59 protein-coding genes, 1 tRNA gene and 1 other RNA gene (1 of these 61 only partly in view) are annotated in these 55,722 nt (G+C 59.1%); 36 read left to right on the forward strand and 25 right to left on the reverse strand.

Annotated elements, in window-relative coordinates; translation table 11 throughout:
• Positions 1-94: 30S ribosomal protein S21 (rpsU, locus tag ABJH13_RS05345; protein WP_348322485.1), on the reverse strand; the 94-nt coding region annotated here is incomplete at its 3' end.
• Positions 95-207: 113 nt separating this feature from the next.
• On the opposite strand from rpsU, the gene ABJH13_RS05350 reads away from it, so the two are divergent.
• Positions 208-906: a COQ9 family protein gene (locus tag ABJH13_RS05350; RefSeq protein ID WP_348405188.1), complete on the forward strand. Its 699-nt coding sequence runs from the start codon at positions 208-210 to the stop codon at positions 904-906.
• A gap of 76 nt (positions 907-982) precedes the next feature.
• The gene (locus ABJH13_RS05355; protein WP_348405189.1) at positions 983-1,972 is read left to right on the forward strand and encodes an NAD(P)H-quinone oxidoreductase; all 990 of its coding nucleotides are present in this window, start codon (positions 983-985) and stop codon (positions 1,970-1,972) included.
• A 280-nt stretch (positions 1,973-2,252) separates the two neighbouring features.
• Here ABJH13_RS05355 and ABJH13_RS05360 read toward each other — a convergent pair whose 3' ends face one another.
• Positions 2,253-2,882 (reverse strand): ribonuclease T2, encoded by a 630-nt coding sequence (locus ABJH13_RS05360; RefSeq protein WP_348405190.1) that lies wholly within the window; start codon positions 2,880-2,882, stop codon positions 2,253-2,255.
• Between the two features lie 138 nt (positions 2,883-3,020).
• Between ABJH13_RS05360 and ABJH13_RS05365 the strand changes: the two genes are divergently transcribed.
• Together ABJH13_RS05365 and ABJH13_RS05370 are read left to right on the forward strand one after the other, a co-directional pair.
• Positions 3,021-3,791, forward strand: coding sequence for a DUF1013 domain-containing protein (locus ABJH13_RS05365; RefSeq protein ID WP_348405191.1), 771 nt, complete (start codon positions 3,021-3,023; stop codon positions 3,789-3,791).
• 339 nt (positions 3,792-4,130) lie between these two features.
• A complete protein-coding gene (locus ABJH13_RS05370) occupies positions 4,131-4,712 on the forward strand; it encodes a uracil-DNA glycosylase family protein (protein WP_348405192.1) in 582 nt (193 codons plus the stop codon).
• 3 nt (positions 4,713-4,715) lie between these two features.
• Here ABJH13_RS05370 and recR read toward each other — a convergent pair whose 3' ends face one another.
• From recR to ABJH13_RS05395, 5 genes are all read right to left on the reverse strand, one after another.
• Positions 4,716-5,309 (reverse strand): recombination mediator RecR, encoded by a 594-nt coding sequence (gene recR / locus ABJH13_RS05375; protein WP_348405193.1) that lies wholly within the window; start codon positions 5,307-5,309, stop codon positions 4,716-4,718.
• Between the two features lie 150 nt (positions 5,310-5,459).
• Positions 5,460-5,804 carry a YbaB/EbfC family nucleoid-associated protein gene (locus ABJH13_RS05380; RefSeq protein ID WP_348405194.1) on the reverse strand — a complete coding sequence of 115 codons (345 nt, stop codon included), beginning with the start codon at positions 5,802-5,804 and terminating at the stop codon, positions 5,460-5,462.
• A gap of 122 nt (positions 5,805-5,926) precedes the next feature.
• A complete protein-coding gene (locus ABJH13_RS05385) occupies positions 5,927-7,690 on the reverse strand; it encodes a DNA polymerase III subunit gamma/tau (RefSeq protein WP_348405195.1) in 1,764 nt (587 codons plus the stop codon).
• A gap of 169 nt (positions 7,691-7,859) precedes the next feature.
• An RNA gene (gene ffs / locus ABJH13_RS05390) (signal recognition particle sRNA small type) lies at positions 7,860-7,958 on the reverse strand.
• Positions 7,959-8,002: 44 nt separating this feature from the next.
• Complete coding sequence (locus tag ABJH13_RS05395; protein WP_348405196.1) at positions 8,003-9,904, reverse strand: 5'-nucleotidase C-terminal domain-containing protein; 1,902 nt, start codon at positions 9,902-9,904, stop codon at positions 8,003-8,005.
• A 118-nt stretch (positions 9,905-10,022) separates the two neighbouring features.
• Between ABJH13_RS05395 and nudC the strand changes: the two genes are divergently transcribed.
• Complete coding sequence (gene nudC / locus ABJH13_RS05400; RefSeq protein ID WP_348405197.1) at positions 10,023-10,991, forward strand: NAD(+) diphosphatase; 969 nt, start codon at positions 10,023-10,025, stop codon at positions 10,989-10,991.
• A 33-nt stretch (positions 10,992-11,024) separates the two neighbouring features.
• Positions 11,025-11,492, forward strand: coding sequence for an SRPBCC family protein (locus tag ABJH13_RS05405; protein ID WP_348405198.1), 468 nt, complete (start codon positions 11,025-11,027; stop codon positions 11,490-11,492).
• A gap of 7 nt (positions 11,493-11,499) precedes the next feature.
• Here ABJH13_RS05405 and ABJH13_RS05410 read toward each other — a convergent pair whose 3' ends face one another.
• Positions 11,500-12,342, reverse strand: a complete 843-nt coding sequence (locus ABJH13_RS05410) for a prephenate dehydratase (RefSeq protein WP_348405199.1) — start codon at positions 12,340-12,342, stop codon at positions 11,500-11,502.
• Between the two features lie 119 nt (positions 12,343-12,461).
• On the opposite strand from ABJH13_RS05410, the gene ABJH13_RS05415 reads away from it, so the two are divergent.
• From ABJH13_RS05415 to ABJH13_RS05435, 5 genes are all read left to right on the forward strand, one after another.
• Positions 12,462-12,965: a cytochrome c family protein gene (locus ABJH13_RS05415; protein WP_348405200.1), complete on the forward strand. Its 504-nt coding sequence runs from the start codon at positions 12,462-12,464 to the stop codon at positions 12,963-12,965.
• A gap of 260 nt (positions 12,966-13,225) precedes the next feature.
• Positions 13,226-15,079 (forward strand): extracellular solute-binding protein, encoded by a 1,854-nt coding sequence (locus ABJH13_RS05420; protein ID WP_348405329.1) that lies wholly within the window; start codon positions 13,226-13,228, stop codon positions 15,077-15,079.
• Positions 15,080-15,086: 7 nt separating this feature from the next.
• Complete coding sequence (locus ABJH13_RS05425; RefSeq protein WP_348405201.1) at positions 15,087-16,178, forward strand: microcin C ABC transporter permease YejB; 1,092 nt, start codon at positions 15,087-15,089, stop codon at positions 16,176-16,178.
• A complete protein-coding gene (locus ABJH13_RS05430) occupies positions 16,178-17,284 on the forward strand; it encodes an ABC transporter permease (RefSeq protein WP_348405202.1) in 1,107 nt (368 codons plus the stop codon). The genes ABJH13_RS05425 and ABJH13_RS05430 overlap by 1 nt, the downstream gene beginning before the upstream one ends.
• Positions 17,281-18,864, forward strand: a complete 1,584-nt coding sequence (locus ABJH13_RS05435) for an ABC transporter ATP-binding protein (protein WP_348405203.1) — start codon at positions 17,281-17,283, stop codon at positions 18,862-18,864. Before ABJH13_RS05430 ends, ABJH13_RS05435 begins: the two co-directional genes overlap by 4 nt.
• A 1-nt stretch (position 18,865) precedes the next feature.
• On the opposite strand, the gene hemN is transcribed toward ABJH13_RS05435, so the two are convergent.
• On the reverse strand, positions 18,866-20,221 hold the full coding sequence (hemN, locus tag ABJH13_RS05440) for an oxygen-independent coproporphyrinogen III oxidase (protein ID WP_348405204.1): 1,356 nt from the start codon (positions 20,219-20,221) through the stop codon (positions 18,866-18,868).
• A gap of 63 nt (positions 20,222-20,284) precedes the next feature.
• Here hemN and ABJH13_RS05445 point away from each other — a divergent pair, with 63 nt between their 5' ends.
• Positions 20,285-21,028, forward strand: coding sequence for a Crp/Fnr family transcriptional regulator (locus tag ABJH13_RS05445; protein WP_348405205.1), 744 nt, complete (start codon positions 20,285-20,287; stop codon positions 21,026-21,028).
• Positions 21,029-21,032: 4 nt separating this feature from the next.
• Here ABJH13_RS05445 and ABJH13_RS05450 read toward each other — a convergent pair whose 3' ends face one another.
• Entirely contained in the window at positions 21,033-21,869 is an 837-nt protein-coding gene (locus ABJH13_RS05450) for a universal stress protein (RefSeq protein WP_348405206.1), read from the reverse strand.
• Positions 21,870-22,063: 194 nt separating this feature from the next.
• On the opposite strand from ABJH13_RS05450, the gene ccoN reads away from it, so the two are divergent.
• Genes ccoN through ccoS form a run of 8 tightly spaced genes read left to right on the forward strand, consistent with a single transcriptional unit; the run spans position 22,064 to position 29,771 of the window.
• Positions 22,064-23,677 (forward strand): cytochrome-c oxidase, cbb3-type subunit I, encoded by a 1,614-nt coding sequence (gene ccoN, locus ABJH13_RS05455; RefSeq protein ID WP_348405207.1) that lies wholly within the window; start codon positions 22,064-22,066, stop codon positions 23,675-23,677.
• A 12-nt stretch (positions 23,678-23,689) separates the two neighbouring features.
• On the forward strand, positions 23,690-24,415 hold the full coding sequence (ccoO, locus tag ABJH13_RS05460; RefSeq protein ID WP_348405208.1) for a cytochrome-c oxidase, cbb3-type subunit II: 726 nt from the start codon (positions 23,690-23,692) through the stop codon (positions 24,413-24,415).
• Between the two features lie 11 nt (positions 24,416-24,426).
• Complete coding sequence (locus ABJH13_RS05465; RefSeq protein ID WP_348405209.1) at positions 24,427-24,612, forward strand: cbb3-type cytochrome c oxidase subunit 3; 186 nt, start codon at positions 24,427-24,429, stop codon at positions 24,610-24,612.
• Positions 24,609-25,472, forward strand: coding sequence for a cytochrome-c oxidase, cbb3-type subunit III (ccoP, locus tag ABJH13_RS05470; RefSeq protein ID WP_348405210.1), 864 nt, complete (start codon positions 24,609-24,611; stop codon positions 25,470-25,472). Before ABJH13_RS05465 ends, ccoP begins: the two co-directional genes overlap by 4 nt.
• Before the next feature lie 54 nt (positions 25,473-25,526).
• Entirely contained in the window at positions 25,527-26,960 is a 1,434-nt protein-coding gene (gene ccoG / locus ABJH13_RS05475; protein ID WP_348405211.1) for a cytochrome c oxidase accessory protein CcoG, read from the forward strand.
• On the forward strand, positions 26,957-27,430 hold the full coding sequence (locus tag ABJH13_RS05480) for a FixH family protein (RefSeq protein ID WP_348405212.1): 474 nt from the start codon (positions 26,957-26,959) through the stop codon (positions 27,428-27,430). The genes ccoG and ABJH13_RS05480 overlap by 4 nt, the downstream gene beginning before the upstream one ends.
• The gene (locus ABJH13_RS05485) at positions 27,427-29,616 is read left to right on the forward strand and encodes a heavy metal translocating P-type ATPase (protein WP_348405213.1); all 2,190 of its coding nucleotides are present in this window, start codon (positions 27,427-27,429) and stop codon (positions 29,614-29,616) included. The genes ABJH13_RS05480 and ABJH13_RS05485 overlap by 4 nt, the downstream gene beginning before the upstream one ends.
• Positions 29,613-29,771, forward strand: coding sequence for a cbb3-type cytochrome oxidase assembly protein CcoS (ccoS, locus tag ABJH13_RS05490; protein ID WP_348405214.1), 159 nt, complete (start codon positions 29,613-29,615; stop codon positions 29,769-29,771). The genes ABJH13_RS05485 and ccoS overlap by 4 nt, the downstream gene beginning before the upstream one ends.
• A 14-nt stretch (positions 29,772-29,785) precedes the next feature.
• Here ccoS and ABJH13_RS05495 read toward each other — a convergent pair whose 3' ends face one another.
• Entirely contained in the window at positions 29,786-31,243 is a 1,458-nt protein-coding gene (locus ABJH13_RS05495) for a D-alanyl-D-alanine carboxypeptidase family protein (RefSeq protein WP_348405330.1), read from the reverse strand.
• Positions 31,244-31,567: 324 nt separating this feature from the next.
• Here ABJH13_RS05495 and clpS point away from each other — a divergent pair, with 324 nt between their 5' ends.
• The 4 genes from clpS (at position 31,568) to hemF (ending at position 34,711) form a co-directional block, all read left to right on the forward strand.
• Entirely contained in the window at positions 31,568-31,912 is a 345-nt protein-coding gene (clpS, locus tag ABJH13_RS05500) for an ATP-dependent Clp protease adapter ClpS (protein ID WP_348405215.1), read from the forward strand.
• A gap of 4 nt (positions 31,913-31,916) precedes the next feature.
• A complete protein-coding gene (locus tag ABJH13_RS05505; RefSeq protein ID WP_348405216.1) occupies positions 31,917-32,906 on the forward strand; it encodes a class I SAM-dependent methyltransferase in 990 nt (329 codons plus the stop codon).
• A gap of 36 nt (positions 32,907-32,942) precedes the next feature.
• A complete protein-coding gene (locus ABJH13_RS05510) occupies positions 32,943-33,743 on the forward strand; it encodes an SDR family oxidoreductase (protein WP_348405217.1) in 801 nt (266 codons plus the stop codon).
• A gap of 74 nt (positions 33,744-33,817) precedes the next feature.
• Positions 33,818-34,711, forward strand: coding sequence for an oxygen-dependent coproporphyrinogen oxidase (gene hemF, locus ABJH13_RS05515; RefSeq protein WP_348405218.1), 894 nt, complete (start codon positions 33,818-33,820; stop codon positions 34,709-34,711).
• A 25-nt stretch (positions 34,712-34,736) separates the two neighbouring features.
• Here hemF and hemC read toward each other — a convergent pair whose 3' ends face one another.
• Complete coding sequence (gene hemC, locus ABJH13_RS05520; RefSeq protein WP_348405219.1) at positions 34,737-35,684, reverse strand: hydroxymethylbilane synthase; 948 nt, start codon at positions 35,682-35,684, stop codon at positions 34,737-34,739.
• 102 nt (positions 35,685-35,786) lie between these two features.
• Between hemC and hemE the strand changes: the two genes are divergently transcribed.
• The 7 genes from hemE to ABJH13_RS05555 all read left to right on the forward strand — a co-directional run bounded on the left by hemE (position 35,787) and on the right by ABJH13_RS05555 (position 41,929).
• Entirely contained in the window at positions 35,787-36,821 is a 1,035-nt protein-coding gene (hemE, locus tag ABJH13_RS05525) for a uroporphyrinogen decarboxylase (protein WP_348405220.1), read from the forward strand.
• A gap of 54 nt (positions 36,822-36,875) precedes the next feature.
• Positions 36,876-36,952 (forward strand) — tRNA-Met (locus ABJH13_RS05530).
• A gap of 183 nt (positions 36,953-37,135) precedes the next feature.
• Entirely contained in the window at positions 37,136-38,173 is a 1,038-nt protein-coding gene (locus ABJH13_RS05535) for a TRAP transporter substrate-binding protein (RefSeq protein ID WP_348405221.1), read from the forward strand.
• A gap of 67 nt (positions 38,174-38,240) precedes the next feature.
• Positions 38,241-38,741, forward strand: coding sequence for a TRAP transporter small permease (locus ABJH13_RS05540; RefSeq protein ID WP_348405222.1), 501 nt, complete (start codon positions 38,241-38,243; stop codon positions 38,739-38,741).
• A 10-nt stretch (positions 38,742-38,751) separates the two neighbouring features.
• Complete coding sequence (locus ABJH13_RS05545) at positions 38,752-40,071, forward strand: TRAP transporter large permease (protein ID WP_348405223.1); 1,320 nt, start codon at positions 38,752-38,754, stop codon at positions 40,069-40,071.
• A 71-nt stretch (positions 40,072-40,142) separates the two neighbouring features.
• Positions 40,143-41,684 (forward strand): benzoate-CoA ligase family protein, encoded by a 1,542-nt coding sequence (locus tag ABJH13_RS05550; RefSeq protein WP_348405224.1) that lies wholly within the window; start codon positions 40,143-40,145, stop codon positions 41,682-41,684.
• 110 nt (positions 41,685-41,794) lie between these two features.
• Entirely contained in the window at positions 41,795-41,929 is a 135-nt protein-coding gene (locus ABJH13_RS05555) for a hypothetical protein (RefSeq protein ID WP_348405225.1), read from the forward strand.
• A 34-nt stretch (positions 41,930-41,963) separates the two neighbouring features.
• Here ABJH13_RS05555 and ABJH13_RS05560 read toward each other — a convergent pair whose 3' ends face one another.
• Positions 41,964-43,628 (reverse strand): ABC transporter substrate-binding protein, encoded by a 1,665-nt coding sequence (locus ABJH13_RS05560; RefSeq protein ID WP_348405226.1) that lies wholly within the window; start codon positions 43,626-43,628, stop codon positions 41,964-41,966.
• A gap of 236 nt (positions 43,629-43,864) precedes the next feature.
• Here ABJH13_RS05560 and ABJH13_RS05565 point away from each other — a divergent pair, with 236 nt between their 5' ends.
• Positions 43,865-44,260, forward strand: coding sequence for a RidA family protein (locus ABJH13_RS05565; protein WP_348405227.1), 396 nt, complete (start codon positions 43,865-43,867; stop codon positions 44,258-44,260).
• Between the two features lie 8 nt (positions 44,261-44,268).
• Here ABJH13_RS05565 and ABJH13_RS05570 read toward each other — a convergent pair whose 3' ends face one another.
• From ABJH13_RS05570 to rplS, 4 genes are all read right to left on the reverse strand, one after another.
• Complete coding sequence (locus tag ABJH13_RS05570) at positions 44,269-44,784, reverse strand: DinB family protein (RefSeq protein ID WP_348405228.1); 516 nt, start codon at positions 44,782-44,784, stop codon at positions 44,269-44,271.
• A gap of 188 nt (positions 44,785-44,972) precedes the next feature.
• A complete protein-coding gene (locus tag ABJH13_RS05575; protein WP_348405229.1) occupies positions 44,973-45,782 on the reverse strand; it encodes a division plane positioning ATPase MipZ in 810 nt (269 codons plus the stop codon).
• Between the two features lie 196 nt (positions 45,783-45,978).
• Positions 45,979-46,200, reverse strand: a complete 222-nt coding sequence (gene rpmE / locus ABJH13_RS05580) for a 50S ribosomal protein L31 (RefSeq protein ID WP_348405230.1) — start codon at positions 46,198-46,200, stop codon at positions 45,979-45,981.
• An 11-nt stretch (positions 46,201-46,211) separates the two neighbouring features.
• Positions 46,212-46,595, reverse strand: coding sequence for a 50S ribosomal protein L19 (gene rplS, locus ABJH13_RS05585; RefSeq protein ID WP_348405231.1), 384 nt, complete (start codon positions 46,593-46,595; stop codon positions 46,212-46,214).
• A gap of 340 nt (positions 46,596-46,935) precedes the next feature.
• Here rplS and ABJH13_RS05590 point away from each other — a divergent pair, with 340 nt between their 5' ends.
• Complete coding sequence (locus ABJH13_RS05590) at positions 46,936-47,487, forward strand: hypothetical protein (RefSeq protein WP_348405232.1); 552 nt, start codon at positions 46,936-46,938, stop codon at positions 47,485-47,487.
• 22 nt (positions 47,488-47,509) lie between these two features.
• Here the strand turns inward: ABJH13_RS05590 and trmD are convergent, their stop codons facing one another.
• The 8 genes from trmD to ffh form a co-directional block, all read right to left on the reverse strand.
• Entirely contained in the window at positions 47,510-48,301 is a 792-nt protein-coding gene (trmD, locus tag ABJH13_RS05595; protein ID WP_348405233.1) for a tRNA (guanosine(37)-N1)-methyltransferase TrmD, read from the reverse strand.
• Between the two features lies 1 nt (position 48,302).
• Entirely contained in the window at positions 48,303-48,809 is a 507-nt protein-coding gene (gene rimM / locus ABJH13_RS05600; protein WP_348405234.1) for a ribosome maturation factor RimM, read from the reverse strand.
• A 248-nt stretch (positions 48,810-49,057) separates the two neighbouring features.
• On the reverse strand, positions 49,058-49,420 hold the full coding sequence (gene rpsP, locus ABJH13_RS05605) for a 30S ribosomal protein S16 (RefSeq protein ID WP_348405235.1): 363 nt from the start codon (positions 49,418-49,420) through the stop codon (positions 49,058-49,060).
• A gap of 49 nt (positions 49,421-49,469) precedes the next feature.
• Positions 49,470-49,766: a chorismate mutase gene (locus ABJH13_RS05610; RefSeq protein WP_348405236.1), complete on the reverse strand. Its 297-nt coding sequence runs from the start codon at positions 49,764-49,766 to the stop codon at positions 49,470-49,472.
• 93 nt (positions 49,767-49,859) lie between these two features.
• Entirely contained in the window at positions 49,860-50,462 is a 603-nt protein-coding gene (locus ABJH13_RS05615) for a GNAT family N-acetyltransferase (RefSeq protein ID WP_348405237.1), read from the reverse strand.
• On the reverse strand, positions 50,459-50,983 hold the full coding sequence (locus ABJH13_RS05620; RefSeq protein WP_348405238.1) for a GNAT family N-acetyltransferase: 525 nt from the start codon (positions 50,981-50,983) through the stop codon (positions 50,459-50,461). Before ABJH13_RS05620 ends, ABJH13_RS05615 begins: the two co-directional genes overlap by 4 nt.
• Positions 50,980-51,321 carry an NIPSNAP family protein gene (locus ABJH13_RS05625; protein ID WP_348405239.1) on the reverse strand — a complete coding sequence of 114 codons (342 nt, stop codon included), beginning with the start codon at positions 51,319-51,321 and terminating at the stop codon, positions 50,980-50,982. The genes ABJH13_RS05620 and ABJH13_RS05625 overlap by 4 nt, the downstream gene beginning before the upstream one ends.
• On the reverse strand, positions 51,318-52,823 hold the full coding sequence (gene ffh, locus ABJH13_RS05630) for a signal recognition particle protein (RefSeq protein WP_348405240.1): 1,506 nt from the start codon (positions 52,821-52,823) through the stop codon (positions 51,318-51,320). The genes ABJH13_RS05625 and ffh overlap by 4 nt, the downstream gene beginning before the upstream one ends.
• A 443-nt stretch (positions 52,824-53,266) precedes the next feature.
• On the opposite strand from ffh, the gene ABJH13_RS05635 reads away from it, so the two are divergent.
• The 3 genes from ABJH13_RS05635 to ABJH13_RS05645 all read left to right on the forward strand — a co-directional run.
• Positions 53,267-54,577: an FAD-binding oxidoreductase gene (locus ABJH13_RS05635; protein ID WP_348405241.1), complete on the forward strand. Its 1,311-nt coding sequence runs from the start codon at positions 53,267-53,269 to the stop codon at positions 54,575-54,577.
• A 73-nt stretch (positions 54,578-54,650) separates the two neighbouring features.
• Positions 54,651-55,574, forward strand: coding sequence for an aminotransferase class IV (locus tag ABJH13_RS05640; RefSeq protein ID WP_348405242.1), 924 nt, complete (start codon positions 54,651-54,653; stop codon positions 55,572-55,574).
• A gap of 138 nt (positions 55,575-55,712) precedes the next feature.
• Positions 55,713-55,722 carry the 5' end (the start) of a LysR family transcriptional regulator gene (locus ABJH13_RS05645; protein WP_348405243.1) on the forward strand. It continues 869 nt past the right edge of the window, so the window shows 10 of its 879 coding nt (coding positions 1-10); its start codon is at positions 55,713-55,715; its stop codon lies off the right edge, out of view.

Below are 55,722 nucleotides of genomic sequence, written 5' to 3' on the forward strand. Positions count from 1 at the left end.
GCTTCATTTCACGGAAGACACCTTCACGCTGTAGCTTTTTCTTCAGGGCACGAAGCGCCTGATCGACGTTATTGTCGCGAACACTAACCTGCATGTGGTTTTCACCACCTTTCTAAGTTGAGTTGCAAGGATTTGCAGGAAGTGGGCATATAGCAAGAGTGTGCTATCTTGTCTAGTGCAACGCCCCTTTCGCCAAGGAGAACTTCTATGCCCACATCCTATGATCTTGCAAAGACACAGCTTTTGGATGCAGCGCTTTCGCACGTCCCGTTTGATGGTTGGTCCGAGGCCACGTTTCAGGCCGCGATTCGCGACGCGGATGTCGATGCCACCGTGGCCCGTGCCATGTGCCCGCGCGGGGCGGTTGATCTGGCCATTGCGTTCCACAAGCAAGGGGATGCCGCGATGGAGGCCCGGTTGAAGGCCGAAGACATGTCCATGATGAAATTCCGCGAAAAAGTCGCGGCGGCGGTGTGTTTTCGGATCGAAGCGGTGACCGACAAAGAGGCGGTGCGCCGGGGCAGCACGCTTTTTGCGTTGCCCATGTACGCCGCTGATGGCGCCAAGTTGATTTGGGGCACATCTGATGCGATCTGGAACGCGTTGGGCGACACATCGGATGACGTGAATTGGTACACGAAACGCGCCACCCTAAGCGGGGTGTATTCGTCGACGGTGTTGTATTGGTTGGGCGATGACAGCCCCGACACTGCGGCGACATGGGCGTTTTTGGACCGGCGGATCGAAGACGTCATGCGGATTGAGAAACTCAAGGCCCGTGTGCGTGAGACGCCTGCGCTGAACCGGCTGATGGCAGGGCCAAACTGGCTCATGCGGCAGATCAAAGCCCCCACGCGCATGCCCAAAATGGAATTCCCCGGCAGTTGGACCGCGCCGCGCGATTGATCGGGCAGATGTGGCCGCGTGGCTTTGCCATTTGGGCTGGTGCTGTTAGGCATGCGGCAACAAAAAGGATGATCCCATGTCAGACATGATGCGCGCCGTCGAAATCACAAAACCTGGCGGGCCGGAGGTGTTGCAGCTAACGCATCGGCCCATGCCCAAACCCGCGCAGGGGCAGGTCGTGATCAAGGTCGCTTGGGCCGGTGTGAACCGCCCCGATGCGTTGCAACGGGCGGGTTTATATGCGCCACCCGCGACGGCCAGTGATTTGCCGGGCCTTGAGGCGTCAGGGCATATCGTAGCGGTTGGGCAGGGTGTGTCGGGTTTTGCGGTGGGGAATCAGGTCTGCGCATTGTTGCCTGGTGGCGGTTATGCAGATTACGTCGCGACGCCTGCGGCCCATTGTCTGCCCGTACCGGATGGGATGGGCCTAAAAGAAGCGGCCTGCCTCCCCGAGACCTTTTTCACGGTGTGGTCCAATGTGTTCACCCGCGGTGGGCTACAGGCGGGCGCGCGATTTTTGGTGCATGGCGGGTCGTCGGGCATCGGCACGACGGCCATTCAGCTGGCGCATGCATTTGGCGCGCGTGTTTTTGCAACCGCTGGGTCAGATGAAAAATGCGCCGCGTGCGCGCGGTTGGGCGCCGAGGTCGCGATCAACTACCGCGATCAGGATTTCGTTGAGGTGATGCGTGACCATGGCGGCGCGGATGTGATTTTGGATATGGTCGGTGGGGATTACATCCCGCGCAACCTCAAGGCCTTGGCCGATGACGGATGCCTTGTACAGATCGCGTTTTTGAACGGCCCGAAGGTTGACATCAACCTTGCGCCCTTGATGATGCGGCGCCTGACGATAACCGGCAGCACACTGCGCCCGCAAAGTGATCTGGCCAAAGCCCGTATCGCGCAGGAGTTGCGTCAACAGGTGTGGCCGCTGTTGGCTGCCGGGCGCGTCGCCCCGGTGATGGATCAGAGCTTTGCGTTAGAAGACGCCGCCGTGGCGCACGCCCGGATGGAAAGCTCTGCGCATATCGGCAAGATCGCCTTGCAGGTTGCGGGGGGCTAGCCCGCCAAGAGTGATTTGAGCAATGCCTGCAAAACCGGTATCGCGCGAAAGATGGTCAGCGTTCCGAAGAGGAGCGCTGATATCAGGTTGAATGCCTGAAGGGGCCATAGCCATTTTCGCGTAAGACCGGTGTGTTCATTGAGCGTGAAAATCACGATAACGCATAAGAGAAAAACGAGAGGTCTGGCTTGGTGAAAGGGCAGCGAATCCAAGGCTAAACCTATCGCCGCCGGTAGCGCGATGTTGATCACGGCAACCCATATAATGAGACGAAGCGTCCTCACCGGATCGGCGTGAACAGTGCTTTTGGCGCGGTGCAGTCGCGGATCACATCGGCCCCGCAGGTGCGTGGCTGTAGGTCCCGCGTCAGGCACACGCGGGCCTCTTGGATATGGCCGCTTTTGCAGGTGATCGTGATGCGTCGCGGGGTCAGCTGGGGGTTGGCCTCCAAAAACGCCTCTTCGACCACAGAGGGCGGCAGGCGCACAGATTTGTCGAGGCGCCGGAAAACGGGCGGGCGGGTCACGCTGGCGTAGGCCTCGCGGGACAGGGCGTAATAATCGGCCGCCGTCAGGCCGCTGCACACGCCGTGTTTCTTCCACTGGTGCCACGCCAGCCCCGACGTGCCCATGATATCGGCCATCCCGGCTGTCATGGCGCGGGAAGGCGCGCGCGCGTTGGTCCGGCAGTATTCGGGGTAGCCGGTTTCATATTGTGGCCAGAGCCCGTGCAAGATCCAGCCGTGGTCATGGCGTGGCGCGCATTGGTCTGACCCACGCGCGTCGCCAACCAGTGTGCACCACGTGGGCGACCAGCTGAGGCTGAGGACAAAATAGTCAAACACCCCCGCGCGGTGATCTTGGGCGGTGGCGGGCAGGGCCATCAAAAGCCACAATAGGGCTGCGCGCATTGGGTCTTTCCTTATTCAACTTACGCGCCTATATACAACACAAGTTCCCCCACAATGGAAACCGTTCCGACCCTCGGGACAGCCCTTTCAGGCGACGGGAGAATTGTGGGCTCACGCAGGTAGACAGGAGTGAAGACAATGGCAAAACCGATCATGGCCAAGGCCACCGCCGTCTGGCTGGTGGACAACACGACCATCAGTTTCAAGCAAATCGCCGATTTCGTCGGCATGCACGAACTGGAAGTGCAAGGCATCGCAGATGGCGATGTGGCGCAGGGGGTCAAAGGGTTTGACCCGGTGACCAACAACCAGCTGACCCAAGACCAAATCGATGCGGCCCAACGCAGCCCGCTGCACAAGCTGCAACTGAAATACAACGCGGCAGCACAGGGCGAAGAAAAACGCCGTGGTCCGCGGTATACACCGCTAAGCAAGCGCCAAGACCGTCCTGCGTCTATTTTGTGGTTGGTGAAATTCCACCCCGAATTGAGCGATGGGCAGGTGAGCAAACTTGTCGGCACCACCAAGCCGACCATTCAGGCCATCCGCGAGCGGACCCATTGGAACATTGCCAACATCCAGCCGATCGATCCGGTCGCATTGGGGCTGTGCAAACAGTCCGAACTGGATGGCGCGGTACAGAAAGCAGCGGCCAAGAAAGCCGCAGATGGCCCCGTCATGAGCGACGACGAGCGCCGCAAGTTGGTCAGCACCGAGCAGAGCCTCGGGATGGACACTGAACCCAAGGTGCCTACCGCGATCGAGGGGCTCGAGACGTTCACGTTGTCGGATGATACAGATGACGAAGATGACAAAGAAACATTCGCAGATGCGGACAGCTTCTTTAACCTTCCCGGCGGGGATGTGGACGACGAAGATGATGACGCCAGCAACCGGTCTGGGGCCTAATTCACGCTATGACGGGTGGGCCCCTTGGGCCCGCCTGATCCGGACGTTGACGGCGCCTAGGGCCGGTACGTTTGGGGATACTCGCGCAAGGGTTGTGCGTTGCGTACTATGGATTGTTTTTCGCACAATCGTGGCGTATAGGACGTGTGTATCGTGCAATTGACCAACACGGTTTCCGCCGCTTGATGCGGTCCTCTGCCAAGGACTGCGTCGCGTAGGGAAAGAGCCGTCCGCCGGGGAGGGGTGGGCGGCTCACACATCCTCAACATCGCTATGGGTGGGCGCGGATATGGGACCGATGCACGTATTCTCAGTCACGAACAACCGCCGGGCCCCCGCATGACGGACTGGCCGACCCTGACGCGGGCGATGCACGCCTGCACCCTGTGTCAGGATCTACCGTTGGGGCCCAAACCGGTGTTCCAACTGACTGACACGGTTCAGATCCTCATCGCAGGTCAGGCCCCCGGACGGATTGCGCACATCAAGGGGCGGCCGTTTGATGACCCATCTGGGGATAGGCTGCGCGGGTGGCTGGGTGTCGGCAGGCACCAGTTCTACCAAGACCCCAGGGTCGGTATTTTCCCGATGGGCCTGTGTTTTCCGGGGAGCGCCAAAAGCGGCGACGCCCCGCCCCGCAAGATATGTGCAACCACATGGCGCCGGCCGGTTCTGGACAGATTGGGCGACGTGCAGCTGACCTTGATCTTGGGCGCATATGCCATCGCTTGGCACGTGCCATCTCTGCGGGGCGCAACGGTGACCGATGCGGTGCGACACAGCGCGGATGGCCGTGATGGCACCTTTATCTTGCCGCATCCCAGTCCGCGCAACAATCGGTGGTTCAAGAGAAATCCATGGTTTGAGGCAACCGTTGTGCCGCGTCTCCAAGACCGCGTGCGGGCCATTCTGCAGCCCTAGCCGCTACAACGCCTTGCGGGCGCGCATCGCGGCGGTGATGGTGCCATCATCCAGGTAGTCCAGTTCGCCGCCGATAGGCACGCCCTGCGCCAGCGAGGTCAGCGTGACCTGCCCCTCGAGCTGATCCGCGATATAATGCGCGGTGGTCTGACCGTCGATTGTGGCATTCAGCGCGAGAATAACCTCTGTGATGCCTTCGCTGGGGATGCGGTCTAGCAGCCGGGGGATGCGCAATTCGTTGGGCCCGATGGCATCCAGTGCCGACAGCGTCCCGCCCAGCACGTGATACCGGCCCTTGAACACGCCCGACCGTTCCATCGCCCACAGGTCTGCGACGTCCTCGACCACACATAATTCGCCATTCGCGCGTTTCTCTGAGGTGCAGATATCGCAGACATCCAACGTGCCCACGTTCCCACAGTTCAGACATTCGCGCGCGGTCGCCGCAACGACCTGCATGACATCGGCCAGCGGCGTCAGCAGCAGGCTGCGTTTGCGGATCAGGTGCAGCACCGCCCGCCGGGCCGACCGTGGCCCAAGGCCCGGCAGTTTGGCCATCAGCTCAATCAGCGCATCAATGTCTTTGGTACTGCTCACGGGGGGGAGGCCTTGTTCTGGCGCGGGTTTTTATGCGGATGCCTCGGGGGCGCATGTTCGTGGCTGCCGGTGTGGGCAAAAGGCCCGCAAAGGGAGGTACAAGAGACACGGGGCCCGCCCAAACGGGTCGGGGGCCCCGGTATGATGCGTTCAGAACGGCAGTTTCATATCGGCGGGCAGGCCAAGGCCTTCGGTTAGCTTCGCCATTTCTTCCTGAGCCCGGTCGGTCGCTTTGCCCTGTGCGTCTTTGATCGCAGCAAGGATCAGATCTTCGACCACCTCTTTGTCGTCACCGTTGAAAATCGACGGGTCGATATCCAGCGTTTTCAATTCACCCTTGGCGCTACAGGTGGCCTTGACCAGCCCCGCACCCGACGACCCCTCGACCATAATGCCGTGCATGTCATCTTGCAGTTGGGCCATTTTGCCCTGCATTTCCTGGGCCTTTTTCATCATCCCAGCCATATCGCCAAGCCCACCAAGTCCTTTAAACATGTCGTGATCCTTCTTGTCGCTGTGTGTGTGTCATCGTTGCGGTGACACTACTGTGTTTTGCTTTGGGCGACCACCGCGCACGCAACGGGCGATGGATCAGCCTGTTTGAGCCGCCCCGTGGGTCAGTCGTCCTCAAAGGGGTCCCACTCGTCTTCCACCTCAGGCAGGGCCTCTTGAACAGCCGCCGCTGCGATCTGATCGGCCGTGCGAATATCCGTGATCCGAGCCTTGGGGAATTGCGTCAAAACGGCCTGCATCATCGGATGGGCTTTGGCCTCTTCTTCTAACGCATATTTTTTGGCGTTGCGTACCTCGTCAATCGTCTTGTTGCCGCCTTCGCTGACCAACGTGACCGCCCACCGGTTGCCTGTCCACAGTTGCAACCGCTGGCCAAGGCGCTGGGCCAGATCTCGCGGCGCGCGCGGGGTGGGTTCAAATTCGATGCGTCCGGGTTGGTAAGATACCAACCGAACGTCCGTCTCTACATCCGCCAATAGTTTACCATCACGATTGGCCCGAATCAGCTCCACCACATGGTCAAACGTCGGGTACCGGGCCAGTGCCGCGTCCACCTCCAACGCCTGCGCTGTTGCAGGGCCCGCACCCGCCCCATTTGACATGCGGGCCGAGGCGACAGCCGAGGCCCCCCCGCCCGCGGCACGCGCACCTGTGCTGTGCACAGGCTGCCCTCCGGGGCCACCAGGCGCCGGCGTTGAGGGGCGCGGTGTATCTTGCAGCTTGCGCACCAATTCTTCGGGGCTCGGTAAGTCCGCGACATGCGTCAGTCGAATAATCGCCATTTCGGTGGCCATCATCGCATTGGGTGCGCTCGCGACCTCATCCAAAGCCTTCAGCAGCATTTGCCACAGCCGGGTCAGCACGCGCATTGGCAAGGCGTCCGCCATGGTCAGGCCGCGGCTGCGTTCTTCTGGTGACACCGTGGGGTCTTCGGCGGCCTCGGGTGTGATCTTCACAACCGAAACCCAGTGGGTGATTTCGGCCAAATCCCGCAGTACCGCCATCGGGTCTGCCCCATCCGCATACTGCCCCGACAGTTCGGTCAATGCAGCCGCCGCGTCGCCCCGCAAAATCATATCAAAGAGATCCAGCACCCGCCCACGGTCGGCCAACCCCAACATGGCGCGCACCTGCAACGCGGTGGTTTCGCCCGCGCCATGGCTGATCGCTTGGTCCAGCAATGATGTCGCATCGCGGGCCGACCCTTCAGCCGCACGGGTGATCAACGCCAAGGCATCATCCGCAATACCGGCACCTTCGGCGGCGGCAATCTTGCGCATCAATGCGATCATTACCTCGGGTTCAATGCGCCGCAGGTCAAACCGCTGGCAGCGCGACAAAACCGTTACCGGCACCTTGCGGATCTCGGTCGTCGCGAAAATGAATTTCACATGCGCGGGGGGTTCTTCTAGCGTTTTAAGAAGCGCGTTGAACGCGCCCGTCGACAACATGTGCACTTCGTCGATGATATAGACTTTGTACCGGGCCGAAGCCGCGCGGTAATGTACCGAATCAATGATTTCACGGATATTGGCGACGCCGGTGTTGGATGCGGCGTCCATCTCGATAACATCCACATGGCGGCCTTCCATGATCGACGTGCAGTGTTCGCACACGCCGCAGGGTTCGGTGGTGGGGCCGCGTGTGCCATCTGGACCGATGCAATTCATGCCTTTGGCGATGATCCGCGCGGTGGTGGTTTTACCGGTGCCGCGGATGCCCGTCATAATGAAGGCCTGCGCTATTCGGTCTGCGTCAAAGGCGTTTTTCAACGTGCGCACCATCGCATCCTGCCCCACCAGATCGGCAAAGGTTTCAGGGCGATATTTGCGGGCCAGAACCTGATACGCGGATGTGCCGTCTTGCATGCTGTGCTCTCTTTGCCGGGGCTAAGATCAAACTAGAGCGTCCGCCAAGGGACGTCCAGCAACCAAGCGGCAGTTCGCGGTATTCCGGTCGCCAAAAACGGCGCACGTGCGATTATGTCTGGGGAACGCGCGGCGCTATCTGCAATCCGCCGCGCCCACAAAGGGCGCAAGGTGAGAGGCTGGACAACGACCCAAGCGGGGCTCGTTACGGCTGCTGCCTTCCGGCTCTGACCGGGTTGGCGAGGCGCTCGCCCGCGCCAACCTCTCGGCGGGTCATATAGTCAAGCGGCCCGCAAGGTGCAAGGGCGATGGCTAAAGATGTAGCCGCAGCCTTGCAAACCCGTCTTGGGTAAAGCCGCAAGGTTCTGGGGACATCAGCGCCAGATCTTCAAGGTGGTTCAGGGCGTCTGGTGCGGTGTTCAAAATGGCGCTGACACCCGGACAGGGCACAAACCGCCACGGCGCGGGGTGTTGTTTGAGCACGGCATTGGGGTCGGACAGATATTCCATCAAGGCCTGATCAAGGGGCGCCTCATTGCGTACCATAATGTCGTCGTCCTCAAAGGGTCGAAACGTCCCGCCCCCTCCGGCACGGTGATCTGTCAGGGCCACCAGAAATTCCTGTTCGGGGTCCAAGGGCCGCCCGTTCCACATGATCTGCGACACCCGCCCGGCGCGCCCTTTGACGGTCCGGCCAGCGCCGTCAAACCGGGACGGTTTGGTCAGGTCAATGTCATAGGTCAGCCCGTAAATCGCATCATACCGAAAGCCGGGCACCTGGGGGTCGACCAACAATTGGTCGGGCGTATCAGCGTGCAGCACGTTGAAAATCAGCGCGGACCGTTCCAGCCAATCTGCAATGCGCGCGCCGGTCGCTGTTACGGCCCAGACCTGATTGGCATATGGGATCAGCCCCGCCACATGCCGCCGTTGCAGTTGCCCCGCAGGCAACGAGATAAAGTTCCCGGGCCCGTCAAAACCACCGGTTGCGGGTGTGGCCGTCGCTGCCAGCAGTGGTAGCTTGGCCAGATTGCTGCCCGCCACGGCGGTCGCAATCGCGTGCTTTTTTGCCGCAGCCATGAGGGCAGGGACCAGGCTGGGGCAGGCCAATGCAAAGTAGCTATGCATCGGTTCTGGTAGATGGGCAACAGGGCATGCAAGATCGGTGCGGGTGGCAAAATGCGCGTCGTTGGCCAATGTCGCAATGGTCGGATCTTCGCGGATGTCGTCGGTCAATTTGTGCAGCACCACGTGCTGCTTGGTGGTGCGCCAAGGGTCTTCGCGCACGCCGCGTTCCAGGTTCAAATCCACCACACCCAGATCTGACCCGCCACAGCCCGGCATCACCACCGGAGTTTGTGCGATCAGACCCGTGATGCAATCAACGCCCTGCGCACCTTGGTGGTCGGGGCCGGGGAATCGCAGATGGGTGTGCCCGGCGATGACGGTATCGATTTCGGGCAGGGCCGAAACATCTGCCGCCTGATTTTGCGCCTCATCGCCTTCGTCGAACTGCGCGATGCCCATATGTGCGAGGGCGATGATGATATCGGCCCCGTCTGCTTTGGCGCGCCGTGCGGCGTTTTGCAGGGCGGGCAGGGGCGGCGTAACCTGTGCTGAGGCGTCCAGATGCTGTCTGTTCCACGTGGCAGTTTGTTCCGGCAGCGCCGACACGATACCGATTCGCAATTGCACGGACCCGCCAGAGGTCAATCGTGCAGTGCGTTGCAGCACAGCGTAGGGTTTGAGGTCGGGCAGACGATCAGATGTCATGTTGGAACACACAACAGGGGCTTCAAATTCGGTGATGCAGCGGGCCAGATGGTCTATGCCATGATCAAAGTCGTGATTGCCCAACCCCACGGCATCGTAGCCCAACATATTCATGGCTGCGATCATCGGATGCGGCGAGACGGATTTTTGCGCCAAAAATGCGCCCAACGGGCTGCCTTGCAGGGTGTCTCCATTGTCGAGCAGCACACATAATTCGCCTGCATCTTCGGCTTCGGCGCGCGCGCTGCGAATGAGGGTGGCCAGACGCGCCAGGCTGTCACCGTCTGTTTGGCGGTCTTTGACGTAGTCGTAGGCGATGAGCTGCATATGTAGGTCGCTGGTCGCCAATAACCGCAGGCACAGCCGATCTGTCATCGCCTCTGATGCACCCCCCACGGAGGAATTGCAGGTACCTGCTCTGCGTTCATTCAACTTTTGCACGAGTTTATTTCCATCAGATCGCGCGGGGGTTGGCAAGCCTTTGCGACACCACGCCGCGCTTAGTTCTTGAAACAGCGGCGTCTGCGTGCCAGTCCTGCATCAGTTAATGAGGAAATACATGAAACACGCAGAAACGGTGACTTTTGGCGGATCTGCGCTGGACCGCGCGGGCGAGATCAGATCAGACGCCGCGGCCGTCGCCGCAGCCTACAGTGCCCCGCAGACCCGCGCGGTTCTGTTTTGGCGTGGTAAACCGTTGGTCAGTACAGGCGACCACGCACAGTTGATCCGCCTGCCGATGGATCATCCGGTGCTGGCAACTGCCGCGCTTGATCCCATAATGTTGGGCCGCGAAGAGGGCACATACCTGTTTGCGTTTGATCTGTCGGCGTGGACCCCAGAGGGTCTGGACGAGACACAATTGGGCGGCTTTCAGGACCCCAGCGAACAGCGCCACCCCGATTTGCCAGACACCTGTGCGTTTCTTGAACTGCGGCGCGTTATGACGTGGCTTAGCCCGCGCGACGCAGAACTGGCCGCCACGGGCAAGGCCGTCATCGCATGGCACGACAGCCATGGGTTTTGTTCAAAATGCGGCGGCAAATCTGAACCCACACAGGCCGGGTGGCAACGCAAATGCCCGATCTGTGGCACCGCGCATTTCCCGCGGACGGATCCGGTTGTGATTATGCTGATCACCCATGGCAACAGCGTTTTGATGGGGCGCTCGCCTGCGTGGCCCGAGGGCATGTATTCGCTGTTGGCCGGTTTCGTTGAGCCGGGTGAGACGCTCGAGGCGGCGGTGCGCCGCGAGGTCTTTGAAGAAGCGGGCGTGCGTGTTGGTGCGGTGCGCTATCTGGCCAGCCAACCCTGGCCGTTTCCTGCGTCTTTGATGTTTGGCTATGCGGGCGAGGCCCTGAGCAAAGAGATCACCATCGACCCCGTAGAGATCGAAGATGCCATGTGGGTCAGCCGCGAAGACATGATGACGATCTTTGCCGGTGATCACCCCCGTATTTCGCCTGCGCGCAAAGGGGCTATTGCGCATTTCCTGTTGGAAAACTGGCTGTCGGATCGGTTGGACTGACCGGGTGGGCGGAACGATGGGGGCGCTGGTGTCATGAAACTCTCGACGCAAGAGATCATCAAACTACCGATCGCGGTGGCCTTTGACGCCTTGTCCGATTTCACACAGCTGGAACGCGCGGCCCGGCGTCGCGATGCCGTTGTGCGCCGGGTCGGTGATGTCCGGACACCGGGTGTGGGGATGGCGTGGAAGGCGACATTTGAGGTGGGCGGCCGGCGCAGAGATGTTGAACTGGTCGTGGTTGAATACACCCCCGGCGAGCGTCTGGTGGTGGATTTCGTGTCGCAGGGGCTTTATGGCACCACGCGCATGGATCTGGTGGCCCTATCGCGGGACCGCACGCGCGTGATTGTGGGGCTTGAGATGCGCGCATCCACGCTGGTGGCGCGGTTGTTGTTGCAATCGCTAAAGCTGGCCAAACCGCGGATAAATAGCACCTACAAAGATCGCATCGCCCAGCATCTGCGCATCGCTCAACGTCAATATCGAAACCTGCGGTAAAGCGGCGTTAGTCGCGTCCGGGGTCGGCGGGGTAAACGCCAAGGATCTGGATCATGTTGGTGAAATAATCCAGCTCTTCTAGGGCGCGTTTGACGGCGGGGTCATCGGGGTGGCCTTCGATGTCGGCATAAAACTGCGTCGCCGTGAATGAACCGCCCACCATATAGCTTTCCAGCTTGGTCATGTTGACGCCATTGGTCGCAAACCCGCCCATAGCCTTATAAAGCGCGGCGGGGATGTTGCGCACCTCAAAGACAAAGCTGGTGATCATTTTGTCGGACCGACGGGTGAGGTCGGGCGCATGTGCCATCACCAAAAACCGGGTCGTGTTGTGTTGCATGTCTTCGATGTCGCGGGCCAGAATATCTAACCCATGCAGGTCTGCTGCCACAGCACTGGCCAGCGCCCCCACGCCGGGTTCGCGCGTTTGGGCCAATTCGGCGGCCGCGCCCGCACTGTCGGCGGCGGCCTCGCTGGTGATGCCGTGTTGGTCCAGAAAACTGCGCGCTTGCGGTAGTAACACCAGATGCGCGCGCACATGTTTGATGGCCTCCAATGGGGTGCCTTTGGGCGCCATCAGATGGATTCGCACGCGCACAAAGGCCTCGTCGATGATGTGCAGCCCGGACCGTGGCAGCAGCGAATGGATATCGGCCACCCGCCCATATGTGGAATTTTCCACCGGCAGCATGGCAAGGTCGGCGGCACCGTCGTGCATCGCCCGGACGACGTCTTCGAAGGTATCGCATGGCACCGGCACGGCATTGGGGCGCGCATTCAGGCAGGCTTCGTGGCTGTAGGCCCCTAATGCGCCCTGAAACGCGATCCGAACGGAGGAAACGGTGCTCATTAAGTGATCCTTGGCTTTTTTGGACTATGCGGGGTCGATTGGTCGCGGTATCTACACCTTGCCACCGGTAAGGTGAAGCAATAGATACCCGTCAAACCCATAGGAACGGATCACTGAGTATGCTTGACACAATGACCTTCACCAAAGCAGCTGGCGGCGTTTGTGGCGCCCTGTTGGTGTTTCTACTAGGTAAATGGGCCGCCGAAGAGCTGTACCATATGGACAGCCACGGTGAGGCCTCTTACGTCATCGAAGTAGAAGGCGGCGACGATGTCGCAGAAGTCGAAGAGGTCGATTTCGCAACCATCCTCGCCTCTGCCGACCCCGAATCTGGTGCGAAGGTCTTTCGCAAGTGTTCCGCATGCCACAAACTGGTAGAAGGCGAGAACGCTGTAGGCCCGTATTTGTATGGTGTCGTCGGGCGCGATAAGGGATCTGTCGACGGGTTTAGCTATTCCGAGGCAATCGCATCCATGGAAGGCGACTGGACCCCAGAGAACCTGAACGGGTTCCTGGAAAAGCCATCGTCCTACGCGCCGGGCACCTCCATGAGCTTTGCGGGCCTTAAAAAAGTCGAAGACCGCGCCGATCTGATCGCGTATCTGGACAGCCTCGACAACTGATCTTAACGACAAATTAACCAAAAAGCCGCTTGTTAAGAAACAGGCGGCTTTTTTGTTGTGTTCGGATGGCACTGACCCACCGATCACATTTTCGCAACTTGTAACTTGGCGTGATGTCTCGTTAGCTTACATGGTTAACGACGCAGACGCCGATTGAGACGGCGCTAGACCAGAGGATATGCCAAATGACACACCCCCCGGCCCGATCTCTTAGACCAACAGCCGTATGGCACCGCGCGCGCCGCGGTTTTGGGGCGTTGATGTTTGTGGCCACCGGCATCGCGGCGGGGCCACTGCACGCGCAAGATGAAACCATCGTCAGCCACGGCTACTCGTTCTACGGAGATCTGTCGTATCCTGCGGATTACCCCCATTTTAACTACGTGAACCCTGATGCGCCAAAGGGCGGCGAGCTGGCCATTTCTTTTGTGGGCGCGCTTGATTCGATGAACCCCTACGCGCGCCAAGGGCGGGCGCATGCGTTTTCAGTCTTTATGTACGAAAGCCTGTTGGGTGAGGGGGGCGCTGGCACCGCAGCGCCCGCGGATGTTTATGGGGAATACTATGGGCTTTTGGCCGAAAGCGTCGAATACCCGCCCTCAAAGGATTGGGTGATTTTCCACATGCGCCCCGAGGCCCAGTTCTCTGACGGCACGCCGGTGACTGCCCATGATATCGAATTTAGCCATAACTTGCTTTTGGATCAGGGGTTTAAATCCTACGCAGACAGTGTGCGCCGGTCCATCCCCAAGGTTGAGGTGTTGGATGACCACACGATCAAATTCTACTTTGCAGACGGTATTTCGCGCCGCAGCTTGATCGAACAAGTTGGAACGGTGCCTGCGTGGTCGAAAAAATGGTACGATGAAACCGGGGCGCGTCTGGACGAAAGCCGCCTTGAAACGCCTCCGGGGTCGGGGCCATATGTGGTCGATTCCGTGGATATCTCGCGGCGTATCGTGTTGAAACGTAACCCCGATTACTGGGGTAAGGATCTGCCGTTCAACCAAGGGCGGCACAATTTTGACAGCCTGCGGTTGGAGATCTTCGGCGACGATACGGCCGCGTTTGAAGCGTTCAAAGCCGGCGAATATACATTCCGTTCCGAAGGAGATTCCAAGCGGTGGGCCTCGGGGTATGACTTCCCCAAGGTGCGCGCGGGGCAAGTGGTTCAAAAAGAACTGCCCAATGGCAATCCGCCGACACCCACAGGCATCGTGTTCAACCTTGCCAGCCCGATCCTGAAAGACCAACGTGTGCGCGAGGCCGTCGCACTGGCCTATAATTTCGAATGGACCAACGAGAGCCTGCAATACGGGCTTTATAATCAACGCACGTCATTCACCGAAGGCACGCCCTTGATGGCCGAAAGCACCCCCACGGGTGATGAATTGGCGCTGCTGACGTCGCTTGGTGATCTGGTGCCTTCTGTGATGTTGACAGAGGCCGCGCGCATTCCGCATGTCTCTAACCCCGATCGGTTGTTTGACCGACGTCAGGCACGCATCGCCATGCGATTGTTGGACGAAGCGGGCTGGACAGTCGGGGATGACGGGGTGCGCCGCAACGCCGATGGCACCACGCTGACGTTGAACTACTTGTTTAATTCGGCCGCGGGGGCCACGATCACGGCTGTCATGGAAAATTTCGTGTCGAATGCCCAAAAACTGGGTATCGCCGTGAGGTTTGAAAAGGTGGATCCGTCGCAATACACTGCCCGCAAACGTGACCGCGACTATGATCTGGTGCATGGCAGCTATTCCAGTTTCTTGGCGGCGGGCACCGGGTTGAGCCAACGGTTTGGGTCAGAAGATGCCGCGTTTTCGCTGTTTAACCCGGCTGGGTTGGCCAGCCCGTTGGTGGATAAGTTGATTGATGTGGCCCTCAATGCGGACACGCGCGAAGAAGAAACCGCAGCCCTGATGGCATTGGACCGCACGTTGCGGCACGAATTTATCATGATCCCGTTGTGGTTTAACCCGTCTCACTGGGTCGCGTACTACGATCAATACGCGCACCCCGAAATCCCGCCCTATAGCCTCGGGTACCTCGATTTTTGGTGGTATGATCAGGACAAGGCAGACGCCCTGCGCGCCGCCGGAGCATTGAGGTAACCGCTTTATGGGCGCTTATATCGTTCGACGATTATTGCTGATCATTCCCACGCTGCTGGGGATCATGCTGATCAATTTTGCGCTTGTGCAATTCGTGCCGGGCGGCCCTGTAGAGCAGGCGATTGCCCGCGCGCAGGGGGGCGGGGACGTGTTTGGCGGCTTTGCGGGCAATAACAATGACGCGGGCGCGGACGAGCTAAACACCGCGTCCGACAGCCAATATATCGGCGCGCGCGGGCTGCCGCCCGAGTTCATTGCAGAGCTAGAGCGGGAATTCGGCTTTGATAAACCCCCGGTTGAGCGGTTTTTCAACATGCTTTGGAACTACATGCGCTTTGATTTCGGAGAGAGCTATTTCAGGTCGATTTCGGTCATTGATCTGATCAAGGAAAAGCTGCCCGTGTCGATTACCTTGGGGCTTTGGTCGACCCTCATTGCCTATCTGGTGTCGATCCCCTTGGGCATTCGCAAGGCGGTTAAAGACGGCAGCCGATTTGACACCTGGACGTCCGCGGCGATCATCGCGGCCTACGCGATCCCTGGGTTTTTGTTCGCTATTTTGCTGCTGGTGCTGTTTGCGGGGGGGTCCTATTGGCAAATCTTCCCACTGCGAGGACTGACATCTGACAATTTCGACCAGCTCAGCCCACTGGGTAAGGTCGCGGACTATTTCTGGCACATCACATTGCCGGTGCTGGCCTCGACCATTTCGGCCTTTGCCACGCTGACGTTACTGACAAAAAACAGCTTTCTGGATGAGATCAAAAAACAATACGTCATCACGGCGCGGGCCAAGGGCTTGTCAGAACGGGCGGTGCTTTATGGCCATGTGTTCCGCAACGCGATGCTGATCGTGATTGCCGGGTTTCCGGCGGTATTTATCGGCGTGTTTTTCGGTGGATCGCTGATTATCGAAACGATCTTTAGCCTCGATGGGCTGGGCCGGTTGGGGTTCGAGGCGGCCGTCGCGCGTGACTATCCTATCGTGTTCGGGACGCTGTTTATCTTTGGGCTAATTGGCCTGCTGGTGGGGATCTTGTCTGATTTGATGTATGTGCTGGTTGACCCGCGCATCGATTTTGAGCGGAGAGAAGGCTGATGGCGATGTCCCCTCTCAACCAACGACGGTGGCGCAACTTCAAACGCAACCGGCGTGCGTTTTGGTCCCTATGGATCTTTGCGGTGCTGTTCACCGTGTCGCTGATGGCGGAATTTGTCGCCTACGACAAACCGATCTTGGTGCAGTATCGCGGTGAATATTACACGCCGATCTGGAATTTTTACCCCGAAACAGCCTTTGGTGGGGATTTCCAAACCGAAGCCGTCTACCGCGACCCAGAGGTGCAATGTCTGATCGAAACTGGCGGGATCGACCTATGTTTTGACGACCCCGAAGGGTATATCGAAGACGCCCAAGACGGGGTGATCGATGGCGCGCAGATCCAACAGGGTTGGACTATCTGGCCGCTGATCCCCTATTCGTTTAACACCGCCGTAGACCGCCCCGGCGCGGCACCACTGCCGCCCAACGGTGAAAACCTGTTGGGCACCGATGGCACAAAACGCGACGTGCTGGCGCGCGTTATCCATGGGTTCCGCCTGTCGATTGTGTTTACGTTGATCGTCACGGGCGCGGCCAGTCTGATCGGGATCATCGCAGGCGCTGTGCAGGGGTTCTTTGGCGGCAAAACGGATCTGATTTTTCAACGGGTCATCGAGATCTGGTCCTCTACCCCGTCGCTTTACGTGATCATCATCATGTTCGCGATTTTGGGGCGCAGTTTCTGGTTGCTGGTGATTTTGCTGGTGCTGTTCAGTTGGACATCGCTGGTGGGTGTGGTGCGCGCCGAATTTTTACGCGCGCGCAATCTGGAATATGTGCGCGCGGCGCGGGCGTTGGGGGTGAGCAACGTGACGATCATGTTCCGCCACATGCTGCCCAACGCGATGGTGGCGATGCTGACGATGTTGCCGTTTATCATTACAGGCACGATCTCGACCTTGGCGATCCTTGATTTTCTGGGGTTTGGCTTGCCGTCTTCGGCGCCGTCACTCGGAGAGCTGACGTTGCAGGCAAAACAAAACCTGCAGGCTCCTTGGCTGGCCTTCACGGCGTTCTTTACCTTTGCGATCATGTTGTCGTTGCTGGTGTTTATTTTCGAGGGCATCCGTGATGCCTTTGACCCAAGAAAGACCTTTTCATGAGCGCATTGTTAGAGGTCAAAGACCTGAGGGTTGGGTTCCGGCAAGACGGACGTGTCACCGAGGCCGTCAAGGGCGTGAGCTTTGCGGTCGAACGTGGTGAAACCGTGGCCTTGGTGGGGGAATCGGGGTCAGGTAAATCTGTGTCGGCTCTATCCACTGTGTCGCTGTTGGGCGAAAGTGCGCAGGTTTCTGGGTCCGTCACCTATGATGGGCAGCAGATGATTGGCGCAGACGAGACCGCCCTACGCCGGGTGCGTGGCAATGACATTAGCTTCATTTTCCAAGAGCCGATGACGTCTTTGAACCCTTTGCACACCATCGAAAAACAGCTTGGTGAAAGCCTTGCTCTGCATCAGGGGCTGGCCGGGGCGGCGGCGCGCGCCCGTATTTTGGAACTGCTGGATCAGGTGGGCATCCAAGACGCCGAGAGCCGGATTGGTAGCTATCCGCATCAGCTATCTGGCGGGCAACGGCAACGGGTGATGATCGCCATGGCCCTTGCCAATGAACCCGACGTTCTGATCGCGGATGAACCGACGACAGCCTTGGATGTAACCATTCAGGCGCAGATCCTTGACCTGCTGAAAGAACTCAAAGACCGGTTGGGCATGGGGTTGTTGTTCATCACCCATGATCTGGGCATCGTGCGGCGCATCGCAGATCGCGTTTGTGTGATGCAACACGGTGAAATTGTGGAAACCGGCGCCACCGCCGATATTTTCGACGCGCCCAAACACCCCTATACCGTCAAATTGCTGAGTGCGGAGCCATCGGGTGCGCCGGAACCCGTGCCCGAAAACGCCGAGGTTATCGCACAGACTGAAAAGATGAAGATCTGGTTTCCTATTCAGGCGGGTCTCCTGCGCAAAACGGTGGGCCATGTCAAAGCTGTCAATGAGGCCAGCTTTAGCGTCAGGGCCGGGGAAACCATTGGGATCGTTGGTGAAAGCGGATCTGGAAAGACCACGCTTGCGTTGGCGATCATGCGGCTTATAGCGTCGGAAGGGCAGATTGTCTTTATGGGGCAGGACGTGCGGCAATGGTCCACGCGGCAGTTGCGCACCCTGCGGAAAGACATGCAGATCGTGTTTCAAGATCCGTTTGGGTCGCTGTCGCCACGTATGACCTGCGCCCAGATTATCTCTGAGGGGCTGGGTATTCATAAGGTCGACGCAGATCGTGATCCGCGTGATTTGGTGCGCGAGGTGATGGAAGAAGTTGGGCTCGACCCGGCCACGATGGACCGGTACCCCCACGAATTTTCGGGCGGCCAACGGCAGCGGATCGCGATTGCGCGGGCCATGGTGTTGCGCCCGCGTTTACTGGTTTTGGATGAGCCGACGTCTGCCTTGGATATGACGGTTCAGGTGCAGATCGTTGATTTGCTGCGCGATCTGCAATCCAAATACGGGCTGGCGTATATCTTTATCAGTCATGACCTCAAGGTTGTGCGCGCGATGTCGCATCAGGTCATGGTGATGCGGCGTGGTGATGTGGTCGAGACGGGCGATGTTGATGCGATCTTCGACAACCCGCAGCAAGACTATACCCGCACCCTTTTGCAAGCAGCGGCTGTATAGGCTAGATCGCCGAGGCGTGGCACGTGTTTGACATATCATAGGCGTCAAAGAACCGGGCGATGATCCGCGTCAAGGGGCGCCATTTGGGGCGGATGCGCAGCCCGTCTTGTGTCAGGTGCACGGCATCGCCAAATTTGCGCGCGGCGGACTGCAACAGGGGGGTCAGCTGTGGCCCCACATCTGGAAAGTGCGTGCAGATATCATCGGTGCTGATTTCAAAGTTGCACATCAACGCCTCGATCATATGAGCCCGCAGGTGGTCTTCGCCCGCGAAAACATGGCCGCGCGTGGTCGCAAACTGGCCTGACTGCACGGTTTTTGCGTACGCGGACGTGGCAGGCGCGTTTTGCGCATAGCCCTGCGGGAACCGGGAAATCGCAGAGGCACCCAGCCCAATCAGCACATGCGCCGGGTCGTCAGTGTACCCTTGGAAATTTCGGCGCAAACCGCCATTGCGCGCGGCAATGGCCAGACTGTCGTCTGGTTTGGCGAAATGATCGATGCCGATTTGGTCGTATCCGTCCCATGCAAACAGCCGCGCGGCGGTTTCAAACAACCCAAACCGTTGTTCGGGGGCGGGCAACGCGTCACTTGGGATCATCGATTGTCTGCGGGCCATCCAAGGCACATGCGCGTAGCCGTATAGGGCCACCCTGTCAGGGTTGAGCGTCAGCAATTTCTGCACCGATGACGCCATGCGCGTTTCGTCCTGATGCGGTAACCCAAACAAAATATCGGCGTTTAGCGATGTTATCTGGGCGGCGCGCAGCATGTCGGTGGCGTCGCGCGTGATCTCGAAGCTTTGAAGGCGGCCGATGGTGGTTTGCACTTGGGGGTCAAAATCTTGCACGCCAATCGACGCACGTGTCATGCCTGCGGCGGCTAAGGCGTCAACCCGCGCCACGTCTATCTCGTTTGGGTCGACCTCAACGGAAAATTCAGCGCCCGGCGCAAGGGGTGCAATATCGGCCACGGCGCCTGCCAAGTCGCACATCATGGCGGGCGACAGCAGGGTGGGCGTGCCGCCGCCCCAATGCAGCCTGCTTAATGTGACGCCCTCGGGCAGGAGATCCCCCAACATGCGTATCTCGCGGATCAGGGTTTCTAGGTACCCATGCACTGGCGACAGTGTTTGTGTGCCTTGGGTGCGACAGGCGCAAAACCAACATAACCTACGGCAAAACGGGACATGCAGATACAGCGACACGGTGCTGCCGGGCGCGATTGCAGTGATCCAGTCGGTCATTTGGGCGGGGCCCACCTGCGCAGAAAACTGCGGCGCGGTCGGATAGCTGGTGTATCGCGGCACCCTCGCGTCAAAAAGCCCCAGTTTTGCGAATTGTGATGTCTTGTGCATAGTATTCCCTTAATCAAGGATCTGTTAAGTGTCCTTGACACAGATCAATGACGGAGGTGTGTCGTGCATCAGGTTGAGACCCCTAAATTCAAGACCTGTTCGGAATGTCCGATCCGCCATCGTGCGGTCTGTGCGAAGTGCGAGAAAGACGAGCTCGAGCGGTTGGAAGACATCAAATATTACAGGAGCTTTTCTGCCGGTCAGACGGTGATGTGGGCGGGCGATCACATGGATTTCGTCGCCTCTGTCATATCGGGGGTGGCGACGTTGACCCAAACGATGGAAGACGGGCGCACGCAGATGGTCGGGTTGCTGTTGCCGTCTGATTTTGTTGGCCGACCGGGGCGCAGTCAGGCGACATATTCGGTCACGGCGACGACGGATCTGATGATGTGCTGTTTTCGGCGCAAACCGTTTGAACAGATGATGACCAGCACGCCGCATATCGCCAACCGGTTGCTTGAGATGACATTGGATGAACTGGATGCCGCGCGGGAATGGATGCTGGTTTTGGGGCGTAAAACGGCGCGCGAAAAGATCGCAAGTCTGTTGTCGATCATTGCCCGGCGCGATGCACTGCTAAATGCGGCCGCTCCGGGCAAAGAGTTGATGTTTGACTTACCGCTGACACGTGAGGCCATGGCCGATTATCTAGGGCTGACGCTTGAGACCGTAAGCCGCCAAATGTCGGCGTTAAAGCGTGACGGGATCATTGTGCTGAAAGGCAAGCGGGCGGTCACTGTGCCCGACATGGACGTCTTGATGACCGAAGCGGGCGATGACAGCGATGGTGGTTACCTAACCTAATCCATCAATGTGCCATCAAAACAGGAACTTGGGCGTTTTCCAACATGTCGCGGGTGGCGCCGCCAAGGACCGCTTCGCGGAACCGGGAATGCCCATACCCACCCATAACCAACATCTGCCCGCCCACTTCGGTGACATGGCGTTGCAGACGTGTGCTGACTTTACCACCGTTGCGGGACATGATCTGAATACTGCAAATGACCCCATGCCGCGCCAGCATAACCGCCAATGCGCCGCCGGGGTCAGATCGATCTGCCGCATGGGTTGGCGGGTCGATGATAGCGATATGAACGTCTTTGGCGGCCTGAAGAAACGGCAAGGCGGCGCGGACCGCACGCAGAGCTTCGGCGCTTTCGTTCCAAGCGATCACAATGCGGTTTGGGGCGGTGACATGGGTCGCGGTGGGCACGACCAAGGTTGGGCACGCGGCGTCAAACAGCATGGTTTCGAGCAATAGAACATCATCGGGGGTGCTGTCCGCGCGGTAGGGCGTTGACGAGACGCACAAATCGGCAAACCGCGCGGCCTGTGCCATTGGGCGCGTCGCATCCGCCGGGCCCGCAACGACGCTGACACTGGACCAGCGCACAGCAGCTTGGGCCAGCCGGGCGTCCACGTCATGCCGGACTGTTTCGGCTTTTTCGTGCGCTTCTTTGAGTGCGGATTGCACCAAAAACGCATTGGCACCAACCTCATAGTAGTTGCTGCGCGAGCGATCCAGCCCCAGACACATCACATCAAGATGTGCGTCAAGGTCTTTGGCGAGCGCTGCGGCATGGGTTAATGCCGGGGCGTCGGGTTCAAACGATGTCATCGCGGTAAATAGGGTTTTAAAGGCCATAACTCAGATCTTTCATCAGTCGTTAACCACCCCAGATTAACCTTCTGTTATGATCGTCGCCTTGATCAAAATCAGGCAAAAAGCATCCAATTCTTGATGCAGATCAAAGCGCAATGCCGCTGTGTAAGTGACATGTGATCTATTGAGACGTTCCCGCGCCCGGCGTGGGGCCAATCGGAAGGAACCCCGGCACGATGAATACCGGAACATTGAACTACGCAAAGCTGGTGGTGCTCGCGCTTGCCACACTGTTCACCATGATTGCCGCCAGTTATGCGCGCGATCTGTCTTATCAGGTGCATATGGTGATCTTGATGATCGTCTCTGGGGGGCTGTTTTTAACCACCTTGCGGGCCACGGACGAGCCTGTCGTCCCAACGCCGCAACATGAATATTTCGACAGCGTGATCCGCGCAGGGGTGATCGCCACCTGTTTTTGGGGCGTTGTTGGGTTCCTGGTTGGGGTCGTCATCGCCTTCCAACTTGCGTTTCCGCAGCTGAATTTCGCATGGGCCGAAGGTTACGCCAACTTTGGACGGTTGCGGCCGTTGCACACATCGGCGGTGATTTTTGCGTTTGGCGGCAATGCCCTGATCGCAACGGCGTTTTTCGTGGTGCAGCGGACTTCTGCGGCGCGGTTGTGGGGCGGAAACCTTGGGTGGTTCGTGTTCTGGGGGTATCAGTTGTTCATCGTGCTGGCGGCCACCGGGTACCTTCTTGGCGCGACGCAATCAAAGGAATACGCCGAACCGGAGTGGTACGTTGATATCTGGCTCACGGTCGTTTGGGTGGCGTTTCTGGCATGTTTTCTGGGCACTATCATCAAGCGCAAAGAGCCGCATATCTATGTGGCCAACTGGTTCTTTCTGGCGTTCATCGTGACGGTTGCGATGCTACATATCGTCAATAATATCTCGATCCCGGTGTCGATCTGGGGCTCCAAATCGGTGCAGGTCTTTTCGGGCGTGCAAGATGCGATGGTGCAATGGTGGTACGGCCACAACGCCGTTGGTTTCTTTCTGACGGCGGGGTTCTTGGGGATGATGTACTATTTCGTGCCCAAGCAGGCCGAACGGCCGGTGTTTTCCTATAAGCTCAGCATCATCCACTTTTGGGCGCTGATCTTCCTGTATATTTGGGCGGGTCCGCACCACTTGCACTACACGGCTTTGCCCGATTGGGCGGCCACCTTGGGCATGGTGTTTTCGATCATCCTGTGGATGCCCAGCTGGGGCGGTATGATCAACGGTCTGATGACGCTGCAAGGCGCGTGGGACAAGCTGCGCACCGATCCGGTGTTGCGGATGATGGTCACCAGCCTCGCGTTTTATGGTATGTCCACGTTTGAGGGGCCGATGATGTCGATCCGGTCGGTCAATTCGCTGTCGCATTACACGGATTGGACCATTGGGCACGTGCATTCTGGCGCGTTGGGCTGGAACGGTCTGATCACCTTTGGGGCGCTGTACTATCTGGTGCCGGTGCTGTGGAAACGTGAACGCCTTTATTCGCTGTCCTTGGTCAGCTGGCACTTCTGGCTCGCGACCATCGGGATCGTGCTTTACGCGGCATCCATGTGGGTGACCGGCATCATGGAAGGCCTGATGTGGCGCGAAGTGGATGCCAACGGGTTCCTCGTGAACAGCTTTGCCGACACCGTCAGTGCCAAGTTCCCGATGTATGTGGTGCGCGGTCTGGGCGGGGTTATGTTCCTGTCGGGTGCGATCATCATGTGTTATAATCTGTGGATGACCGTCCGCGCAGCGCCCGCCAAGGCGCCGCTCGGCACCGTTGTCCCTGCTGAATAAGGAGGGCGTGATATGTCGATCCTCACAAAACATAAAATCATCGAAACCAATGCGACCTTGTTGCTGGTGCTTAGTTTTTTGATCGTCAGCATCGGGGGGCTCGTTCAGATTGTCCCGTTGTTTTACCTCGAAAACACCATCGAAAAGGTGGAGGGCATGCGGCCCTATTCCCCGCTGGAACTGACGGGCCGTGATATTTTCGTCCGCGAGGGCTGTTATGTTTGCCACAGTCAGATGATCCGACCAATGCGCGACGAGGTCGAACGCTATGGGCATTACAGCCTCGCGGCAGAATCCATGTACGACCACCCCTTCCAATGGGGATCAAAACGCACCGGGCCTGATTTGGCGCGGGTTGGCGGGCGGTATTCGGACGATTGGCACATTGACCACCTGCGCAATCCACAAGCGGTGGTGCCTGAATCTATCATGCCCAAATACGGGTTTCTGGAAAATACGTTGATTGACGGCGAATACATCGAAGACCTGCTGCGGACGCACCGCATGGTCGGCGTGCCCTACACCCCCGAAATGATCGAAACCGCATCTGCTGATTTTCGCGCGCAGGCCGACCCCGACAGCGACTACGACGATCTGTTGGTGCGGTATCCGGGGGCGCAGGTCCGCAACTTTGACGGGGCGCCGGGCATTTCCGAGGCAGACGCGTTGATCGCCTATCTGCAAATGTTGGGCACGTTGGTCGATTTCTCTACCTTCACCCCAGACGCAAGCCGCTAAAGGAGAGACATATGGAACTCTATTCTTTGCTGCGCGAATTCGCGGACAGTTGGATGCTGCTTTTGCTGTTTTGCATCTTTGTTGGCATGGGGGTGTGGGTGTTTCGGCCCGGCAGTCACAAGGTGCATCAGGACACTGCGAACATCCCCTTTCGTCACGACGACCGACCAGCCCCAGATCAGGAGGCAAACAAATGACCAAAGTTCCGCCAAAGCAACAGGATGATCCCAACACCACCGGCCACAGCTGGGATGGGATCGAGGAATTTGACAACCCGATGCCACGGTGGTGGTTGTGGACGTTTTACGCCTGCATGGTCTGGGGATTGGGCTATAGCATCGCCTATCCGGCGTGGCCGTTGGTGTCGTCTGCGACGGCGGGTCTGTTAGGGTATTCGACCCGCGCCGAGGTCGCGGTAGAGATCGCCGCCGTCGAGCAAAACAACGCAGGTATCAACGCCGAACTGGCCGCCGCCGAGCTCACAGAGATTTCCGCCAATGCCGACCTAAACGGCTATGCGGTGTCGGCCGGTGCTGCGGTGTTCCGGACGTGGTGCACGCAATGCCACGGGTCGGGGGCTGCAGGGTTTGCGGGGTATCCCAACCTGTTGGACGATGATTGGCTGTGGGGCGGCGATATCGAATCGATCCACACCACGATCGCACATGGGATCCGCAACGAAGACGACCCGGATGCGCGATATTCTCAGATGCCAGCCTTTGACGGCATTCTTGAACCCGAAGAGATCGCGCAGGTGGTCAACCACGTGATGTCGCTCTCGGGCAGGGCGGCGGACCCGGCGCTGGCGGCGCCCGGCGCAGAGATCTTTGCCGACAATTGTGCGGCCTGCCACGGTGAAAATGGTCTGGGCGGGCGCGAGGTCGGCGCGCCCAATCTGGCCGATGCGATCTGGCTCTATGGGGGGGACGCCGAAACCCTGACCGAGACTGTGACCTATAGCCGCTACGGCGTTATGCCACCTTGGACGCAGCGATTGAGCGAGGCACAAGTCAGAGCAGTTGCGCTATATGTGCATCAGTTGGGCGGGGGTGAATAACCGGTTCGGCCGGTAGGGCCCCAACGTCCACTTTATACATCCGCAAGGACTACAGTGACAGATCACGTGCCACCTCCCAGCCTTTACGCCGCCCGCGAGCCGATCTTTCCGCGCCGGGTTTCAGGCCCATTTCGGAACCTCAAATGGGTCATACTCGCCGTCACGTTGGGCATCTATTATCTGGTGCCGTGGCTGCGGTGGGACCGGGGGCCAGAGCTGCCCAACCAAGCGGTGCTGCTAGATCTCGCGAACCGGCGGTTCTACTTTTTCTGGATCGAAATCTGGAGCCATGAGTTCTATTTTGTCGCCGGTCTTTTGATCATGGCCGGGCTGGGGCTGTTTTTGTTCACCTCGGCGCTGGGGCGTGTCTGGTGTGGGTATACCTGCCCGCAAACCGTCTGGACGGATCTGTTTATTCTGGTCGAACGTTGGGTGGAAGGCGACCGTAACGCACGCCTGCGGTTGCATCGTCAAAAGAAAATGACCGCGTACAAGCTGATGTTGTTGCTGACGAAATGGACGTTGTGGTTGGTGATCGCGGTGGGCACCGGCGGGGCGTGGGTGTTTTATTTCGCTGATGCCCCGACATTGATGATGGATTTGTTCATCGGGCAGGCGGCCGCCGTGGCCTATATCACGGTTGCCATTCTGACTGCGACGACCTTTGTGTTTGGCGGGTTCATGCGGGAACAAATCTGCATTTATGCCTGCCCGTGGCCGCGCATTCAGGCGGCGATGATGGATGAAGACACCCTGACAGTCGCCTATCGTGACTGGCGTGGTGAGCCGCGCAAACACAGCCAAGGCGCCAAGTCAGAGCCGATGGGCGACTGCATTGATTGCATGGCGTGCGTCAACGTGTGCCCCATGGGGATCGATATCCGCGATGGGCAGCAGATGGAGTGCATCACCTGCGGGCTGTGTATTGACGCCTGCGATGACGTGATGGCCCGGATCGGGAAACCGCGTGGGTTGGTCGATTACATCGCATTGTCGGACGAAACCCGCGAGCGGGCGGGCGCGCCACCGCGCCAAGTCTGGAGACATATTTTCCGCCCGCGGACCCTGTTTTATACTGCGTTGTGGGGCAGCGTCGGGGTCGCGTTGATTGTGGCGCTTTTTATCCGCGCCGAGATCGAAATGACCGTTGCCGCCGTGCGAAACCCGACATTTGTCACGCTGTCGGATGGGTCCATTCGCAACACCTACGACATCCGCTTGCGCAACAAAAACAACGAACAACGCCTGTTTCGGATTTCGTTGACCGGGGACCCGGCCCTGCGCATCCAGCTGGAAGGCACGCCTTATGGGTCGGTGAATGTGCCCACCGACACGTCCTTTTTGCAGCGGGTTTATGTGATCGCGCCACCCGGATCCGCCCCCGCTGCACGGGACCGGACGGATATGCGGTTTTGGGTAGAAGACCTATCAACCGGGGATCGCGCCCACAATGACAGTAGTTTCAACGGCGCAGGAGATACCCCATGAGCACGTCACCCAAAGAGCTGACCGGCCGCCATGTCGCCTTGATCTTTGTCGCGGGGTTTTCGGTTATCATCGGTGTGAACCTGTTGTTGGCCTATAGCGCGGTCAGCACCTTTCCGGGGCTAGAAGTGAAAAACTCCTATGTGGCGAGCCAGCATTTTGATAAAAATCGCACCGCTCAAACGGCGCTTGGGTGGTCGGTTTGGGCGCAGGTGCGCGGCGATGATGTTGTGCTGTCCATCACCGATGAGGATGGCGCCGCCGTCGAGGTGGCGTCGCTTGACGCGACATTGGGGCGCGCAACGCATGTGCGCGATGACCAAACCCCAGATTTCAAATTCGACGGGCGGGCCTATGTGGCCGCTGCTGATCTTGCACCAGGAAACTGGAATATTCGGATGAAAGCCGTGGCGGCCGATGGCACCGCCTTTCAGCAACGGGTCATTTTGCATATTCCCAAAGGCGGCGCATGACGGTTGCGACACCCCATCGCCCGGTCGCCTGTCCGGGGTGCTTGGCCGCTCCGGTAGACCCTGCCGCCGCCCCACCCAAAGACGCGCGGCTGATGTTGTCACTGCCGACGATCCATTGTCAGGCGTGCATCGCCAAGGTGGAACGCGCGTTGGGCGCACACCCCGGCGTCACGTCCGCGCGGGTCAACCTGACACTCAAACGCGCCCTGATTGACGCCCCTGCCGACACCACCCCCTCCGCGTTGATCGACGTGTTGGCGGGCGAAGGCTTTGAAGCACACGAATTGGACGCCACAGCGTTGACAGAAACAGCGACACGTACGGCAGGGCGCGATCTGTTGATGCGTCTGGCGGTGGCTGGCTTCGCGTCGATGAACGTTATGTTGTTGTCTGTTGCTGTCTGGTCGGGGGCGGCGGACGCCACGCGCGATATGTTTCATTGGATCTCGGCGGCGATTGCGTTGCCTGCCATTACGTTTTCGGCGCAGCCGTTTTTTCGCAACGCGTGGATGGCGCTGCGGGCGGGGCGGCTCAACATGGATGTGCCCATTAGCCTGGCGATCCTTTTGGCGTTGGGCACGTCCCTTTGGGAAACATGGCTGTCGGGCCACCACGCATATTTTGATGCAGCATTGACGTTGACGTTCTTTTTGCTTGCGGGGCGTTGGCTGGACGCGCGGGCGCGGTCGGCGGCGCGGTCTGCCGCCGAAGAATTGACTGCGCTAGAGGTCCCGCGTGCGTGGCGGGTTGGGCCAAAGGAGCCTGTCGAAGTTGCGGTGGCAGATTTGCGGGTGGGGGATCATATTTTGGTTCGTCCGGGTGCACGCGCGCCGGTGGACGGCGTCGTTGTGGACGGACGTTCCGAGGTGGATCGCGCGCTGCTAACGGGGGAAACCTTGCCCGAACTCCGCGCGCCGGGCGATAGAATGAGTGCGGGTGAGATCAACCTGACGGGGCCACTGACCCTGCGAGCGACCGCCGTGGGCCAAGACACCTCATTGCAACGCATGACGGCATTGGTCGCCATCGCCGAAAGCGGCCGGTCGCGGTATACCTCCCTTGCGGACCGGGCCGCGAAACTTTACGCGCCGGGCGTCCATATTCTATCGGCGTTTGCCTTTTTGGGGTGGCTGATTTGGTCAGGCGATGTCCGTGTGTCGTTGAACATTGCGGCGGCTGTCTTGATTATCACCTGTCCTTGCGCGTTGGGGTTGGCTGTTCCGGCGGTGACGACGGCGGCGTCGGGCCGTTTGTTTGCAAAGGGAATGTTGATCAAGGACGCGACGGCGTTGGAGCGGCTCGCCGAAGTCGACACGGTCGTGTTTGACAAGACGGGCACGCTGACGACGGGGCAGCCGAACCTGACGAATTGGGCCACGCTTACCCCGCTGCAACAGTCGCAGGTCTATGCTTTGGCGCAAGGGTCCGCGCACCCGTTATCGCACGCGATTGTTCAGGCGGCGCAGGCGTCGGCATGCACACCTGCGCCCGTATCCAACATCACAGAGCGACCCGGATATGGGTCAGAAGGGTATCTGAACGGACGCCATCTGCGGCTTGGGCGGCCCGAATGGTTGGGCCTCGCCCCCGAAGGGGATATCCTGTGTACGGGGTTTGATGCCGGAGATGGGGCAGCGATTTTGTTGACCTTCACGGACGCAGCGCGGCCCGGTGCAGCGGAAACCATCCGAGGTTTGCGCGCATTGGGCTTGCACATCCACCTGTTGTCCGGAGACCGTCCTGCAGCTGTCCGATCGTTTGCTGATACGTTGCAAATTGCGGATTGGAAGGCCGCGATGTTGCCGGAAGATAAGGCACAGTTTGTCGCGGATTTGCGGCACAAAGGACATCGCGTTTTGATGGTTGGTGACGGCCTGAATGACACCGTCGCGTTGGCCTCGGCACATGTGTCGATCAGCCCGGCGCAGGCTTTGGATGCGGCGCGTGCGGCTTCTGATATGGTATTGTTGGGCCAAGATCTGCGGCCAGTGACAGATGCCGTTGCCGTGGCCCGGCAAGCGACCAAACGTATCCGCGAGAATTTTCGCATTGCGACGGTTTATAATGTCGTTGCCGTTCCGTTGGCGGTGGCCGGTCTGGCCACTCCGTTGATTGCTGCGTTGGCTATGTCCACGTCGTCGATAACCGTCTCGCTCAATGCGTTGCGGGTGCGGGGGCGGTCGTGAATGTGTTGGCCTATCTTATCCCGATTTCGCTGCTGCTGGGTGGTGTTGGGTTGCTGGCATTTCTATACACTTTGAAGTCGCGGCAATATGACGATCCAGATGGCGACAGCCGCCGCATTCTGAGCGACACGTGGGATGATCACCCCAAAACATAGAGAGGGCGGCCCTGTTAGGAGGGGCCGACCGTCTGACATGAAATGCTACGCGCGGCCAACCTTCGGCACGCGAGGTTGGCGCTGTCACGGGTCATACCCAGAAAATTAGCCTCAAAGCCGGTTGGCTTCTTGACGACTTTGCGCAAGGTGCCTTCTAGGGTGGTCATTTCAGCCAATGCGGTGGTCACAAGGGCCCGTTCGGCATTGTAGCGCGTTGTGTAGCGCCCGACATTCACCCCCCATTGATGGCCGCCAGATGTTGAAAGCCGGGTGACGACTTCGTTTTGCGGCAGGTCAGGAGCGCCGTCTGAAACCGAACGCCCCGCGGGCCGCATGGTGGGCCTTACGGTGATCCCGGCGAGGTTGCTGCCTGAAAGATCTTCTGATGCGGGTGCGGTTTGTGATGGTGCGATGGGTGTTTCTTGTGCTGCGGCCAATGCAAGATCGATGTCAGCGGACAAGACACCACTGGTGCTTGCCTGGGCTGCGGCGGGTGTTGATGCCGGTGCGGTGGGCGCAGGGACTAAGGCCGCAACCGCGCGAAGCTGCGGGCGCAGGCTGGTGCGCGTGATGCCGCTTGTGCGGACAGTTTTCACCGCGCCGCCGGGCACATAGGCAGGTTTTTTCGGCTTGCGCAAAGCGACCCGCGAGGGCGCCCGTTTGAAGCCCATGTCGAGCAGCTCGGCAACGCGGGCATTGCGAGCACTGGTGGAAGAGCCGCCAAAGACTGTGGCAATGATGCGTTCTCGGCCACGTTCGGCAGAGGCAACGAGGTTAAAACCCGCAGCCCGCGTGTATCCGGTTTTGATGCCATCGGCACCGCGATACGCCGCCAGCAAACGTCTGTTGGTATTTGCGACTTCGCGCACGCCCGCATTGGTAGAGCGCCGCGAAAACAAATTGTAATATTCGGGGTAGTCATAGAGCACGTGACGCCCAAGGATAGACATATCCCGTGCGGTGGACATGTGCCCAGACTCGGTGAGCCCATGTGCGTTTTTAAAGGTCGTACGGCTCATCCCCAGTGATTTGGCCGTGCGGTTCATACGGCGTGCAAACGCTGCCTCGGACCCTTCCAGAGCTTCGCCGATTGCGGTGGCTGCATCATTTGCGGATTTTACCGCAGCTGCACGGATCAGATACCGAAATGCGATGCGCTGGCCGGATTTCAAACCAAGTTTCGAGGGGGGTTCGGATGCCGCAAAACGTGAGATCTTTACCTCGGTGTCTAGCGAGATCTCGCCCCGCTCAACCGCCTGAAAGGCGATATAAAGGGTCATCATTTTGGTCAAGGATGCGGGATGCAAGCGCGTATCGGCATTGCGGGAATGAAGGACTTTGCCAGACCTCGCGTCCATCACGTATGCTGCGTAAGGCGCGGCAGAGGCGCTGAGCGGTAGAACCACCAAAACCCAAATTGCTGCGAGAATAAATAGCCCGTACCGGGCCGGCCACGTGCGCCGAACCTTCATCATGATCTGCCTTTTCTGCCTCACGCCGCCGATTTTTCGACTGGCTTTTTTTGTATGTGCGAGACTAACACAACTTGCAGTTTCTATAAAGTGTTTGATTTAAGCTATTTGCGTTAACTTTCCGTGAAGTGAGAACCACATTTGGTAAGTTGCCCGCGCAAAACACCCATAAGAGCTATTTGCATGAACACGCCGTCATTTTACGCCATGCGATCCAGACACCTCCGGCGGATTTGTGCTGATCCATGGCCCCTTTGCTAAATGTTCAGACAGGCTATATATGGCGCTCAACGACTCACCACTTAAAGCAGATCAGGAGCAGCAATGCACCGCGACGTGATCATGATGGCCGACCGTTTTGAGGATGACGACGACGATGTCTCGATCCTGACGGCGACGAAGCCCAAGACCAAGCGCCCGCCGCTTTATAAGGTGTTGTTGCTCAATGATGACTTTACGCCGATGGAATTCGTCGTGATCATTTTGGAGCGATTTTTTGGGCTGAATCACGCCCAAGCCTTTGAAATCATGTTGACTGTGCATAAAAAAGGCGTGGCGGTTGTGGGTGTGTTTAGCCACGAGATCGCCGAGACAAAGGTCGCGCAGGTCATGGATTTTGCACGCCGGCACCAGCACCCGCTGCAGTGCACGATGGAAAAAGAAGAATAGATCCGTGATCGACACCCGTTTGTCGCTGGCCCTGAACGAGGGCGGGTTGGTGTTGCCCCTTGACGGGTGCGTTGGCGTATTTCACCCTGATCCAGATGCCCAATTGGGGGATTTGCCCAAAGATCGGGTGCAGATCATCGCCGATTTCAAACCGCATATAGATACGTGGATCGCACGTGGATACGATGCGCGCGTCACTGCCGAGGGGCGTTTTGCGGCGGCGGTTGTCGCGATTCCCCGCGCCAAAGCCGAGGCCCGCGCCATGATCGCGCACGCGGCGGCCCAGACCGACGGCGTGCTGGTGGTAGACGGCCAAAAAACAGACGGTATCGAGAGCCTGTTGCGTGGAATGCGCCTGCACACGCAGGTGTCTGCGCCGATCACCAAGGCCCACGGGAAGCTCTTTTGGTGCACGCCAGACCCCGATGCCTTTGCGGATTGGGGCGCGGGCCCCGCCCAGACGGATGGCGGGTTTTGGACTGCGCCGGGGGTGTTTTCCGCAGATGGGATCGACCCGGCCTCGGCGCTTTTGGTGGAGGCATTGCCCGACCATTTGGGGGCTCGGGTCGCGGATCTTGGGGCCGGGTGGGGGTTTTTGTCCGCGCATCTTCTGACACGACCCGACATCAAAGAATTGCATGTGGTCGAGGCAGGGCACATGGCGCTGGAATGCGCGCGCCACAATGTCACCGACCCGCGCGCAGATTTCCTGTGGGCCGATGCGACACAATGGACCCCGTCTGACCGGCTTAATGCGGTGGTGATGAACCCGCCGTTCCACACCGGGCGCAGTGCGGATCCCGCGTTGGGGCAGGCGTTTATGCGGACCGCTGCGCGGATCTTGCATCCACAGGGGCAACTTTGGATGGTTGCAAACCGACATTTGCCTTATGAAACGACTTTGCAAACCCTCTTTGCAAAGACCACCGAACTGGAGGGCGACGGGCGGTTCAAATTGCTGCACGCCAGCCGGCCGCTTCGAAAACGCAGCTAAGCCTGCTCAGACCAAAGCCACATAACAGGGGCCCTTATGTCTTTTTCAATCAACGGTAAAACCGCAATCGTGACGGGGGCGGCCAATGGGATCGGCCTTGCGATTGCCCGACAGTTTGCGGACCGCGGTGCGAATGTTATGTGCGCGGACATGGATGAGAAAAAGCTGGCCGAGGAATGGGGTAACCAAACCGACGACAGCAATTTGCGGTATTTCGCAGGGGATCTACGCCAGCGCCTGACCATTGCAAACTTGGTTTCTGCGACGATTGATGCGTTTGACCGGGTTGATATTTTGGTCAACGCGTCGCGGCAGGTGATGCCGACGGACCCGTTGGATGTCGAAGACACATCTGTCGCCGTTTTGTTGGAACAAAACCTGATGACGTCGCTGAACCTGATCCAACAGGTGGCAAAACGCATGATGAAACAAGGGGCTGACCAGACCGAGGGACAACTGGGATCGATCATCAACCTCAGCTCGATCGCGGCGCGACAGACCCGCCCGGAACTGATGGGGTATTCCATTGCGTCGGCGGCGCTAGAACAGATGACTCGGTCGATGGCGCTGGCGCTGGCCCCTGAACGTATTCGGGTGAACGCGGTGGCGTTTGGCTCTGTGATGAGCGCGTCGTTGAAATCATCGGTGATCGAAAACAAGGACTGGCGCGCGGATATTCGCGACCACACGCCGCTTGGTCGTATCGCGGGCCCGTCGGAATTGGCCGAGGCGGTGCAGTTTCTGGCTGCGGAAAGTTCGGGGTTCATGACGGGCGAGGTTATCACCGTGGACGGCGGGCGCAGCCTGTTGGATGTGGTTGCGGCCCCCGTGCACTGACGATTAACGCTTTTCGTCCGGCCATGTTCCGCGTTAAACGTGGTGTCAGGATAGGCTGACACATTGGACGACGCATGACCGACAGTTTTGAGACTCAAAAGACCCGTGCCGCCGCGTGGTTTCGCACCCTGCGCGATGATATCGTAGCGGCCTTTGAAACGCTGGAACGCGACCACACCCAAGGTCCGATGGCTGATGGCACGCCCGGCACATTCGAGGTGTCTGAGACTCAGCGCACAAGTGATGATGGGTCGGACGCGGGCGGTGGCCTGATGAGCGTGATGCGCGGCGGGCGGGTGTTTGAAAAGGTCGGCGTGAATATTTCGACAGTTTACGGCACCCTTGGAGAACGCGCGCAAACGGCGATGGCCGCCCGCAAGGGTATTCCCGGCATGAAAGACGACCCACGGTTTTGGGCGTCGGGCATCAGCCTTGTGGCACATATGCAAAACCCGCACGCGCCTGCAGTTCATATGAACACGCGCATGTTCTGGACGCCGCATGCGTGGTGGTTTGGCGGCGGGTCTGACCTTAACCCGTGCATCGAATACGACGAAGACACCGCGCATTTCCACGCGCAACAACAAGAAAAGCTCGACCCGCATGGGGCTGATCTTTACCCACGCCTAAAGAAATGGGCAGATGAATATTTCTACATTCCGCATCGTCACCGGGCGCGCGGCGTGGGCGGTATTTTCATGGACGATCTGTGCACCGGCGACTGGGAGGCCGATTTTGCCCTGACCCAAGACATCGGGCGCGCATTTCTGCCGGCCTATGTGCCGCTTGTGCGCAGACGGCGTGTGCAAGACTGGTCAGAGGCCGATAAAGACGCGCAGCTCGTGCACCGGGGGCTCTATGCGGAATACAATCTGGTTTATGATCGGGGCACCAAATTTGGGCTGGAAACCGGCCACGATGCCAATGCCGTGTTGATGAGCCTGCCACCGTTGGCCAAATGGGCCTAGGGGCCGCCCCCTAGCCCCTTTTTGATCAAGTATGCCAGTCAAAGAACCCCGCACCCGCGCGCGACAAAAGCTCTTGGGCGAGGTCCGTGCCCATCTGTGCGCCATCGGCAATCGGACCTGTGCGATGCCCGGCAATGGCCTGCGACCCATCAGGGCGCAGGACCTCACCGCGCAGGTGCAATTGGTCACCGTCCAATTCCGCCAACCCCGCAATAGGCGTCTCGCAGGACCCATCTAAGGTCAACAAAAAGGCGCGCTCTGCGGCCAGCCGTTGACCGGTAGGCGTGTCGTGGATCGCGGCCAGTAATGCCGCGGTGGCCTCATCATTGATGCGCCGTTCTATGCCAATGGCGCCTTGGGCGACAGCGGGCAACATGTCGGTTGTGGCAACCGGTGTCGCGGGTACCTCGGCCATATTGAGCCGGTTCAGGCCAGCCGTCGCCAGAAACGTACATTCGGCAACGCCCTCGCTTAGCTTTTTCAGACGGGTCTGCACATTGCCGCGAAATTCCACCACTTGCAGGTCGGGCCTGTGGTGCAACAGCTGGGCTTTGCGGCGCAGACTTGACGTGCCCACAACCGCGCCCTGCGCCAGATCGGTCAGCGCCGACAGCCGGGGCGACACAAACGCATCGCGCACATCTTCGCGCGGCAAATAGGTATCCAGGATCAAACCTTCAGGCTGGATCGTGGGCATGTCCTTCATGGAATGCACAGCGATGTCAATTTTTTCTGACAATAGGTCTTCTTCGATCTCGCGGGTGAACAACCCCTTGCCGCCGATGTCTTTGAGCGGGCGATCCTGAATCGCATCACCGGTGACCTTGATCACTATGATTTCAAAGCAATCTTGCGTTAAATCAAAGGCTTGTACCAATCTTGTGCGGGTCTCATAGGCCTGTGCAAGCGCCAGAGGCGAACCGCGGGTGCCAATTTTCAGGGGTGTGTCGGGCGTGGGGAGCATGCGTGTCATACCTACATCTTTATGCGCGTCAATTTATCCTGACAACCCGTCAGCGTCTTGACAACCGTGCTCTGGCCCACGACCAACGGGGCGTTAACCAAGAGGATCACCATGGCCCCGACAAAAACCGTACTGCGCGCACTGGCGGGCGAAACCCTTCCGACGCCCCCCATTTGGATGATGCGCCAGGCGGGCCGTTATCTGCCGGAATACAAAGCGACCCGCGCACAGGCCGGCGATTTTCTATCGCTGTGCTACAACCCCGAATTGGCCGCCGAAGTGACGTTGCAGCCGATCCGCCGGTATGGGTTTGACGCGGCGATCCTCTTTGCCGATATCTTGTTGTTGCCGCAGGCGCTGGGGGCGGATTTGTGGTTTGTGACCGGCGAAGGCCCACGGTTGTCGACGATCCAGACGCAGGGTGATTTTGACAAATTGGGCCCGGTGGGCGACATCGACGCCACCCTTAGCCCCATCTACGAAACGATCCGCATTCTGCGTGGGGAACTGCCCGCTGACACAACGTTAATCGGCTTTGCCGGGGCGCCGTGGACGGTCGCGACTTACATGATCGCGGGTCGTGGCACGCCAGATCAAGGCCCCGCGCATGCCTTGATGCAGGAAAATACCCCCCTGTTCGAAGCGTTGCTGGCGCGGATCACGGCCGGAACCATCGAATATCTGGCCAAGCAGATCGAGGCAGGCGCCGAAGTTATCAAGATCTTCGACAGCTGGGCGGGGTCGCTGAAGGGAGATGCCTTCCATAAATACGCGCTGGAACCTGCGCGTGAAATCACTGTGGCGCTCAAGGCGCGGTACCCCCATATCCCGATCATCGGGTTCCCCCGCGAGGCAGGCGACAACTACATCGGGTTTGCCAAAGCGACGGGTGTGGATTGTGTGGCACTTGATAATTCCGTCAGCGCCGATTGGGCAGTACAGCACGTGCAGGTCGATGGGTGCGTGCAGGGCAACTTGGCCAGCCGCCACATGGTCACCGGTGGGCAGGCGTTGGTTGATGAAACGCGCGCGATTGTGAAGGCGTTTTCAGGCGGGCCGCATATCTTTAATCTTGGCCATGGTATCACCCCAGATGCGGACCCAGACAACGTCCAGCGCATGATTGATGCGGTTCGCGATAAATAACCACGATTTGCGGGTTGACGGGCCGGGCGGGCTGCAATAGTCCGTCGCTTCGATGGCGTTATAGCTCAGTTGGTTAGAGCGAACGACTCATAATCGTTAGGTCGGTGGTTCAAGTCCACCTAACGCCACCACCACCACCCGTTTTTCCGCTGGGACGCTGGTTTGCCATAGGGCGAACCGACAGGCGTGATTGGGCGTTGGGCTTGAAATCCAAGGTGACTTGTCATTTGATCTCCGTTAGCAATTCGCTAGGGGGGCTGGCCCGCAGCCCACACTGTACGTGGTTTGATCCAACATCGAGGGGATGCAAAAATATGATGTCACGCAAGGGGTTTCTGAAGGCCGCCACGGCGGCTGCGTTGGTTTTAGGTGTTGGGGCAGGGGCCGCGACCGCACAAGACGTCACGCTGCGCATGCATCAATTTCTGCCCGCGCAGGCCAATGTACCTAGCTTGATTCTGGATGTGTGGGCCGACAACGTCGAAGCCGCCAGCGATGGGCGCATCAAGATCGAACGCTTTGCGTCGATGCAACTTGGAGGCAAACCGCCCGAGCTGATGGATCAGGCGATCGATGGCATCGCCGATATCGTCTGGACGGTCGTGGGCTATACGCCGGGCCGGTATCCGACGACCGAAGTGTTCGAATTGCCGTTCATGATGACCAATGCCCGCGCCATGTCGCGCGCCTATTGGGAGATGTTCGAAACCCATATGAAAGACGGCGAATTCAAGGATGTGCATGTTCTGGGCACGTGGGTGCATGGGCCGGGGTTGATCCATTCCAATACGCCGGTGCGCACGCCGTCCGACATGGAAGGCCTGAAAATACGCGGCGGGTCACGGTTGGCCAATGCGTTGTTGGAAAAGACCGGTGCGACACCCGTTGGCATGCCGGTGCCTGCGGTGCCCGAGGGGCTGTCAAAGGGCGTGATTGATGGCACGACCATCCCGTGGGAGGTCACTGCCGCGCTGAAAATCCCCGAACTTGTGGGCAATCACACAGAATTCACGGGCAATGCGCTGTATTCCCTGACCTTTGTTTTGGCGATGAACAAGGACCGCTATGAGGGGCTGCCAGATGACTTGAAGGCCGTGATCGATGACAATTCGGGCCTGGAATTTTCGGTTTTTGCAGGCGGCACCCAAGAAGATAGCGACGGGCCTGCCCGTGCTGCGGCCGTAGAACGCGGTAACAATATCGTGTCGCTCTCCGAAGAAGAAACCGCGCTGTGGCGCTCTGTGGCCGAACCTGTTTATGATGACTGGATTGCCGAGATGGCTACGAAAAATATCGATGGTCAGGCCCTGATCGACGAGGCCCGCGCGTTGATTGACAAATACACCGAATAACGGTTTGCCCGGCCGCAGCATGGAGCCCCCATGCTGCGGATTTTAACACCCTAAAACGGAGCCCGCCATGCATAACGTTGTGCAGCTGCTCGCCCGGGCGACGGCGATTGTGGGGGGCTTTGTCCTCGTTGGTTTGGTCATCCTGACGACGGTCTCGACCGCTGGCCGCGAATTGGGCATCGGCGAGGTGAACGGCAGCTATGAGATCCTTGAAGCAGGGGTCGCCTTTGCCATCTTTTCGTTCTTTCCGATCTGCCAGCTGCATGGGGCGCATGCCACCGTCGATATCTTTACGTTGCGATTGCCGGTGCGCGGGCAACGGATGATCGCAGCCTTTTGGGAGGTCGTTCTGACCGCTGCCCTGATCTTGATCAGCTGGCGCCTTTACGAAGGCATGCTGCGATATCTGGGCAATGGCGAAACGACGTTGTTCCTGCAATTTCCAGTGTGGTGGGGGTACGCGTGCAGCTTTGGCGCGTCGGTTGCCACCTGCATCGTTGGTCTTTATTGCGCGGCCATGCGTGTGGGCGAAAGCATCACGGGCCGCATCTTGTTACCCGTCGTCTGAGGACCTGAATGTGAGCACTCTTGAACTTGGGTTTTGGTCCTTTCCGGTCCTGCTATTGATGGTCTTTTTACGCGCGCCCATCGGGTTGGCGATGTTGCTATGTGGCTTTGCGGGCTGGTATTTCGCGATGGGCGGCAACCCCAATGTGTTGCTGAATAAACTAAAATCCGAAACCTATTCGCAGTTCTCCAGCTATTCGCTATCTATCATCCCGATGTTTTTGCTGATGGGGCAGTTTGCGACCCTATCGGGCATGTCATCGGCACTGTTCAAGGCCGCCGAGAGCTTTCTGGGTCACCGGCGCGGCGGCGTGGCAATGGCGTCTGTGGGGGCCTGTGCGGGGTTTGGTGCGATCTGCGGGTCGTCTCTGGCCACGGCGGCGACGATGTCCAAGGTGGCCCTGCCAGAGCTACGGCGCTACGGGTATTCGGGCGGCTTTTCCACCGCCACGTTGGCGGCTGGTGGCACGTTGGGCATCCTGATCCCGCCGTCGGTGATTTTGGTGATCTACGCGATCCTGACAGAACAAAACATCGCGAAACTATTCTTAGCGGCTTTTATACCGGGGCTGATGGCGGCCGTGGGGTATATGCTGACGATCTCGGTTTATGTGCGGCTCTACCCGGATGCGGCGGGCACGCGGCCTGCCCAACCCATGTCGGCGCGTTGGGCGGCGCTGGCCAACACCTGGCCGGTGCTGGTGATCTTTGGCGTGGTGGTGGGCGGCATTTATTTGGGCTGGTTCACCCCCACCGAAGGCGCGGCTATCGGGGCGGCGGGCACGGGCATCATCGCGCTGGCCTCGGGCAACCTGACTTGGGGCGTCTTCCGCGACAGCCTGTTTGGCACTGCGCGCACCACGGCGATGATATTTTTCATTGTCTTGGGGGCGGGGTTCTACAACAGCTTTTTGGCGCTATCGGGGGTGCCGCAGTTCATGGCAGATTGGGTGCTGGCACAAGGTCTTAGCCCTTGGTTGGTCCTGTCGGTGGTCTTGGTCTTTTATCTCGTCTTTGGATGTTTGATGGACAGCCTATCGATGATCTTGTTGACGGTGCCAATCTTCTTTCCGGTGATCTCAGCGATGGATTTCGGCATGTCGCCCGAACATGTGGCGATCTGGTTCGGTATCCTTGTCCTGATCGTGGTCGAGGTCGGGTTAATCACACCCCCTGTTGGCATGAACCTGTTCATTATCAACGGGATGGATCGCGATACCCCGATGGCCGAAACTTACAAAGCAGTCATGTTCTTTGTCGGTTCTGACATCGTGCGCGTGATCATTTTGGTGATGTTCCCGGCGCTGACGCTCTTTTTACTGCCCGGGTAACTTTGCATGTATCTGATGGCTTGCGGCAGGCTCGCTGCTATGCAGAATGTTACGTTTTGCGAGGTGTTCATGTGATCAATCTATTGGATAACGCGGCCAGCTATTTTGTCGACCGACACCTGACCGAAGGGCGCGGTGACAAACCCGCCTACCGTGAGGCCGAGAGCGGGCGCAGCCTGACCTATCATCAGCTGGAACAGGGGGCTGGCCGTGTTGCGGGGGCACTGAAACGCGCGGATGTTCGCGCCGAAGACCGCATTGCAATGTTGGTGCTGGACACGGTGGAATTTCCGCAAATCTTCTTTGGTGCGTTAAAATGCGGCGTGGTGCCGATCCCGCTGAACACCCTGCTGGCAGCCCCGATTTATGATGCCATTTTGCGCGATAGCCGGGCGACTGCGCTGTTTGTGTCAGCGCAGCTCTACCCGGAAATCGCACCTATTTTGCACGGCAATCCCTATCTGCGGTCGGTTGTTGTCATTGGCGATGATGCGCCCGAAGGGACGCAGACCTATGATCATTTCATCGCGGGTGCACCGGTGCTGCCCACTCTGCCGGTGTCGCCTGACGAGGTGGCGTTTTGGCTCTATACGTCGGGGTCCACGGGGCGGCCCAAAGGCGCGCAACACGTGCATTCCAGCCTTAAGGCCAGCGCCGACACCTACGGCGCCCATGTCCTGGGATTGACCGAGCAGGACGTCGTGTTTTCGGCGGCAAAGCTCTTTTTTGCCTATGGGTTGGGCAATGCGCTGACGTTCCCATTGGCGGTGGGCGCTACGACCGTTTTGTTCGCAGGCAGGCCGACAGCCGCTGATATGGCCGCAACGCTTACGCAGCAGCAGCCCACCGTGTTTTGCGGCGTGCCCACCTTATACGCGGCGATGGTGGCGTTGCAGGATGGGTCGCCGGTGCCTGACATGGCGCTGCGGCGTTGCATATCGGCGGGTGAAGCCCTGCCCCAAGAGGTCGGCCGGAGGTGGCAGGCCCAGACAGGCATCGCGATCTTGGATGGGGTCGGATCAACCGAGATGCTGCACATCTTCCTGAGCAACCGCCCAGACGATGTGGTCTATGGCACTTCGGGTACACCGGTGCCGGGATATGACGTGCGACTGGTGAATGAGGCAGGCGAGGACGTGGCCGACAATGAGATCGGCGAAATGTTGGTGCATGGGGCCTCAGCGGCGTCGGCTTATTGGAACCGGCGCGACAAAACCCGCGCCACGTTCGAAGGCGTCTGGACCCGCACGGGCGACAAATTCGAACGGCGCACCGACGGGCGGTATGTTTACTGTGGCCGTACCGATGACATGTTCAAAGTGTCGGGTATTTGGGTGTCGCCGTTTGAGGTGGAACAAGCGTTGGCCAGCCACCCTGCCGTCCTGGAGGCCGCCGTGGTCGCCGCGCGGGACACCGAAGGGTTGGAAAAACCAAAGGCCTTTATTGTGCTGGAAACCGCAGCCCCGCCGGATCTAAATGCGCAGCTGATCGCGCATGTGAAATCGCGGGTGGGCAAATGGAAGTACCCCCGCTGGATCGAAGTGGTGGACGATCTGCCCAAGACCGCAACGGGCAAAATCCAACGGTTCAGGCTGCGCGATGGGGCGTCTTAGCCCCCGTGGCCATGGGGCGTTTGATCTATGTCAACGCAGTTTTCATACGTAGGGCGCTAGGCTGGCAGCTGTGACCACGTACCGTTTGCCACCAAAAGGACAGCTGACCTATGCCCGCCAAAACTGCCCCCGCACCATCCCGGCCCAATTGTTTGGGCTGCCCTGACTGCAAAGGCCTGTGCCACGACCTGCTGCAACTGGCGGGTTTGCCCGATGCGATCCTGCGGTCTGCTGGCAACTCTTGAAACGGGCGCTTGGCGGCGCGCGTGTTGCGACAGGTCAAGTCCAGGCAATCCGGGTGGGGTGCACTTCCTCCGTGATGTGATGTGCCGCCCCGACCAGCCCCTCTTTGGTGAAATTATAAAGCGACCGCCAATAGGGTTGGATCGTCACGCCTTCTTCTTGGATCAAGGCCTGCATGTCTTTCATCAACAGACGCCGGTCCTCGATGTCAGGGGTGGCAAGGGCCGTTGCCAACATCGCGTCAAATTCGGCGTTGGCCCAGCCAAATTCGTTCCAGGCCGCGCCAGACCGGTAGGCCAGCGCCCAGATTTGAACGCCCAAAGGACGGTGCGACCAATCAGTGGCAGAAAACGGGTATTCGGCCCACGCATCGCGATAGGTCGCGTTGGGGAAAACCTTGCGGGTGACGGTGATGCCGGCATCGCGCAATTGGGCGGCGACCGCGTCGGTGGTGTCTTTGCGCCACGCATCGTCAATCGACACGAGGTTGTGTTCGAAGTCACCCATCCCTGCCGCATCCATCAAGGCTTTGGCCGCAACCGGATCGGCCTGACGAATCGGTAGTTCTGCATAATCTGGGTGCATGGGCCCCACATGGTGATTTTCTGCCACCAAACCGCGCCCGCCAAAGCCCAGTTCTAGCAAGATGCCATTGTCGACAGCCAGCGCCAGCGCCTGACGGACGCGTTTGTCGGCGTAGGGTTTTATGCCGTTAACCTCGGCCAGCTGATTGGGCCGGATCACAATGGTTGCGGCGGTTTCAATCGCATGTTCGACCCAGCCTTCCAGCGTTGCGAAGACATCAATGAAATCGCCGTCAACCGTTGCGGTCCCATCAATTTCGTCGGCTTTGGCCGCAGCGACATAGGCTGCAGGGTCGGTGCCGTAGTCGATGTATTCGAGGCGATCAATGTAGGGGCCACCAAAGACATCTGTGCCCCACCACTGGTGATCAGGGTTTTTTACCAATACGGCCTTGGCGCCAACCTCTAGTTCGGCGGGCAAATATGCGCCGGTACCGATTGGGGTGTCTCGCATCGTATCGACATTGAACCCTGCGGGTGTGATCGCTGCGGGGTAGTCGGCCATGCCGGGGATCAGCGATATGTCGGGCCGCGGTAAGGTCAGCTTTACGGTGTGGTCGTCCACGACAGTGATCGCCCCCTCTCGCGCCTGGCCCGTTGTGTCGTCGATCAACGTGCCAAACCGGCTGGCCATGGAATTGCCCGCAAGGCTTTGGTCACACCAGCCGCGAATGTTGCGCGCCACGTCTGTCGCGGTGAAGGCATCGCCGTTGTTCCAAGTCACACCTTTGCGCACATGCAGGGTGTATTCGGTGGCGTTGTCGTTGATGTCCCAATTTTCCAGCAAGGTCGGGGTGAACGTCCCGTCGTTTTCATAGGTGACCAAATATTCCAGCCACCCGCGTGTGATATTCGCGATTTGAGGCCAGTCAAACGTCCGTGGGTCTTTGAGCGCGCGGATCTCTTGTTGAATGCGCACAACGCCGCCCTGTTTGTGTCCGGCAGCCTGCGCGGGGGCCGCCAGACCAAGCATGGCATAGGCCGTTGCCGTCGTGGCCCCAAATGCACTGGCTGTGGCCAGAAATTCGCGGCGGTTCACCGGGTCGCTGCGGATCTTAGCTGCCGAGTTCACCACAGTGTCGGGCAGGGGGTGGCCTGTGCGGGTCAGAAATTTCATATGTGTTTTCTCTTTTATGGTGCGCCGGGCCGTGCGCGCGATTTGGGGCGTCGTGTTTGAGGATGTCGATACGCGTGCCAAGTTTCAAACGCGGGTCGCCACACGTCAAGGGGGTCTGCGGTCGGTAGTGGTGCGCTATGCGGCGGGCATCGGCAAAACGGCGTCGGATTTGGCGTTCCCAATCTCTTTATCCTAGGTCATTCTACAGGTGGTTAACCGACAAGAGAGACCTTAGGATGAAATCGTTACTGCCGCCCACCATCGCGCCGCCCTTTGCGCGGTATTCCCACGGCGTCGAACTGCCGCCGGGCGCGCGGATTGTGCGCACATCGGGGCAATTGGGGCTGGCGCAGGACGGCACTGTGCCGGGGGGCGCCGAGGCGCAGGCCGCGATTTGTTTTGCCAATATCACAGCCATTTTGGCCGAGGCCGACATGACGCCCGCGCATGTGTGTCATCTTAGCACGTTTGTCACGGACCGGGCGCATATGGCGGGTTACATGGCCGCCCGCGATGCGTTTCTAACGCAGGCAACGGTGCTGCCATCGTCGACATTGGTGATCGTTTCAGGCTTTACACGGCCCGAATTTGTGGTCGAGGTCGAGGTTTGGGCAGCGGCCCCACCCACATAGCGATGGCGCTATGGCCAATAGGCGCGCGCCGATGGGGCGCGTTCAAACGCAAGGTGGAATTCATCCAATTGGGGCGGTGTGCCCCCCACGGCGTGCAGTTGCACATGGGCCTGTCCGCGATGGTGCACTTGGTGTTGAAACAGATGTAGCAACAGCGCCTGCACGGTCTCGGTGCATGTTTCGGTGGGGCGTTCTGTGCGCCGCGTGGCGGGCAAATCTTGCGGTGTGAGGGCGCTGCAAAATGCGATCAAACGCGTATCAATGGCGGCCTGATCATGCGCAAGACGTGTCAGGGCGGTTTCTTTTATACGGCGGTAAACACTGCGCCCCCGCCCGCCGGCCTGCAGCGCATCAACGTAGTAAAGGTCGACCTCATAGATGTGGTTCATGGTTGCGGCGAGGGTCGCGAAAAAACCCGGTGCCGGTTGCGTGGCGGCACTGGCGGGCACTGCGGCGATGGCCTGATACAGGGTCGCATTCGCCCACGCGTTGTTTTGCGCCATCTTGAGGTATATTTCGTGCATACCCCGACCCTAGCCGCGTTTATAACGCAGGGGTAGCGCGTTTAATCCTTGGGCGGTGTTTTGCGTTTCTTGCGGGCCTGCAGCCAACGCAGCACGAAGAACAGCGCCACGAAGACCCCGATCCAAAAGAATAAATCCGCCAACGCCGTGCTCATATGCAGTGTCCCTTTGACCGTCAAACCGGGGGGTTAGAAATCTACGACAACGCCTGGCAGGTTCAGTGCCTTCATCAAGTCGCGCAGTTCTTGCCGCGCCGCGACGTTCGAAATATTGAGCTGTTTGACCCCGATATCTTTCAGATCCAGCAACGTCAGCCCGCGTGGGAACAATTCGCGAAAGACGACACGTTCCGAAAACCCCGGCGCAATGCGGAACCCAATGCGTTTGCTCAGGTTTTTGACTGCGCGTTCCATCTTTTCCTTGTTGACCATGCGCTGCGCCCCCATGCGGTTGCGCACAACGATCCAGTCGATCGGGGTCAACCCGGCCTGCGCCCGCAATTGCCGCGCGTTCCACACCATTTCGGAATACACCGACGGGCCTTTGATTTGATCGCCCGTGGCGTCGGTGCGAGCCAGCAGATCAAAATCCACAAAGCTGTCATTCAGCGGGGTGATCAGCGTATCGGCCAGCGAATGCGCCACCTGACTAAGCCGCGTATGCGAACCGGGGCAGTCGATCAGGATAAAGTCACTGCCGGGTTCCAGCGCGGCGACCGCAGCCGACAACCGGTGGTCATAGATGTTCTCGCCGGGCTTTAGATGTTCGGCGGGGATCTCGGGCAGTTCGTGCACTTTGGGGCTGGCTAGTGTCAGACCGGCGCTGGCCAAAAAGGCTTGGCGGTTTTCAGTATAGCGCCCAAAGGTGCGCTGCCGCAGGTCCAGATCAAGCGCGCCTACGTTAAACCCCATGCGCGCCAGCGCAGTCGCCACATGCATGGACACGGTGGATTTCCCCGCGCCGCCTTTTTCATTCCCGACGACGATAATATGCGCCATGAGTTGATCCTTTGCCCAGCTGCTTTGCGCAGCTTATCTATTGAGGGGCCACTATATGTAGTGTTCCGTTCTTTGGGAAGGTGCGTTGCAGGTGTTTTCCCGTCTGCCAACCACGGCATGCGTGGGCACCCCGTTTGCGCACAAAAAAACCACGCCGCAGAGGGCGTGGTTTTGTCGTTTATCAAGGTAAATGGCTTTAGAAGCCAAGACCTGCGTATTTGTTTTTGAACTTGGAAACGCGACCGCCTGTGTCCAACAGACGTGACGTTCCGCCGGTCCATGCAGGGTGCACGGAGGGGTCGATATCCAGCGACAGTTGGTCGCCTTCTTTGCCCCATGTGGATTTCATCTGCACAACGGTGCCATCGGTCATTTTGACGTCGATGATGTGATATTCGGGATGTGTATCGGCTTTCATCAGTCCGGTCCTTACGCGCTGGCGCCCGATTTGGGCTTGTAGTTTGTGTTCTCGGTGATCCGTGCGGATTTGCCGCGACGGCTGCGCAAATAGTACAGCTTGGCGCGGCGTACACGGCCACGGCGCACAACGGTGATGCTGTCGATGTTGGTGGAATGCAGTGGGAATACACGTTCCACGCCTTCACCAAACGAAATCTTGCGAACCGTGAAGGAGCCCGCGATGCCGGTGCCGTTGTTGCGTGCAATGCACACACCTTCGTAGTTCTGCACACGGGTACGCGTGCCTTCGGTCACTTTAAAACCAACGCGGATGGTATCACCGGCGCGGAAATCAGGGATCTCTTGTCCCAAAGCGGCGATTTGTTCCGCTTCAATCTGTGCAATCAGGTTCATCTGATCGTCTCCTATGATGCTCGTGGTTGTTCCACGAAGGTTGTGCGGCGTTTCAGAGCTTCCGGTCTGAGGTCGGGTCCGCATGTAGCGCCCGCCGGGAGAATTCAAACGTCTTTCCTTGATCGGCTGTCTTCAGGGGAAAAGAGTGATCTCGACCCATGCAAAACAGATCCGGAGCCCTTATCGCACTCCGAATTCGCGCCGTATATGCGGGATTGCGCTGCGGATCAAGGGCTCACTTTGGCCACATTGCTTTGTTAGGCCTCAGGCTGGGTCAGTCTCTACCGGGGTGGATGGGGGCAGGGGATAAGAAGGAATTTTAGCACGAGGGTATAGTGAAATGACAGACATACCGCTTTCTAGGGTCGATAAGTCACCCGAACGCGAGGACCGCGACCTGTTTCGCACCTATGGCGGCCCCATCGAAGTGGCGCTTGTCCCGCGTATGCACCACACCGATACGGGCGATTTCGTGGCGCGCGGGTTCTTTGGCGACGACTGCGAGATCACAGTGCTGTTTCCCGGACGCCGCGCGAGTGAAATCGGCCCGCTAGAAGCATATTTGCGGTGGCTGGATGGCCGTGCAAGGCGCGCAGCGGTGGCCGCACAACGCCCGTCGCCCAACCCCGATCTGATCCGGTTGGCGTTGCAAATCAAAGGGGCGTGGCGCGTGGTGCCTGCCGAACACAGTGACACCCCCGAGGCCCACCAATTGATCGCGGCGCGTTGGGCGTTCAAGGATCAATCCGGGGCATTGGTGCAATTCGGCGAGGCGCCCGCCTATGATATGCTGCACCGAAAACGCCCGAAATCCTATATCCTCAGCATCCGCGAGACCGACCCAAGCGCCGGGCCGAAAGACGACAAGGGCGGCGCCGCGCCAAGGGTTTAACTGGCGACAGAACCGCCAGACATCACCCGTCTTGGTCGTGTTTTGACCACAGATCCGGGCGCCGGGTACGTGTCAATTCATGGGACTGCGCCTGCCGCCACTTGGCGATATCGCCGTGGTGCCCAGACATCAACACATCGGGAATATCACGCCCTTGCCACGTGGCGGGGCGGGTGTATTGGGGGTGTTCCAGCAGGCCGTTGGCGTGGCTTTCCTCGACGGTGCTGTCGGCGTTACCCAACACGCCGGGCAGCAACCTGACGGTGCTATCGATCAACGCCTGCGCGGCCAATTCGCCCCCCGTCATCACGAAATCACCCAACGACACCTCGGTGATGTTGAACTCTTCCAGCACCCGTTCGTCGACCCCTTCAAAGCGCCCACATAACAATGTCACCCCGTCGCAACGCGCCAAATCACGCGCCATCGCTTGGTCAAACCGCACGCCGCGTGGCGACATATACAAGATCGGCCAGCGCCCGCGCGCATGGCTTTGCGCCTGCGCGATCGCGGGCCCCACAACGTCGGCGCGCAAGACCATGCCCGCGCCGCCGCCCGCAGGCGTGTCATCGACATTGCGATGTTTGCCAACGCCAAAGCCGCGCAGGTCATGGGTGTGCAGTTGCCACCGTCCTTCCTGTAAGGCTTTGCCTGTCAACGATAAACCCAACGTGCCGGGGAATGCATCAGGGAATAACGTGACAATCCGGGCCTGCCATGCCGCAGCCAGCGTTTCGGTGTCGTCCATCAATGATCGGGGCGTCAAAGTGGGGCGCATGGTCTTGCGGGCGTGGCTTTTGGGCGGGTTGGCCATGTCAGAATAACCCGTCGGGCGGGTCTGCGATGATCCGGCCTGACGCCATATCAACCGTGGGCACAGCGGCCATCGTGAACGGCAGAAGCACCGTTTCGGAAGACTCGGGTCGCTGGATTTCCAGCAGATCCCCCGCGCCGTGATCCAACACCGTTTTGACTGTGCCCAGCGGCGTCCCACCGGTGTCGAGCACCTGCAACCCGATCAGATCGGCGTGGTAATATTCATCGTCGGGCAAAGAGGGCAATTGGTCGCGTTGCGCGTATAGCTTGACACCTTTGAGCGCGTCGGCTTGTTCTTTGGTGGCAACCTCGGAAATTCTGGCGACAAATCCGTTTTTGGTCGGGCGGATCAGGGCCAGATGATAGGCCGCATCGCCTGTTTCAGAGGTCAGCGGGCTATATGTTTCGATATCTTCGGGCTGGGCGCAAAAGCTTTTGATGCGCAATTCCCCACGCACGCCATAGGCGCCACTGACTGTACCGACACAGAGTTTATCCGCACTCATTCGTCTACTCCTATGCACAGACCTTCTGACATCTCGCCTCCGCGAGTGTTGCAGGTGTCGCTGGTGTTTGCGCGTTCAAAAAAGACCCCCGCCAAAAAGGACAGGCCCAACAAGATCAGCATGCGGATCGGTCGAAACATTTGATGCCAGTGTGCAGGGGGGCAAGACACCAAGGCCCACAATGCTGCGGGCCCCGGTTAAGATATGCAAAGGGCGGAGCCAAGGGCCGCGCGCCCGGACGTCGCGATTTATTCCGCGGCGTCTTCTGCAGGTGCAGCAGCCTTGGCGGCTTTTTCTTCGGCGCGCTCTTGGGCTTTTTTGCCGGGCGTCCCTTTGTTGGGGTTATTGCGCACGGTTTTTTCTTTCAAACCAGCGGCTTCCAACATGCGTGATACGCGGTCTGTGGGCTGTGCGCCCTCGGACAGCCAGTGCTGCACGCGCTCAACGTCCATTTTCACGCGCTCTTCGCTGTCTTTAGGCAAAAGCGGGTTATATGTGCCCAGTTTTTCGATGTAACGGCCATCGCGTGGCATGCGGCTGTCGGCGGCCACAATGCGGTAAAATGGGCGTTTCTTGGAACCGCCGCGGGCGAGACGAATTTTCATAGCCATGATGTATTTCCTTTTACGTTCAAGAGGTCGGCGGGTTTTCAGGCCCGCGTTATTTCTGGTGTTGGTGGTGATGCTGAATGACTTCAGCGATGATGAAGTTGAGAAACTTCTTGGCGAATTCGGGGTCCAGATCGGCCCGGTTCGCCAAATCTTCGAGCCGTTCGATCTGTGTCGCTTCGCGCGTGGGATCGGACGGGGGAAGGTCGTGTGCGGCCTTGAGTTTCCCCACAGCCTGTGTGTGCTTGAACCGCTCGCCCAGTGTATACACCAAGATCGCGTCAAGACGGTCGATGGATGCGCGGTGCTCTTTCAGCACCTCGGCCGCACGTGTGACAGCTTGGGTCATGCGGTGTCTCCAGATATGGGGCGGCGCACCACCTGAGTTGGGTCTGTGACGCACCGGTTTAGGGGCGATGCACGGCGGGTGAATGGGGCAAAGTCAGTCAATGGCCCATCCTTTTGGTTTGAACAGCGGATCAGCGTAGTGGCTGATCTCCATCTCGATCCCATGTGCCAATTGCGAGCCCTTAAGCTCGGCGGGCGCGGGGTGGCGGTAGACCGCATCATTGCCGTCGATGGTGGCGGCGGACGGGTCTTTGACCGCGCCCAGCCGTTCGGCCAGACGGATACTGTCGAGATTCTTGGGGTCGATATAACTGACGGCGGTGTCCCAGCCCTTGTCGGCATACAGATGCGCGCGCACCGCATGGGTGGCCTCTAGGGCATAGCCTTTGCCGGCGCGGTCAGGCCAGATCACCCATGCTATTTCGGCTTCGGGCCATCTGGCAGGTTTCCAGCCGCCCGCCATACCCAGCGTCTCGTCGGTGAGTTTGTCGTGGATCATCCACATGCCGTATCCGCGGATCTGCCAATGGCCGATTTCGGCGGCATAGAGCATCCACGATTCGTAAGCATTCAGCGGCCCGCCCATAAACCGCGCGCGGTAACTGGTGAAGGTGGCCTTGAAATCTGGGTAGTCCTGCGGTTCGGGCCCGCGCAACACCAGACGGCTTGTTTCAAGAACTGGAATAGAGGTTATCATGATAAGACCTCCGGGCGGGGATGGCGGTAGACGTAACCGGGGCTGTCGGGTTTGGGCTGCTGGGCTGTGGTATCCAGCACGGCACCCAACCGTTTGGCCAAGGCCACCGATGCGTCATTGCCGTGGGCGATATAGCTGACGATGGTGTCCCATTTCAGGACACGCCATGCGTGATCAATACAGGCGGTTGCGGCCTCAAACGCGATGCCTTGGCCTTCAGACGCGGCATCAAACAGCACCCAGCCCACTTCTTTTTCAGGCCACCCATGCGGGTACCAATGCCCGACGATGCCCAAAGGCGCGTCATCAACCTTGCGGGTCACAACAAACATGCCAAACCCGCGCAGGGCCCAATGGCCGATTTCGGTCCCAAAGAAACCCCACGCCTGCCGCGCGTTCATCGGCCCGCCCGTGTACTGCGACCGATCCGTGGCATAAAACGCCATGAAACTATCCACGTCCGACGGCTGTGGGGCGCGCAAAATCAGGCGGTCTGTGGATATGGTCGGTGTGGTTATCACGACGGCATCAGACCCAAATCAGCCGGGCTGACGCCATCCAGAACAGGGCGCGTGAACGACCGTTCATAGCGGCGGATGCACTGCGTGCGTTCGGCGTGTTTATACGCGGCGATGCAGGCGGGGTCGGTTTCCATGACCTTGCGGTAGTCTTCATAGGCGGCCAGTGACGCAAAGCTAAACCCGCACCACGCCACATCATTCGCGCCTTCGGAGGGCAGCCAATAGCCGTGATGCGTGCCACCCAACCGGTTCACGTTGTGGATCCACGCCTTGGCGTAGATCTCGAACTCGGCGACCTTCGCCGGATCGATTTCATATTTCAGAAAACAGGTGATCATTTCTTTTTGCCGAACCCTGACAGGCCGGGGGGCAGGCCCATACCGCCGCCCATGCCGCTCAAACCACCGGGCAGTTTGCCGCCCATGGCTTTGGCCGCAGCCTCGAGCTGTTTTGGGTCCATCTGGCTGGGGTCCATGCCGGGCATGCCGCCCTTGCCCATCATGCCCTTCATGGCCTGTTTGAGCATGCCACCTTTGCCCATTTTGCCCATCTTCTTCATCATGTCGCCCATTTGGCGCTGCATTTTCAGAAGCTTGTTCAACTCCGAGACTTCAAGGCCAGCGCCTTTAGCGATCCGCTTTTTACGGCTGGCCTGCAACAGGGCCGGGTTCGCGCGTTCTTTTTTGGTCATCGATTGGATCAGCGCGATCTGATGTTTCAGGACCTTGTCGTCAAAGCCCGCGTTTTCCACCTGTTTGGCCATCTTACCCATGCCGGGCATCATGCCCATCATGCCTTGCATGCCGCCCATCTTGATCATCTGTTCAAGCTGCATTTTCAGGTCGTTCATGTTGAACTGACCCTTGGCCATGCGTTTCATCATGCGCTCGGATTGCTCAATCTCGAGCGTTTCCTGCGCCTTTTCGACCAAGGCAACGATATCGCCCATACCCAAAATCCGGCCCGCAATGCGTTCCGGTTCAAAGGTCTCGATCGCGTCCATCTTTTCGCCAAGACCGACGTATTTAATGGGCTTGCCGGTGACTGCGCGCATTGACAGCGCCGCACCACCGCGGCCGTCGCCGTCCATCCGTGTCAGGACCACGCCGGTGACGCCGATTTTGTCGTCAAATTCGGTCGCGACATTCACCGCGTCTTGCCCTGTAAGGCCGTCCACAACCAGCAATGTTTCGCGCGGGTTGGCCACATCGCGCACGGCGGCGGCCTGTGCGATCAGTTCTGCGTCGATGTGCAATCGGCCCGCAGTATCAAGCATATAGACGTCATAGCCGCCCAGACCGGCTTGGGTTTTGGCGCGTTTGGCGATGGCGACAGGGTCTTCGCCCTTGACGATAGGCAGGGTGTCGACGCCGATTTGCGTGCCAAGAATGGCCAGCTGTTCCATCGCGGCGGGGCGGTTCACATCAAGCGACGCCATCAGCACGCGTTTGCCGTCGCGGTCTTTGAGACGCTTGGCCAGTTTCGCGGTGGTGGTGGTTTTACCCGAACCTTGCAGACCAACCATCAAGATTGGCGCAGGCGGGTTGTCGATTTTCAGCGCACCCGGTTCGCCTTGGCCCTTCAGGACATCAATCAGCGCGTCATGCACGATTTTGACGACCTGTTGGCCCGGTGTGATCGATTTGGTGACGGCTTGGCCGGTGGCTTTGTCTTGTACCGCTTTGACGAAATCACGCGCGACAGCCAAGGAAACGTCGGCCTCCAGCAGGGCGACACGGACCTCACGCAGGGCGGTGGCGACGTCGTCTTCGGACAGCGCGCCTTGTTTTGTGAGCCGGTCAAAGACGCCAGACAGGCGTTCAGAGAGATTTTCAAACATGGGCCACGGCCCCCTTCGATGTCGGTTGCGGGATGCCCCAAATGTAGGGGGTCCGCAGTGAATGCACAAATGCCCGAAATCAGGGCCAACGGGTGCAAAACGACATGGGGCGCGTTGAACCGCCAGTTTGAGGCGGGGTGCAACCCAAATGGTTTTGCCCCCGTGGGCGCAACGCGCTGACGGAGGGCGATCCCGGATAGTCCGGGACCGGAAGTCTGTTGCTTCCGGATGGTTGCCCGCGTTTAAAACGACTGCGTGACAGAGTCAAGACAGCCCCGACGCACCCTTGGCGGTATCATCGCGATGATTTGCGCGGGGATGTCAAAAACCTATTGCGCATGGCGCCCCGGCTGTGGTTGCAAATGTGAAAGGTGCAGCCCGCTTTGGATCCGTTGGATCGCAGGTTTGCCGCGCTCGGAACCGTCAGTCTAGGGTATTAACACATGTCTCACGCCGCGCTTGATCACACCAAACCACCGCATGTCGTCGTGGTGGGCGGGGGAATGGTTGGCATTGCCACCGCGCTTTGGTCACAACGCGAAGGGTGTAAGGTGACGTTGGTCGACAAGGGTGGCCCCGAAGATCGCGCCAGTTTCGGCAATGCGGGGGTGCTGGCGTCGGCGTCTGTGCTGCCTGTGACGATGCCCGGCTTGATCGGGAAGTTGCCCAAAATGGTGCTGAGCCGCAAAGAACCTATCTATCTGCGCTGGCCCTACGTGCCGCGCATGTTGCCGTGGGGCGTGCGGTATCTGGCCCACGCCACAGAACCCGAAACCCGCCGCATCGCCGCAGCCTTGCAGCCGATCATTGGCAACAGCCTGCAAGACCATCTGGCGCTTAGTCAGGGAACCGCCGCGCAACGTCATATTACGCCGTGCGATTTTGCGGTGCTTTATGGCGATCGCGCAGGGTACGAAAAAGACCAACTGGGGTGGCAGATCCGCGGCCAGCTGGGGTTCGAATGGACAGAACACGACGGCCCCGCGCGCCACGATTACGACCCGATTTTTGCGAAATCATACAGCTTTTTGGCGGCACTGACGGAACACGGGCAAATCGGCGATCCCGGTGCCTATGTCGAAGATCTGCGCGCCCATTTCACGGCAGCGGGCGGCCGGATTGTGGCCGCTGAGGTCACTGACATCATGCATGACGGCGGGCGCGCCACCGGTGTGATGACGGCCACGGGCCCAATGCCTGCGGACCGTGTTGCGATCACGGCGGGGGCGTGGTCGCCGTTGTTGACGGGGAAGCTTGGTGTCAAAATCCCGGTGGAGGCCGAAAGCGGGTATCATCTGGAATTTTGGGATCCGTCGTTTTACCCGCGTGTGCCGACCATCGTGCCCAGCAAAAAATTGATCTTTTCACCGATGAACGGCCGTATTCGCGCGGCCGGTGGGGTTGAATTTGGCGGTTTGAAAAACACCGGGCAAGATCAGGCGTTTGAATGCATCAGAGCAGCCCTGCACGATGTGTTGCCCGGTTTGAAATATTCCAAAGAAACCCAGTGGTTCGGGCACCGGCCTGCCACGACGGATTCGGTGCCTGTGATTGATGAAATGCCTCATATCAAGGGCTTGTTTCTGGGGTTTGGTCACCAACACGTGGGCCTCACCGGGTCGGCACGTACGGGGCAAATCTTGGCGCAATTGATCAGCGGCAAGCGCCCCAATATCGATCTGTCACCCTACAGCGCGACACGTTTCATGGCCGCTAGACACCGGACACAGCACCGCGAAGGCACAAGTGTATAGGTGACGCCCGCGCCCAGCGATGAACGGCGCGGCACCGAGGTCGCCCCAGCCCACATAAAGGAGAGAACCGACAATGTCAGACGCCAAGAAAACAACCCACGATTCCGACGAAGACCCGCGTAATCTGAACACACAGGTCTACGTGAACGGCGCGCTGTTTCACCGAGACGAGGCCAAGGTATCTGTCTATGACAGCGGCTTTATGTTGGGGGATGGCATGTGGGAAGGGCTGCGTCTTTACAACGGGAAGTGGCTGTTTTTCGATGCACATATGGACCGTTTCTTTGGGTCCTGCGCGGCGGTATCGCTGGATGTGGGCATGGACCGCGCCGGCATTCTAGCGGCGCTGAACATGACGGCCAAAGCCAACGGCATGACCACCGATGCCCATTGCCGCCTGATGTTGACCCGTGGGACCAAGGTCAAACCGTTCCAGCACCCATCGTTGAGCCGCACGGGGCCGACCTTGGTGATCATCATGGAACATTCCAAACCGTCGGCGGGGTTGCAAACGGGTATCCGTCTGGCGACGGTGCCACAGGTGCGCGGGTTGCCCATGAGCCAGGACGCCAAATACAACAGCCATTCGAAATTAAACTGCGTGCTTGCCTGCCTGCAAGCCGAACAGGTGGGCGCGGACGAGGGGTTGATGTTGGACCCGCATGGGTTCGTAAACACCACAAACGCGTGCAACTTTTTCATCGTGCGCAAGGGGGCGGTTTGGACCTCGACGGGGGATTATTGCATGAACGGCGTGACCCGCCAGACGGTAATTGATATTTGCCGCGACAACGACATCCCGGTGTTTGAACGCAATTATTCGTTGTTCGAAACCTACAGCGCGGATGAGGCCTTTATAACCGGTACATTCGGCGCGCAGACGCCTGTGTCTGATATTGACGGCAGGGCCATCGGTACTGGTGACCGCCCCGTGATGGACCGTATACGCGCCTTGTACAAAGACCTGATCACCGCCGAAACGGGCGCCACGTTTTAGGCGACCACTGCGCGGTATTTGTCTTGCGGCCCTCTTGCAACTTGCTGTGGTAACAAAAACGTTATTGCAATTTTGAACGTAATTCGAGATGTTCCGCGGCGTTGTGCGATTTTGCACGGCAAGCCTTGGCGGGATGCGATGGACAACT

Source organism: Roseobacter sp., assembly GCF_039970775.1.
In the GTDB taxonomy this organism is placed as follows: domain Bacteria; phylum Pseudomonadota; class Alphaproteobacteria; order Rhodobacterales; family Rhodobacteraceae; genus Roseobacter.

Excerpts from the sequence above, each read along its gene's own strand:
- ABJH13_RS05410 (WP_348405199.1), bottom strand. The coding sequence starts at position 12,342 with ATGAGCACCGTTTCCTCCGTTCGGATCGCGTTTCAGGGCGCATTAGGG.
- ABJH13_RS05430 (WP_348405202.1), top strand. The coding sequence starts at position 16,178 with ATGGCGATGTCCCCTCTCAACCAACGACGGTGGCGCAACTTCAAACGC.
- ABJH13_RS05625 (WP_348405239.1), bottom strand. The coding sequence starts at position 51,321 with ATGATCACCTGTTTTCTGAAATATGAAATCGATCCGGCGAAGGTCGCC.
- ffh (WP_348405240.1), bottom strand. The coding sequence starts at position 52,823 with ATGTTTGAAAATCTCTCTGAACGCCTGTCTGGCGTCTTTGACCGGCTC.
- ABJH13_RS05365 (WP_348405191.1), top strand. The coding sequence starts at position 3,021 with ATGGCAAAACCGATCATGGCCAAGGCCACCGCCGTCTGGCTGGTGGAC.
- ABJH13_RS05540 (WP_348405222.1), top strand. The coding sequence starts at position 38,241 with ATGCATAACGTTGTGCAGCTGCTCGCCCGGGCGACGGCGATTGTGGGG.
- ABJH13_RS05435 (WP_348405203.1), top strand. The coding sequence starts at position 17,281 with ATGAGCGCATTGTTAGAGGTCAAAGACCTGAGGGTTGGGTTCCGGCAA.
- nudC (WP_348405197.1), top strand. The coding sequence starts at position 10,023 with ATGAAACACGCAGAAACGGTGACTTTTGGCGGATCTGCGCTGGACCGC.
- ABJH13_RS05405 (WP_348405198.1), top strand. The coding sequence starts at position 11,025 with ATGAAACTCTCGACGCAAGAGATCATCAAACTACCGATCGCGGTGGCC.
- ABJH13_RS05465 (WP_348405209.1), top strand. The coding sequence starts at position 24,427 with ATGGAACTCTATTCTTTGCTGCGCGAATTCGCGGACAGTTGGATGCTG.
- ABJH13_RS05535 (WP_348405221.1), top strand. The coding sequence starts at position 37,136 with ATGATGTCACGCAAGGGGTTTCTGAAGGCCGCCACGGCGGCTGCGTTG.
- trmD (WP_348405233.1), bottom strand. The coding sequence starts at position 48,301 with ATGGCCAACCCGCCCAAAAGCCACGCCCGCAAGACCATGCGCCCCACT.
- ABJH13_RS05610 (WP_348405236.1), bottom strand. The coding sequence starts at position 49,766 with ATGACCCAAGCTGTCACACGTGCGGCCGAGGTGCTGAAAGAGCACCGC.
- hemN (WP_348405204.1), bottom strand. The coding sequence starts at position 20,221 with ATGCACAAGACATCACAATTCGCAAAACTGGGGCTTTTTGACGCGAGG.
- ABJH13_RS05495 (WP_348405330.1), bottom strand. The coding sequence starts at position 31,243 with ATGAAGGTTCGGCGCACGTGGCCGGCCCGGTACGGGCTATTTATTCTC.
- ccoP (WP_348405210.1), top strand. The coding sequence starts at position 24,609 with ATGACCAAAGTTCCGCCAAAGCAACAGGATGATCCCAACACCACCGGC.
- ABJH13_RS05355 (WP_348405189.1), top strand. The coding sequence starts at position 983 with ATGTCAGACATGATGCGCGCCGTCGAAATCACAAAACCTGGCGGGCCG.
- ABJH13_RS05425 (WP_348405201.1), top strand. The coding sequence starts at position 15,087 with ATGGGCGCTTATATCGTTCGACGATTATTGCTGATCATTCCCACGCTG.
- ccoN (WP_348405207.1), top strand. The coding sequence starts at position 22,064 with ATGAATACCGGAACATTGAACTACGCAAAGCTGGTGGTGCTCGCGCTT.
- hemE (WP_348405220.1), top strand. The coding sequence starts at position 35,787 with ATGGCCCCGACAAAAACCGTACTGCGCGCACTGGCGGGCGAAACCCTT.
- ABJH13_RS05555 (WP_348405225.1), top strand. The coding sequence starts at position 41,795 with ATGCCCGCCAAAACTGCCCCCGCACCATCCCGGCCCAATTGTTTGGGC.
- rpsP (WP_348405235.1), bottom strand. The coding sequence starts at position 49,420 with ATGGCTATGAAAATTCGTCTCGCCCGCGGCGGTTCCAAGAAACGCCCA.
- hemF (WP_348405218.1), top strand. The coding sequence starts at position 33,818 with ATGACCGACAGTTTTGAGACTCAAAAGACCCGTGCCGCCGCGTGGTTT.
- ABJH13_RS05565 (WP_348405227.1), top strand. The coding sequence starts at position 43,865 with ATGAAATCGTTACTGCCGCCCACCATCGCGCCGCCCTTTGCGCGGTAT.
- hemC (WP_348405219.1), bottom strand. The coding sequence starts at position 35,684 with ATGACACGCATGCTCCCCACGCCCGACACACCCCTGAAAATTGGCACC.
- ABJH13_RS05590 (WP_348405232.1), top strand. The coding sequence starts at position 46,936 with ATGACAGACATACCGCTTTCTAGGGTCGATAAGTCACCCGAACGCGAG.
- ABJH13_RS05350 (WP_348405188.1), top strand. The coding sequence starts at position 208 with ATGCCCACATCCTATGATCTTGCAAAGACACAGCTTTTGGATGCAGCG.
- rimM (WP_348405234.1), bottom strand. The coding sequence starts at position 48,809 with ATGAGTGCGGATAAACTCTGTGTCGGTACAGTCAGTGGCGCCTATGGC.
- ABJH13_RS05380 (WP_348405194.1), bottom strand. The coding sequence starts at position 5,804 with ATGTTTAAAGGACTTGGTGGGCTTGGCGATATGGCTGGGATGATGAAA.
- rplS (WP_348405231.1), bottom strand. The coding sequence starts at position 46,595 with ATGAACCTGATTGCACAGATTGAAGCGGAACAAATCGCCGCTTTGGGA.
- ABJH13_RS05420 (WP_348405329.1), top strand. The coding sequence starts at position 13,226 with ATGTTTGTGGCCACCGGCATCGCGGCGGGGCCACTGCACGCGCAAGAT.
- ABJH13_RS05615 (WP_348405237.1), bottom strand. The coding sequence starts at position 50,462 with ATGATAACCTCTATTCCAGTTCTTGAAACAAGCCGTCTGGTGTTGCGC.
- ABJH13_RS05415 (WP_348405200.1), top strand. The coding sequence starts at position 12,462 with ATGCTTGACACAATGACCTTCACCAAAGCAGCTGGCGGCGTTTGTGGC.
- ABJH13_RS05560 (WP_348405226.1), bottom strand. The coding sequence starts at position 43,628 with ATGAAATTTCTGACCCGCACAGGCCACCCCCTGCCCGACACTGTGGTG.
- ABJH13_RS05485 (WP_348405213.1), top strand. The coding sequence starts at position 27,427 with ATGACGGTTGCGACACCCCATCGCCCGGTCGCCTGTCCGGGGTGCTTG.
- clpS (WP_348405215.1), top strand. The coding sequence starts at position 31,568 with ATGCACCGCGACGTGATCATGATGGCCGACCGTTTTGAGGATGACGAC.
- ABJH13_RS05480 (WP_348405212.1), top strand. The coding sequence starts at position 26,957 with ATGAGCACGTCACCCAAAGAGCTGACCGGCCGCCATGTCGCCTTGATC.
- ABJH13_RS05640 (WP_348405242.1), top strand. The coding sequence starts at position 54,651 with ATGTCAGACGCCAAGAAAACAACCCACGATTCCGACGAAGACCCGCGT.
- rpmE (WP_348405230.1), bottom strand. The coding sequence starts at position 46,200 with ATGAAAGCCGATACACATCCCGAATATCACATCATCGACGTCAAAATG.
- ABJH13_RS05450 (WP_348405206.1), bottom strand. The coding sequence starts at position 21,869 with ATGGCCTTTAAAACCCTATTTACCGCGATGACATCGTTTGAACCCGAC.
- ccoO (WP_348405208.1), top strand. The coding sequence starts at position 23,690 with ATGTCGATCCTCACAAAACATAAAATCATCGAAACCAATGCGACCTTG.
- ABJH13_RS05370 (WP_348405192.1), top strand. The coding sequence starts at position 4,131 with ATGACGGACTGGCCGACCCTGACGCGGGCGATGCACGCCTGCACCCTG.
- ABJH13_RS05575 (WP_348405229.1), bottom strand. The coding sequence starts at position 45,782 with ATGGCGCATATTATCGTCGTCGGGAATGAAAAAGGCGGCGCGGGGAAA.
- ABJH13_RS05360 (WP_348405190.1), bottom strand. The coding sequence starts at position 2,882 with ATGCGCGCAGCCCTATTGTGGCTTTTGATGGCCCTGCCCGCCACCGCC.
- ABJH13_RS05385 (WP_348405195.1), bottom strand. The coding sequence starts at position 7,690 with ATGCAAGACGGCACATCCGCGTATCAGGTTCTGGCCCGCAAATATCGC.
- ABJH13_RS05510 (WP_348405217.1), top strand. The coding sequence starts at position 32,943 with ATGTCTTTTTCAATCAACGGTAAAACCGCAATCGTGACGGGGGCGGCC.
- ABJH13_RS05635 (WP_348405241.1), top strand. The coding sequence starts at position 53,267 with ATGTCTCACGCCGCGCTTGATCACACCAAACCACCGCATGTCGTCGTG.
- ABJH13_RS05570 (WP_348405228.1), bottom strand. The coding sequence starts at position 44,784 with ATGCACGAAATATACCTCAAGATGGCGCAAAACAACGCGTGGGCGAAT.